The 54,278-nt window shown below is 64.0% G+C and carries 62 protein-coding genes and 2 tRNA genes (2 of these 64 cut by a window edge); 32 read left to right on the forward strand and 32 right to left on the reverse strand.

Going from position 1 to position 54,278, the window contains the following annotated elements; all coding sequences use genetic code 11:
* The 4 genes from A7A09_RS15585 to A7A09_RS15600 form a co-directional block, all read left to right on the forward strand.
* On the forward strand, nt 1–517 hold the 3' portion of the coding sequence (locus tag A7A09_RS15585; RefSeq protein WP_106692265.1) for a pirin family protein. 419 nt of this gene lie to the left of the window's left edge; only the last 517 of its 936 coding nucleotides appear in the window; its start codon lies off the left edge, out of view; it ends in the stop codon at nt 515–517.
* A gap of 93 nt (nt 518–610) precedes the next feature.
* Nucleotides 611–1,156, forward strand: coding sequence for a DUF924 family protein (locus A7A09_RS15590; protein WP_106692266.1), 546 nt, complete (start codon nt 611–613; stop codon nt 1,154–1,156).
* Between the two features lie 384 nt (nt 1,157–1,540).
* Nucleotides 1,541–2,338 carry a histone deacetylase family protein gene (locus A7A09_RS15595; protein WP_245999390.1) on the forward strand — a complete coding sequence of 266 codons (798 nt, stop codon included), beginning with the start codon at nt 1,541–1,543 and terminating at the stop codon, nt 2,336–2,338.
* A gap of 22 nt (nt 2,339–2,360) precedes the next feature.
* A complete protein-coding gene (locus A7A09_RS15600; RefSeq protein WP_170167128.1) occupies nt 2,361–2,717 on the forward strand; it encodes an MliC family protein in 357 nt (118 codons plus the stop codon).
* 74 nt (nt 2,718–2,791) lie between these two features.
* Here A7A09_RS15600 and A7A09_RS15605 read toward each other — a convergent pair whose 3' ends face one another.
* The 5 genes from A7A09_RS15605 to A7A09_RS15625 all read right to left on the reverse strand — a co-directional run bounded on the left by A7A09_RS15605 (nt 2,792) and on the right by A7A09_RS15625 (nt 6,523).
* Nucleotides 2,792–3,553: a VOC family protein gene (locus A7A09_RS15605; protein ID WP_106692379.1), complete on the reverse strand. Its 762-nt coding sequence runs from the start codon at nt 3,551–3,553 to the stop codon at nt 2,792–2,794.
* 16 nt (nt 3,554–3,569) lie between these two features.
* Entirely contained in the window at nt 3,570–3,980 is a 411-nt protein-coding gene (locus A7A09_RS15610) for a DoxX family protein (RefSeq protein ID WP_106692268.1), read from the reverse strand.
* Nucleotides 3,981–4,088: 108 nt separating this feature from the next.
* Entirely contained in the window at nt 4,089–4,991 is a 903-nt protein-coding gene (locus A7A09_RS15615) for a LysR family transcriptional regulator (protein WP_106692269.1), read from the reverse strand.
* On the reverse strand, nt 4,991–5,530 hold the full coding sequence (locus A7A09_RS15620) for an NADPH-dependent FMN reductase (RefSeq protein ID WP_106692270.1): 540 nt from the start codon (nt 5,528–5,530) through the stop codon (nt 4,991–4,993). Before A7A09_RS15620 ends, A7A09_RS15615 begins: the two co-directional genes overlap by 1 nt.
* Nucleotides 5,531–5,581: 51 nt before the next feature.
* A complete protein-coding gene (locus A7A09_RS15625) occupies nt 5,582–6,523 on the reverse strand; it encodes a ring-cleaving dioxygenase (protein WP_106692271.1) in 942 nt (313 codons plus the stop codon).
* A gap of 125 nt (nt 6,524–6,648) precedes the next feature.
* On the opposite strand from A7A09_RS15625, the gene A7A09_RS15630 reads away from it, so the two are divergent.
* The 3 genes from A7A09_RS15630 to A7A09_RS15640 all read left to right on the forward strand — a co-directional run bounded on the left by A7A09_RS15630 (nt 6,649) and on the right by A7A09_RS15640 (nt 9,092).
* Entirely contained in the window at nt 6,649–7,557 is a 909-nt protein-coding gene (locus tag A7A09_RS15630) for a LysR family transcriptional regulator (RefSeq protein WP_106692272.1), read from the forward strand.
* A 212-nt stretch (nt 7,558–7,769) separates the two neighbouring features.
* Entirely contained in the window at nt 7,770–7,997 is a 228-nt protein-coding gene (locus A7A09_RS15635) for a hypothetical protein (protein ID WP_148043693.1), read from the forward strand.
* Nucleotides 7,998–8,276: 279 nt separating this feature from the next.
* Nucleotides 8,277–9,092, forward strand: a complete 816-nt coding sequence (locus tag A7A09_RS15640) for a helix-turn-helix domain-containing protein (protein ID WP_106692274.1) — start codon at nt 8,277–8,279, stop codon at nt 9,090–9,092.
* Nucleotides 9,093–9,099: 7 nt separating this feature from the next.
* Here A7A09_RS15640 and lipB read toward each other — a convergent pair whose 3' ends face one another.
* Nucleotides 9,100–9,744, reverse strand: a complete 645-nt coding sequence (lipB, locus tag A7A09_RS15645) for a lipoyl(octanoyl) transferase LipB (RefSeq protein WP_106692275.1) — start codon at nt 9,742–9,744, stop codon at nt 9,100–9,102.
* A 151-nt stretch (nt 9,745–9,895) separates the two neighbouring features.
* Between lipB and A7A09_RS15650 the strand changes: the two genes are divergently transcribed.
* Nucleotides 9,896–9,982: transfer RNA gene (locus A7A09_RS15650), tRNA-Leu, on the forward strand.
* 90 nt (nt 9,983–10,072) lie between these two features.
* Here the strand turns inward: A7A09_RS15650 and A7A09_RS15655 are convergent.
* A complete protein-coding gene (locus A7A09_RS15655; RefSeq protein ID WP_106692276.1) occupies nt 10,073–10,801 on the reverse strand; it encodes an SDR family NAD(P)-dependent oxidoreductase in 729 nt (242 codons plus the stop codon).
* 58 nt (nt 10,802–10,859) lie between these two features.
* On the reverse strand, nt 10,860–11,489 hold the full coding sequence (locus A7A09_RS15660; protein ID WP_170167130.1) for a 2-hydroxychromene-2-carboxylate isomerase: 630 nt from the start codon (nt 11,487–11,489) through the stop codon (nt 10,860–10,862).
* Nucleotides 11,490–11,692: 203 nt separating this feature from the next.
* On the opposite strand from A7A09_RS15660, the gene A7A09_RS15665 reads away from it, so the two are divergent.
* A complete protein-coding gene (locus A7A09_RS15665) occupies nt 11,693–12,193 on the forward strand; it encodes a winged helix-turn-helix transcriptional regulator (RefSeq protein ID WP_106692278.1) in 501 nt (166 codons plus the stop codon).
* Between the two features lie 63 nt (nt 12,194–12,256).
* Nucleotides 12,257–13,336, forward strand: a complete 1,080-nt coding sequence (locus A7A09_RS15670; RefSeq protein ID WP_245999391.1) for a PA0069 family radical SAM protein — start codon at nt 12,257–12,259, stop codon at nt 13,334–13,336.
* Between the two features lie 58 nt (nt 13,337–13,394).
* On the opposite strand, the gene A7A09_RS15675 is transcribed toward A7A09_RS15670, so the two are convergent.
* Nucleotides 13,395–13,778: a hypothetical protein gene (locus A7A09_RS15675; RefSeq protein WP_148043694.1), complete on the reverse strand. Its 384-nt coding sequence runs from the start codon at nt 13,776–13,778 to the stop codon at nt 13,395–13,397.
* 115 nt (nt 13,779–13,893) lie between these two features.
* Entirely contained in the window at nt 13,894–14,481 is a 588-nt protein-coding gene (locus A7A09_RS15680) for a YdeI/OmpD-associated family protein (protein WP_211341149.1), read from the reverse strand.
* Nucleotides 14,482–14,755: 274 nt separating this feature from the next.
* Between A7A09_RS15680 and tatA the strand changes: the two genes are divergently transcribed.
* The 14 genes from tatA (at nt 14,756) to A7A09_RS15750 (ending at nt 25,845) form a co-directional block, all read left to right on the forward strand.
* The gene (gene tatA, locus A7A09_RS15685) at nt 14,756–14,992 is read left to right on the forward strand and encodes a twin-arginine translocase TatA/TatE family subunit (RefSeq protein WP_106692282.1); all 237 of its coding nucleotides are present in this window, start codon (nt 14,756–14,758) and stop codon (nt 14,990–14,992) included.
* A gap of 18 nt (nt 14,993–15,010) precedes the next feature.
* A complete protein-coding gene (tatB, locus tag A7A09_RS15690; protein ID WP_106692283.1) occupies nt 15,011–15,475 on the forward strand; it encodes a Sec-independent protein translocase protein TatB in 465 nt (154 codons plus the stop codon).
* Nucleotide 15,476: 1 nt separating this feature from the next.
* Nucleotides 15,477–16,328, forward strand: a complete 852-nt coding sequence (gene tatC, locus A7A09_RS15695) for a twin-arginine translocase subunit TatC (RefSeq protein ID WP_106692284.1) — start codon at nt 15,477–15,479, stop codon at nt 16,326–16,328.
* Nucleotides 16,329–16,333: 5 nt separating this feature from the next.
* Nucleotides 16,334–17,182 carry an ATP-binding protein gene (locus tag A7A09_RS15700; protein WP_106692380.1) on the forward strand — a complete coding sequence of 283 codons (849 nt, stop codon included), beginning with the start codon at nt 16,334–16,336 and terminating at the stop codon, nt 17,180–17,182.
* Nucleotides 17,183–17,328: 146 nt separating this feature from the next.
* Nucleotides 17,329–18,612: a helix-turn-helix transcriptional regulator gene (locus A7A09_RS15705; protein WP_106692381.1), complete on the forward strand. Its 1,284-nt coding sequence runs from the start codon at nt 17,329–17,331 to the stop codon at nt 18,610–18,612.
* A gap of 61 nt (nt 18,613–18,673) precedes the next feature.
* Complete coding sequence (locus tag A7A09_RS15710; RefSeq protein WP_106692285.1) at nt 18,674–19,033, forward strand: response regulator transcription factor; 360 nt, start codon at nt 18,674–18,676, stop codon at nt 19,031–19,033.
* Nucleotides 19,034–19,347: 314 nt separating this feature from the next.
* Nucleotides 19,348–19,527 carry a hypothetical protein gene (locus A7A09_RS15715; protein ID WP_106692286.1) on the forward strand — a complete coding sequence of 60 codons (180 nt, stop codon included), beginning with the start codon at nt 19,348–19,350 and terminating at the stop codon, nt 19,525–19,527.
* Nucleotides 19,517–22,165, forward strand: coding sequence for an ATP-binding protein (locus A7A09_RS15720; protein ID WP_106692287.1), 2,649 nt, complete (start codon nt 19,517–19,519; stop codon nt 22,163–22,165). The genes A7A09_RS15715 and A7A09_RS15720 overlap by 11 nt, the downstream gene beginning before the upstream one ends.
* 54 nt (nt 22,166–22,219) lie before the next feature.
* Complete coding sequence (locus A7A09_RS15725; RefSeq protein ID WP_106692288.1) at nt 22,220–23,524, forward strand: FliM/FliN family flagellar motor C-terminal domain-containing protein; 1,305 nt, start codon at nt 22,220–22,222, stop codon at nt 23,522–23,524.
* 105 nt (nt 23,525–23,629) lie between these two features.
* The gene (gene infA / locus A7A09_RS15730) at nt 23,630–23,848 is read left to right on the forward strand and encodes a translation initiation factor IF-1 (RefSeq protein ID WP_010397442.1); all 219 of its coding nucleotides are present in this window, start codon (nt 23,630–23,632) and stop codon (nt 23,846–23,848) included.
* A 34-nt stretch (nt 23,849–23,882) separates the two neighbouring features.
* The gene (locus tag A7A09_RS15735; RefSeq protein WP_106692289.1) at nt 23,883–24,473 is read left to right on the forward strand and encodes a Maf family protein; all 591 of its coding nucleotides are present in this window, start codon (nt 23,883–23,885) and stop codon (nt 24,471–24,473) included.
* Complete coding sequence (locus A7A09_RS15740) at nt 24,470–25,525, forward strand: ribonuclease E/G (protein WP_106692290.1); 1,056 nt, start codon at nt 24,470–24,472, stop codon at nt 25,523–25,525. Before A7A09_RS15735 ends, A7A09_RS15740 begins: the two co-directional genes overlap by 4 nt.
* Nucleotides 25,525–25,686: a DNA gyrase inhibitor YacG gene (locus A7A09_RS15745; protein ID WP_106692291.1), complete on the forward strand. Its 162-nt coding sequence runs from the start codon at nt 25,525–25,527 to the stop codon at nt 25,684–25,686. Before A7A09_RS15740 ends, A7A09_RS15745 begins: the two co-directional genes overlap by 1 nt.
* An 83-nt stretch (nt 25,687–25,769) precedes the next feature.
* Nucleotides 25,770–25,845: transfer RNA gene (locus tag A7A09_RS15750), tRNA-Phe, on the forward strand.
* Nucleotides 25,846–26,424: 579 nt separating this feature from the next.
* Here the strand turns inward: A7A09_RS15750 and A7A09_RS15755 are convergent.
* The 15 genes from A7A09_RS15755 to A7A09_RS15825 form a co-directional block, all read right to left on the reverse strand.
* Entirely contained in the window at nt 26,425–26,643 is a 219-nt protein-coding gene (locus A7A09_RS15755; RefSeq protein WP_148043696.1) for a hypothetical protein, read from the reverse strand.
* Between the two features lie 229 nt (nt 26,644–26,872).
* A complete protein-coding gene (locus tag A7A09_RS15760; RefSeq protein WP_106692293.1) occupies nt 26,873–27,343 on the reverse strand; it encodes a hypothetical protein in 471 nt (156 codons plus the stop codon).
* Between the two features lie 30 nt (nt 27,344–27,373).
* Nucleotides 27,374–27,802 carry a hypothetical protein gene (locus tag A7A09_RS15765; RefSeq protein ID WP_211341150.1) on the reverse strand — a complete coding sequence of 143 codons (429 nt, stop codon included), beginning with the start codon at nt 27,800–27,802 and terminating at the stop codon, nt 27,374–27,376.
* Between the two features lie 3 nt (nt 27,803–27,805).
* Nucleotides 27,806–28,954, reverse strand: coding sequence for a hypothetical protein (locus A7A09_RS15770; protein ID WP_106692294.1), 1,149 nt, complete (start codon nt 28,952–28,954; stop codon nt 27,806–27,808).
* A gap of 6 nt (nt 28,955–28,960) precedes the next feature.
* Nucleotides 28,961–29,254, reverse strand: a complete 294-nt coding sequence (locus A7A09_RS15775) for a PAAR domain-containing protein (RefSeq protein ID WP_245999392.1) — start codon at nt 29,252–29,254, stop codon at nt 28,961–28,963.
* 502 nt (nt 29,255–29,756) lie between these two features.
* Nucleotides 29,757–30,821: an ABC transporter ATP-binding protein gene (locus A7A09_RS15780; RefSeq protein WP_106692296.1), complete on the reverse strand. Its 1,065-nt coding sequence runs from the start codon at nt 30,819–30,821 to the stop codon at nt 29,757–29,759.
* Nucleotides 30,822–30,833: 12 nt separating this feature from the next.
* The gene (locus A7A09_RS15785; RefSeq protein WP_106692297.1) at nt 30,834–31,676 is read right to left on the reverse strand and encodes a carbohydrate ABC transporter permease; all 843 of its coding nucleotides are present in this window, start codon (nt 31,674–31,676) and stop codon (nt 30,834–30,836) included.
* Nucleotides 31,676–32,593, reverse strand: a complete 918-nt coding sequence (locus A7A09_RS15790) for a carbohydrate ABC transporter permease (RefSeq protein ID WP_106692298.1) — start codon at nt 32,591–32,593, stop codon at nt 31,676–31,678. Before A7A09_RS15790 ends, A7A09_RS15785 begins: the two co-directional genes overlap by 1 nt.
* A 2-nt stretch (nt 32,594–32,595) precedes the next feature.
* On the reverse strand, nt 32,596–33,843 hold the full coding sequence (locus A7A09_RS15795) for an ABC transporter substrate-binding protein (RefSeq protein WP_106692299.1): 1,248 nt from the start codon (nt 33,841–33,843) through the stop codon (nt 32,596–32,598).
* A gap of 20 nt (nt 33,844–33,863) precedes the next feature.
* A complete protein-coding gene (locus tag A7A09_RS15800) occupies nt 33,864–35,015 on the reverse strand; it encodes a PLP-dependent transferase (RefSeq protein ID WP_106692300.1) in 1,152 nt (383 codons plus the stop codon).
* Nucleotides 35,005–35,685, reverse strand: coding sequence for a FadR/GntR family transcriptional regulator (locus A7A09_RS15805; RefSeq protein ID WP_211341151.1), 681 nt, complete (start codon nt 35,683–35,685; stop codon nt 35,005–35,007). Before A7A09_RS15805 ends, A7A09_RS15800 begins: the two co-directional genes overlap by 11 nt.
* 237 nt (nt 35,686–35,922) lie before the next feature.
* Nucleotides 35,923–36,870, reverse strand: a complete 948-nt coding sequence (locus A7A09_RS15810) for a tagatose kinase (protein ID WP_106692302.1) — start codon at nt 36,868–36,870, stop codon at nt 35,923–35,925.
* 85 nt (nt 36,871–36,955) lie between these two features.
* Nucleotides 36,956–37,639 carry an ATP-binding cassette domain-containing protein gene (locus tag A7A09_RS15815; RefSeq protein ID WP_245999393.1) on the reverse strand — a complete coding sequence of 228 codons (684 nt, stop codon included), beginning with the start codon at nt 37,637–37,639 and terminating at the stop codon, nt 36,956–36,958.
* Between the two features lie 52 nt (nt 37,640–37,691).
* Entirely contained in the window at nt 37,692–38,690 is a 999-nt protein-coding gene (locus A7A09_RS15820) for an ABC transporter permease (protein ID WP_245999394.1), read from the reverse strand.
* Between the two features lie 11 nt (nt 38,691–38,701).
* The gene (locus A7A09_RS15825) at nt 38,702–39,673 is read right to left on the reverse strand and encodes an ABC transporter substrate-binding protein (RefSeq protein ID WP_106692303.1); all 972 of its coding nucleotides are present in this window, start codon (nt 39,671–39,673) and stop codon (nt 38,702–38,704) included.
* Nucleotides 39,674–40,026: 353 nt separating this feature from the next.
* Between A7A09_RS15825 and A7A09_RS15830 the strand changes: the two genes are divergently transcribed.
* From A7A09_RS15830 to A7A09_RS15865, 8 genes are all read left to right on the forward strand, one after another.
* Complete coding sequence (locus tag A7A09_RS15830; protein ID WP_106692304.1) at nt 40,027–40,965, forward strand: sugar-binding transcriptional regulator; 939 nt, start codon at nt 40,027–40,029, stop codon at nt 40,963–40,965.
* Between the two features lie 132 nt (nt 40,966–41,097).
* Nucleotides 41,098–42,003: a tagatose-bisphosphate aldolase gene (locus tag A7A09_RS15835; protein WP_106692384.1), complete on the forward strand. Its 906-nt coding sequence runs from the start codon at nt 41,098–41,100 to the stop codon at nt 42,001–42,003.
* Nucleotides 41,987–43,327, forward strand: coding sequence for an ROK family protein (locus A7A09_RS15840; protein WP_106692305.1), 1,341 nt, complete (start codon nt 41,987–41,989; stop codon nt 43,325–43,327). The genes A7A09_RS15835 and A7A09_RS15840 overlap by 17 nt, the downstream gene beginning before the upstream one ends.
* Nucleotides 43,317–43,949 (forward strand): nucleoside/nucleotide kinase family protein, encoded by a 633-nt coding sequence (locus A7A09_RS15845; protein WP_106692306.1) that lies wholly within the window; start codon nt 43,317–43,319, stop codon nt 43,947–43,949. The genes A7A09_RS15840 and A7A09_RS15845 overlap by 11 nt, the downstream gene beginning before the upstream one ends.
* 28 nt (nt 43,950–43,977) lie before the next feature.
* Nucleotides 43,978–44,706, forward strand: a complete 729-nt coding sequence (locus A7A09_RS15850; protein WP_106692307.1) for an SDR family oxidoreductase — start codon at nt 43,978–43,980, stop codon at nt 44,704–44,706.
* A gap of 221 nt (nt 44,707–44,927) precedes the next feature.
* Nucleotides 44,928–45,866 (forward strand): AEC family transporter, encoded by a 939-nt coding sequence (locus A7A09_RS15855; protein WP_106692308.1) that lies wholly within the window; start codon nt 44,928–44,930, stop codon nt 45,864–45,866.
* A gap of 215 nt (nt 45,867–46,081) precedes the next feature.
* Entirely contained in the window at nt 46,082–47,800 is a 1,719-nt protein-coding gene (locus A7A09_RS15860) for a Na/Pi cotransporter family protein (protein ID WP_211341152.1), read from the forward strand.
* Nucleotides 47,801–47,885: 85 nt separating this feature from the next.
* Entirely contained in the window at nt 47,886–49,175 is a 1,290-nt protein-coding gene (locus A7A09_RS15865; protein ID WP_106692309.1) for a PQQ-dependent sugar dehydrogenase, read from the forward strand.
* A 127-nt stretch (nt 49,176–49,302) separates the two neighbouring features.
* Here A7A09_RS15865 and A7A09_RS15870 read toward each other — a convergent pair whose 3' ends face one another.
* The 7 genes from A7A09_RS15870 to A7A09_RS15900 form a co-directional block, all read right to left on the reverse strand.
* Nucleotides 49,303–49,746 (reverse strand): PaaI family thioesterase, encoded by a 444-nt coding sequence (locus A7A09_RS15870; protein ID WP_106692386.1) that lies wholly within the window; start codon nt 49,744–49,746, stop codon nt 49,303–49,305.
* A gap of 37 nt (nt 49,747–49,783) precedes the next feature.
* Complete coding sequence (gene pdxY / locus A7A09_RS15875; RefSeq protein ID WP_106692387.1) at nt 49,784–50,623, reverse strand: pyridoxal kinase; 840 nt, start codon at nt 50,621–50,623, stop codon at nt 49,784–49,786.
* 5 nt (nt 50,624–50,628) lie between these two features.
* The gene (locus A7A09_RS15880) at nt 50,629–51,306 is read right to left on the reverse strand and encodes an MOSC domain-containing protein (RefSeq protein ID WP_106692388.1); all 678 of its coding nucleotides are present in this window, start codon (nt 51,304–51,306) and stop codon (nt 50,629–50,631) included.
* 32 nt (nt 51,307–51,338) lie between these two features.
* A complete protein-coding gene (rbsD, locus tag A7A09_RS15885; protein ID WP_106692310.1) occupies nt 51,339–51,722 on the reverse strand; it encodes a D-ribose pyranase in 384 nt (127 codons plus the stop codon).
* Nucleotides 51,723–51,732: 10 nt separating this feature from the next.
* Nucleotides 51,733–52,917 carry a dipeptidase gene (locus tag A7A09_RS15890; protein ID WP_106692389.1) on the reverse strand — a complete coding sequence of 395 codons (1,185 nt, stop codon included), beginning with the start codon at nt 52,915–52,917 and terminating at the stop codon, nt 51,733–51,735.
* Between the two features lie 101 nt (nt 52,918–53,018).
* Nucleotides 53,019–53,492 carry a GNAT family N-acetyltransferase gene (locus A7A09_RS15895; protein ID WP_106692311.1) on the reverse strand — a complete coding sequence of 158 codons (474 nt, stop codon included), beginning with the start codon at nt 53,490–53,492 and terminating at the stop codon, nt 53,019–53,021.
* Nucleotides 53,489–54,278: the 3' portion of a M3 family oligoendopeptidase gene (locus tag A7A09_RS15900; RefSeq protein WP_106692312.1), read on the reverse strand. Its footprint extends 1,025 nt past the window's final position; only the last 790 of its 1,815 coding nucleotides appear in the window; the start codon falls outside the window, past its right edge — the gene reads right to left on this strand; its stop codon occupies nt 53,489–53,491. The genes A7A09_RS15895 and A7A09_RS15900 overlap by 4 nt, the downstream gene beginning before the upstream one ends.

Below are 54,278 nucleotides of genomic sequence, written 5' to 3' on the forward strand. Positions count from 1 at the left end.
CCTGCCCGAAAGCCACGAGGACATGCCCGCGACATTCGAGCATCACGGCAAGCAGGCCCTTCCCGAGATCCGCGACCAGGGCATCGAGGCCCGCCTGATCCTTGGCCGCGCCTATGGCGAGACCGCGCCCGCAACGCTTTATTCCGACACATTCTACCTGGACGTGACGCTTGCGGCACGGGCCCGTTTCCCGCTGCCCACCGATCACGAGGATCGCGGGATCTACATCACCGAGGGCTCGATCCGCATCGCCGGGCAGGAATACGAGGCCGGGCAGATGATGGTCTTCCGCCCCGGCGACCAGATCACCGTATCGGCCGGGGATCGCGGCGCACGGCTGATGGCGCTTGGCGGCGAGACGCTGAACGGACCTCGTTATATCTGGTGGAACTTCGTCGCCTCCTCGAGGGAGAAGATCGAAGAGGCGAAACGCGAATGGCAGGCGCAGCAATGGGGGCAGGGGCTGTTCGACCTGCCGGTCGATGATCGGGAGGAATTCATTCCGCTGCCCGATTGAGCACCCGGCGACACCGATCAGCAAATCCGAAGCCGCCGACCCATTTCATCGCGGCGGCTTCGGGATCTCCACGCATCACGTAAAGGACATGACATGACCGTCAAGACCCCGCAGGACATCCGCGATTTCTGGTTTTCGGCTGACATGCAGCCCTATTGGTTCAAGAAAGCCGAAGAGATCGACCGCCAGATCATCCAGCTTTTCGGCGCCACATACGAGGCCGCCCATGCCGGCCGGCTGGATCACTGGGGCGGCAACGCGCAGGACGCGCTTTCGCTGGTGATCGCGCTGGACCAGTTCCCGCGCAACATGTTCCGCGGCTCGCCCCGGTCCTTCGAAAGCAACGATCTCGCGCTGACCCATGCCCGCGCCGCGCTGGATCGCGGCTTTGATCAGGAACAGGACGAGACCACGAGGCAATTCTTCTACCTGCCTTTCATGCATAGCGAGGATCTCGCCGACCAGGAACACTCGGTGAAACTCTACGAAGCCCTTGGCAACGCCCATTCCCTGCATTTCGCCCGCGACCATCGCGACATCATAGCCCGCTTCGGCCGCTTTCCGCATCGCAACGCGGTGCTGGGCCGCGAGTCCACGGCGGAAGAGGTCGAATTCCTGGAAACCCATGCGGGCTTCTGACGATGGCGCCCGCCGCCTCCCCGGGAACCCGGTCTGCAAGACGGGCAAAATCCGCCTTCTTCTTCATGCAAATATCCCGGGGGTTCGGGGGCTGGCCCCCGGTCCCGAAACTTCCTAGTCTCGCATCCGCGCGACCATAGGAGAGATGATGACCGCCCTGCCTTGCTTTTACGCCCCCGAGACCGAGGCCCATGATCCGCGTTTCTGGATGCTGCGTGGCGTGCCCACTGCGAACAAGGAATTGCCCGAACGCGCCCGTCGCCTGCTGGCCGGACTGTCCGGGCTGGGGCTGACGACCGTGAACCCGCCCGAAACCGACCGCGCGGCGATGCGGGCGATCCATACCCCGGAATATCTGCAATTCCTGGAAAGCTGCTGGGAGGAATGGCAGGCCTTCCCCGGCGCGGGCGCGAGGTGGTCGCCAACCTGCATCCGCAAAAGGCCACGCAAAGCTACCCCAAGGGCATTGTCGGCCGTGCGGGATGGCATATGGCCGATACCGCCTGCCCGGTCGGGCGCGACACCTACAGGGCGGCGTTGCGCGGGGTTGATACGGCCCTGGCGGCGGCGGGAACGGTCATGGGCGGCGAAAGGGCGGCCTATGCGCTATGCCGGCCAGCGGGGCATCACGCCGATGCGGATACCGCGGCAGGGCATTGCTTCCTCAACAATTCCGCCATCGCGGCGCAGGCCCTGCGCGCGCGTCACGAACGCGTCGCGATCCTGGATATCGATGTGCATCACGGCAATGGCACGCAAGAGATTTTCTATGAACGCCCTGACGTGCTGACCGTCTCGATCCATGCCTCGCCCGAGTCCTTCTACCCTTTCTATGTCGGTTACGCGCATGAGACCGGGCGCGGCGCGGGTGAAGGCTTCAACCTGAACATAGCATTGCCACAGGGGCAGGGGGACGAGGAATGGCTGGCCGCCATCGCCACCGCGCTGGAGCGGGTCCGCGAATTCGATCCCGGCGCGCTGGTGCTGGCCCTTGGACTGGACGCGCATGAGAACGACCCGCTGAAGGGGCTGTCGGTCACCACCGAATGTTTCGGGCGCGCGGCGGCGCTGATCGCCGGGGCGGGCCTGCCCACCGTGATGGTGCAGGAGGGCGGTTATCTCTCGGACGACCTGACCCGTAACATCCATGCCTTCCTGGGCGGCTGGATGGATGCCGCCTGATCCATTGCACGAGGGATTCACGATGAAGACATTTCTTGCCAGCGCGGCGTTCTCGCTGATCGCCTTTCCCCTATCCGCAGAACCCATGTTGTCGATCCCGCTTCCCATCTCGGGAGAAAGCAACATCCTTCCGGTGGAATATGACTGCGGCGAGGGGGAAAGCCTCCGGGTGACTTATGTCAATGCGGGGGAGAACCAACTGGCGATCCTGCCCGTCGACGGGGTCGAGCGGGTCTTCGTGAACGTGATCGCGGCATCCGGCGCGCGCTACGTGGCGGGGGAATATGAATGGTGGAGCAAGGGCGACATGGCCAGCTTCACCGACCTGGCGGAGGATGGAAGCAGGCGGGAATGCCGGTCTGCGGGTCAGGGCGGGTAAGGGGCTCCGCCCCGCCGCGCGTGCCGCGCGACTCCCCGGGATATTTGGATGAAGAAGAAGCGCCCGGGGGCGGCTCAGACCATCCTGAACAGCGTGCCCCAGGGGTCGGTGACGGTCTCGCCCGCCCGCTCGGGATCGTTCACCACCAGTTCAGTCAGCCCGGTCATCTTCGGATCGCGCGGTCCAGCGCCCCGGCTGTTCCAGACATTGCCCGCGAGGTGGTGGTGATAGCCGTTCCAGCCGTACCACACCCCTCCCGGTCCTTCGAAGGTCCGGGTCAGGCCCATGGTTTCGCGGAAGAACTCATCCGCCGGGACGAGATCGCCCACCTGCAGATGCACATGGCCGACACGGCTGCCCGAGGGCGCGCCCCGCCATTCTCCGCTGCCCGAGGCCGTCAGGTCGTTCAGGTCCAGTCGCATGGTGAACATCTCGACCCGGTCGCCATTGCGCGTCCATTCGGATTCGGGCCGGTCCCGATAGATCTCGATCCCGTTACCCTCCGGATCGTCGAGATAGATCGCCTCGCTGACACCGTGATCCGAGGCGCCGGTCAGCCGCAGCCCGCTCTGGACGGCATGGCGAAGCCAGCGCCCCAGATCGGCCCGTTCGGGCAGCAGGAAGGCGGTGTGGAACAGTCCCGCCTGGCGCGGATCGCGTGGCGTGGCGGCGGGGTCGGCCCGCAGTTCCAGCAGCATCTCCTCGCCCGCGCCGAGGCGGCGGGTTTCACCGTCGCCACCAAGCGGGGCGAGGCCCAGTGCAGTCTCGTAGAATGCCGCCATGCCGGGCAGGTCCCGCACCGTCAAGGCGACGTGGTTTATGGATTTTCCGGTCATGGCAGCCTCCGTCATTTCAGTTCTGGCTGGCAGCGGCTGCGCCGCCGCCGATCAGCGCCTGCACGATCAGCGCGATGGTCCAGAAGGCCGGATATTCCCATCCGCCGCCCTCATTGCTGAAGAAGAAGCCGCTTGCACCATGGCTGAAGATGATCGTGCCCAGCATCACCGGCACCAGCGCCAGTGCGACCAGCCGCACCTGCCAGCCGATGATAAGGGCGATACCGCCAAGCAGTTCGGCCGCGATCACCAGATAGGCCAGTGCGCCCGGCAGGCCGATCGAGCCAAAGAACTGCGCCGTGCCGGCGGGGGTGAAGACAAAGATTTTCAGCCCGGCATGGGCCAGGAACAGCACGCCCATCGAGACCCGCAGGATCAGCGCGGCCAGGTCGGGGGCGTGCAGTTTCTCATTCAAGGTGGTCAGCATATGTCGGTCCTTTCACATAGCCTCGCTTGTGGTCATGGACGGAATATGCGTCTTTTCCATACGGATGATAATCGGTGCAAATGGAAGATGATTTATTCCAAATTGGAATCAATTGCTCCAGTCATGGTCGGGACCCCAACGCTCGCGCAGGAAGTCCAGCAAGAGCCGCAAACGCGAGGGCATATGGCGGCCCGAGGGTGTCAGCGCGTAGACCCCGGATTCCCCGTCGCGATATTCCGCCAATATCTCGATCAACCGCCTGGCGCGGACAGCGGGGGCGGCGATGAAATCCGGCACGCGGGTAATGCCCAGCCCGGCCTCGGCTGCGATGACGCAGGCCTCGGCATTGCCAAAGCGCAGCCGACCGGGCAGGTCCAGCAGAACCGGCTCGCCCTTGTCGCGGAAATTCCACGTGTCGGGGCGGGAGAAATTCAGGTCGGTCACGATGTCATGGCCTGCCAGATCGGCGGGGCGGCGTGGCACGCCCCGTGCCTTGAGATAGCCGAGCGCGGCGACAATCTTGACCCTTATGACTCCAAGCTTGCGGGCCTTGAGCGCGGAATCGGCAGGCTGGCCGATCCGGATCGCGGCATCGAAGCCATGTTCTGCCAGGCCCATGTAACTGTCGGTGAACTGCACTTCCAACCGGACGGCCGGATGTTGCCGGGCGAAATCGGTCAGGGCAGGCATGAGTTGCACGGTGCCGAAGGTCAGCGGCGCGGTGATCCGCAGCAGTCCGCGCGGATTCTGGCCCGCATCCCGCAGGCTGTCGTCCAGATCGTCGAGCTGGTCGAGGATCGCGCTGATACGGGTGAAATAGGCCTCGCCCTCGGCGGTGGGGGAGATGGCGCGGGTGGTGCGGTTCAGAAGCCGCACCCCAAGATGGGCCTCCAGCCCCGAGACCAGCTTGGAGGCCTGCCCCGGAGAGGTGCCCAGATGTGCCGCCGCGGCCGAGAAGCCGCCGAGACGGACGACCTGCGCGAACATGCGGTCGGCGGCGAGACGGTCCATTACAGGCTGGCGGCGAAGCCGGCGACGAAATCGGCGAGCTTCTGGCGGGTCTTGTCATCGGTCAGGTTGCCGTCCTGATCGCACAGATCGCCCGCGCGCGAGACCAGCAGGCGCCCCTCGTGCCATTGCCGCGTGCCAAGGGTGCGCAGCACGGGCAGCCAGTGGCTTTGCGAATGGGCGGTGCCGAAATTGCCGGGCGAGGCGCCGGTGACCGCGACCGGCTTGCCCTTGAAATTCTTGCCGCCATCGCCGCGCGACATCCAGTCGATGGCGTTCTTGAAGACACCGGGTATGCCGTTGTTGTATTCGGGCGTGACCAGCAACAGCCCGTCGGCCTCGGCCAGTTGCCGGTTCAGTTCCATCACCGAAGGCGGTATGCCCTGCGCGGCCTCTGCATCGCCATCGTAAAGCGGCACTTCGGCGATCGAGCCGATGCGGATCTCGACGCCTTCGGGCGCGACATCTCGGGCGGCGCGAAGCAGGCCGGAATTGAACGAGGCGCGGCGCAGGCTGCCGCTGAGGCCAAGGATGACGGGCATGGATTCCTCCCTGTGATGGCCGGGGGCAGGGTGCCCCCGGGCGAGTTCGGTTCAGGCGAGGGGTTTCAGCCCCGCCTCGATCTGCGCGCGTTTCGGTTCGAGGAAGGGCGGCAGAGACAGCCCTTCTCCCATGGTTTCGCGCGGCTCGTCCACGTCGAATCCGGGTTCGTCCGTGGCGATCTCGAACAGATTGCCACCCGGTTCGCGGAAGTAAAGCGAGCGGAAGTAGTAACGCTCGACCTCGCCCGAATTCGGAACGCGGAAACCCGAGACGCGGCTGGTCCATTCCGTCAGCGCCTGCTTGTCGGGCACGCGGAAGGCGACATGGTGAACCGCGCCTGCCCCCTGACGCGCGACGGGCAGGCCGGGCTGGACCGCGACATGCAATTCGGCCGCCGCGCCGCCCTCGCCCATCTCGAAGACATGCACCTGCCCCTCGCCGTCGGGGCTGGGATAGTCGCGGCTCTTGCGCATGTTCATCACCTGCGTCAGCACCGCCTCGGTCGGGCCGAGATCGGGGACAGAGATGGTGATCGGGCCAAGACCGCGGATCTGGTGTTCCGCCGGGACGGGGCTTTTCTCCCATGCCACGGAATTGCCCTCGGGCGCGGCGACGAGGCGCAGGCGCTGGCCCTCCGGATCTTCGACATCGAGGCTGGGGCGGCCGTCAAGCGTGGTGATCTGGCCTACATCGACACCCCGGTCGCGCAAACGTCCGGCCCAGTAGTCGAGGCTGGCCTCGGCCACGCGCAGCCCGGTGCGGCTGATCGAATGCGTGCCCCGGCTTTCGCGAGCCACCGGCCAGTCGAAAAAGGTGATGTCGGTGCCCGGGCTGCCCGCGCCATCGGCGAAGAACAGGTGATAGGCGGATGTATCGTCCTGGTTAACGGTTTTCTTGACCCGCCGCAGGCCGAGCGTTTCCGTGTAGAAACGGTTATTGCCCGGAGCATCGGCGGTGATCGCGGTCAGATGGTGGATTCCTGTCAGCTGCATGATGCGGCTCCTTTTCCCTTGTCTGAACGCAATATGGCGCAGCGCCGCCGTTCGCGGCACCCGGTGTCGGTGCAAAGCGGCGTTCGGATATTGCGAACGGCGGCAACTGGGTTATTGTCCCGATTATGGGCTGGTCGATCATTGATATCGAGACATTTCTGGCGGTTCTGGATGCGGGGAGCATTTCGGGCGCGGCGGCGCGTGCCGATCTGTCGAAATCCGTCGTCAGCAAGCGGATCAGCGATTTCGAGGCGTCCCTGGGCGTGCCCCTGTTCACGCGCCATGCCGGGCGGATCACGCCGACCGACAGCGCCTTTGCGCTGGCCGAGCGGTTGCGCCCCGCGCTGGCCGAACTGATCGCCGCGACCGAGAGCGTGGCCGGGCCAGAGGTCGAACTGCGCGGACGGCTGGCCATCGCCGCGCCGATGAGTTTCGGCATCCGCCATCTTGGGCCGGTGATCGCGGGATTCGCGCGCGCCCATCCGGGGCTGGAGATCGTGCTGGAATATGACGACCAGCTGACCGATCTGGGGCGGTCGGGTTTCGATGCCGGTCTACGGATCGGACATCTGAAGGACAGCACATTGATGGCCCGCCGCCTCTGCGAAGATCCGCGCGCCTTGGTCGCCAGCCCCGATTACCTGGCGATGCACGGGCCGCTGAACGATCCCGCAGACCTGCCCCGGCACGAGGTGATCGGCTATCTGAATGCGCGGCTTGGCGAGATCTGGCCCTTCGGCTCGGGGGTTCCCCTGCCGCGTTCGGGCCGGATCGCCGCGAATAACGGCGAGGCCATGCGGGATCTTGCCATCGGTGGGCTGGGGCTGGCACTGTTGCCGCTGTTCATCGTGCATGATGCGCTGCGCGAGGGGCGGCTGATCCGGGTGCTGCCCGAATTGCCGCAGGAACCGCTGCCGGTCAGCGTGGTCTGGCCGCCGGTCAGGCCGATGCCGCGCAAGGTCAGGCTGTTCATCGATCATCTGGCCAATGCCTTTGCCGAAACACCGCCATGGCAGGAGGGATTGCAATCATGACGTGCTATACCAAGAATTTTTCGCGTTAATTTTGGTCGATGCGCGGGAAAGATCAACCTCATGAAATGTATATAAAATACATTATATACCGAACAATTTTGTAGCGGATGGTCACAAATGCGAGTCTGCACCGGACGGTAAAATTTGGTTAACCTGACTCCATGAAGCGTCTCGGTGACGCAAATCTCAGCCATATGGTGCATGAAGTGAATATGATGATCAGCGCAGAGATGCGCCGAAAACCCGGACATGATCGCGCCGGATCCCGGAACGCCTATGTCCTTTACGCCCCGCTCGAACTGGAGCAGCGTGTGCTGGACGATGCCGGCCGGCAAATCGAAGCGGTGGCCTATGCGGTCGCTGATCGCATCCCGGCCATCAGGGCAGGCGAATTGATGGAACTCGCCGCACGGATCCAGAAATTCCGTATCCAGAGCTGAACAACATGAGGCGGGCGCATCGAAGCTAGACGGATATAACCATAACAGAACGGACCGGCCGCCTGAGGCTCCCTACCAGGCGCGCAAGGGTTCCGTCGCACATCAGGACCAGGCGGTGCGAAATCTTTTCTCCCCCCCGGGTTTCGTGCCGGACAGATGGAACTGACCGGGACGGCGCGATTATGCCGTCCCGGTGAACTTGATTGGTCACTCACTAGCCGCAAGCCGCCGGATATGCCATGCTGGCATGGCAGTTGCGTTTTGCGATCAGTGGTTTCCATGTCGGTTCTTGAGGTGTTCGGTCACAATCTGAGGAATTTGACGGCCCTTCGGGGGTCGCAGGCCTTCGTTGCCCAGGAATTGGACATCAACCGGATCCAGTTCCAGCGCTACCTGCGTTCGGAATCCTTCCCGAAACCGAATGTTCTCAAGCGGATATGCGATTATTTCGAGGTCGATGCCCGGATCCTGACCGATCTTCTCACACCGACGCAGCTCGATTTGATCTCAGCGGGACTTTACAATACCTCGCCCCTGCCGCCAGCCACTGCCGCGATGTACGAGGCGGTCGGCTTTTGCGTGCCGGACCAGGATTTTTTCCATGGCAGCAATGAGCTTCCCGATGGCGTCTACCAGATTTGGCGTGGTGCCAATTCACGCCGCGATTGTGCCACGCAGATGCTGCTGCGCATCAACACGCTTGCCGTGGCCAGGGTCGTCAGGGGGTATAACGCGCGCGAAACGGTTCCCCGCCATCTCCGGACATTGGGCCGCAAGCGGGAGTTTCGGGGCATGGTGCTACGGCAGCGTGAAGGCTACACGATGCTGTTCTTTCATAGTGAGCCGTCCCGCACCACCTCGCTCATTCATCTGCGCATGATCGAACTGGGCATGGAGACCGCCGCGACCGGGTTTGCGGTCCTTGCGCGCAGCGAACAGGAGCACGGGAACCGGATCACCCGCTGCCTGGTCATGAAGGTCGAGGGCGGCTGGCGGGAACAGCGCAGGATCGCGCGGATGCCCGCCTTCATTCCCTGGGAGGAGGTGCCGGAACATATCCTTCCGTTCATCCGTCCCCAGAACGAGACCTTCTGAGCCGAAATCAGCCGAATTGCGCCGGAAAGCTTCGTTGCAGCGCGGAATCCAGATCCGCCATCGTGACCGGCAGCCCCAGGTCGACGAGGCTGGTGACGCCATATCCGCTGATCCCGCAGGGCACGATGCCGTCGTAATGCGACAGCTCGGGTTCGACATTGATCGAGATGCCATGAAAGCTGACCCAACGGCGCAGCTTGATGCCGATCGCGGCGATCTTGTCTTCCGAGGGGGTGCCGTCGGGCAGCGGGGGCTTCTCGGGCCGCGTGACCCAGACACCGACCCGTCCTTCCCTGACCTCGCCGGTCACGCCGAATTCTGCGAGCGCCGCGATCACCCATGCTTCGAGCTGGGCCACGAAACGCCGGATATCGCGCCCCCGGCGGTTCAGGTCGAGCATGACATAGACGATGCGCTGGCCCGGCCCGTGATAGGTGTATTGCCCGCCCCGGCCGGCCTCGAAGACCGGAAAGCGCGCATGCAGCAGGTCGGCGGGCCTGGCGCTGGTGCCTGCGGTGTAGAGGGGCGGATGTTCGACCAGCCATATCGCCTCATCCGCGGTGCCCGCATGGATCGCGGCGACCCGCGTCTCCATGAAGGTCACGGCCTCTTCATAGCCGGTCACGCCACTGCTGATGATCCATTCCACCATGCGACGATCTGAACCGAAGCACCGGCGCCGTCAAGCCACCTTGGTGGGGCTGAGGCGGTGGGGCGTGCCCCGAATTCCCGTTGCAGGAATCTGCAGAATTCCTCTTTTCATTTTTGACGGGCTCGGCTATGACCCGCGGCACTGCCCGGATGCGGTCGTGGCGGAATTGGTAGACGCGCAGCGTTGAGGTCGCTGTTCCCTAACCGGAGTGGAAGTTCGAGTCTTCTCGACCGCACCAAATTTTCCAGTTGTTCGGTGGTTGCGAGATCGATGGCGAGACACTGTCCGTCTTCGATGCCGAGCCGGAGCGATCCTGTCCGGTGGGCGCCTACCAGCGTTCCACGCTTGGCCGGATCTGGGTCTCGAAGGTCCAGGCGTCTTCGGGCTGTTTCCAAAGATGCAGATAGGTTTGCGCGACGGATGCGGGCCGCATGAGCACCCGCTCGGACGCCTCCTGGCCCGAGGCAGTCATGCGTTCGCGCACCCAAGCGGTGTCCACGCCCGAATCGATCACCAGATGCGCGACATGGATGCCTTGGGGCATGAGTTCGCGCGCCGCCGCTTCGGCGACTCCGCGCAAGCCGAACTTGGCGCTGGCAAAGGCCGCGTAGCCGGGGCCGCCACGCAACCCGGCGGTGGCCCCGGTGAAGAAGAGACAGCCCTTGCCGCGCGGCAACATCGCCCTGGCGGCCTCGCGCCCGGTCAGGAAACCGGCATAGCAGGCCATTTCCCACACTTTCCGGAACACCCGTTCGGTCGTTTCCACGAATGGAAAATTCACGTTCGCGCCGATATTGAATATGCAGATCTCCAGCGGCCCTGCGGCCTCGGCATCGGCGATGAACTGGACGATCTCGTCTTCCTTGCGCGCATCCAGCGACCTGGCGGTGATGGAGCCGCCCGCCGCCTCGATGTCGCGGACGAGGGGGGCGAGCTTTTCGCCATTCCGGCGCCCGGCGAAGATCGTGAAGCCCTCGGCCGCGAAGGTCTTGCAGATTTCCGCGCCGATATAGTCCCCGGCACCGACGACGGCGACCGTTTTCCCGCGTTTCTTCATGCTTCATCCCCCATGCTGCTGTGTCTGCCGCCTGTCCGGCGGTGTCGTCGCGGGCCTGTCACCTGCCGGCGGCGGCGGTTTCCAGCCCGATCAGGTGGTCCTCGACATCGCGAAGCCGGTCTTTCCCGAAATAGATTTCGCCTTCGACATGAAAGGTCGGTGACCCGAAATCGCCCTGTGCGACGGCCCGGCGGGTATTGGCGAGCAGTTCGTCCTTGACGGGTTGGGTCTCTGCGGCGGCAAGGATCGCCTCTGCATCGAGGCCTGCATTCGATATGGCCGCGCCGGCGATGTCGGGATCGCCCATGTTCAACTGCTCTTCCCACATCCCCTTGAAAACGGTGTCGAGATATTCGGCGAAGACGCCAAGATGCCGCGCCGCAACCGCGCCACGCATCAGGCGAAGCGTATTGACCGGAAAGAACGGATTGCGCCTGAACCGCGTGATGCCGTGACGCGCGATGAAGCGCTGCATTTCCAGGCGTTCGTAGTTCAGCTTGTTCTCGATCCCCGCGTAAGCCTCTGCCGGAGAACGGTTGCCGGTGTCGCGGAACACGCCGCCGAGCAGGACCGGAACATGGCGGATGGTCGCGCCATGCCTTTCGGCGATCCCGGGGAGCAGTTGATACGCCAGATAGGCGTTCGGGCTGCCGAAATCGAAATGAAACTCGATCTCTTTTCTGGTCATCGCGGTCATTCCATTTTTGGAAGGAGAAGAATCCCCTACGTAAGTTCTGTTTCAGAACCTACGTGGCGCGAAGCACCGTGTCAATCGGGCGGAAAGCGAGGGAATCGCTGCATATCGGAGGGGGCAGGGCGGCTCGTCCGGTTGGCATGCTTCATTCCGCGCAATATATTCGGTCGTGTTGGCAAGGAGCCGGGAGGCCCAGGATGAAATGGAGCGAACTGGAACAGGAAACCTGCTCGATGGCCCGGACATTGTCCGTCATCGGCGACAGGTGGACCCTGCTGATTCTGCGCGATTGCTTTCTGGGTGTTCGCCGCTTCGATGATTTCCACGAGCGGTTAGGGGTGACCCGGGGCATTCTTGCGGACAGGCTCAAGCAGCTTTCGAAGGCCGGGGTGCTGAAGAAGGTTGCCTATCAGGAGCATCCGCCACGGCATGAATACAAGCTCACCGGCAAGGGGCTGGACCTGTATCCGGTGATCCTGTCGATCGTGCATTGGGGCGATGTCCACATGGCCGGAGAGGACGGCCGGCCCGTGCTTCACCAGCATATGGCATGCGGTCACGCCTTCGATCCCAGGATGGTCTGTTCCGAATGCGGAACGACCCTGAGTCCGCATGACGTGAAAGTGCTGCAGGGGCCCGGGAAGGCCGCTGACAGGAACCTCCCGGTTCGGCCAGCCGGGAAAATGGCGCAGTCGTGACCCGCTGCGGGTGACGGCGGGAATCGCTGGCGTTTGTTCTCTTTATGTTCTATGCTTGGCGCCATGTTGCCACCTCGCGATCCCGATGAAACCCTCAAGGCCCGTGGTGCCGATTCACGCCCCGCCGGGCGGTTCGAGCCGTATCAGAAGATGCGCGAATCCGATGGCTGGGACATTCCCGAGGACAGCCACCTTCTGAAGACCGAGGTGGTGACGGAAAAGCCGCGTTCGATCATTACCCGCAACAACTCCCCGGATATCGGCTTCGACCGTTCGATCAACCCGTATCGGGGTTGCGAGCATGGCTGCATCTATTGCTACGCCCGGCCCAGCCATTCCTATCTGGGATTGTCGCCGGGCCTGGATTTCGAGACGAAGATCACCGCCAAGCCGGAAGCCGCCCTTCTGCTGGAACGGGAGATCGCGCGCCCCTCCTACAAGGTCGCGCCGATCGCGTTGGGAACGAATACCGATCCGTATCAGCCGGTCGAGGCGAAGCTGGCGATCATGCCGGGGATACTCAGGGTGCTGCGGGACTGGAACCATCCCGCGACGCTGGTGACGCGGGGACGGGGCGTATTGCGCGATCTCGATCTCTGGGCCGAGATGGCGGCGAAGGACCAGGCGGCGATCGGGATCAGCGTGACGACGCTGGATGCCAAGCTGGCACGCGCGCTGGAGCCGCGGGCCCCCACGCCGCAGACGCGGCTGCAGATGATCGGCGCGCTGTCGAAGGCCGGGGTGCCGGTCCGGGTGATGGTCGCGCCGGTGATCCCGGTGCTGACCGAGCCCGAGATCGAAGCGATCCTGACGGCGGCGCGCGAGGCAGGGGCAAGCACGGCCAGCATGATCCCGCTGCGCCTGCCGCATGAGGTCGCGCCGCTGTTCCGCGACTGGCTGGAGAGGCACCGGCCGGGCATGGCCGCGCATGTGATGAACCGGGTCCAGGCGATGCGGGGCGGGCGGGACAATGATCCGCGCTTCGGGCATCGCTTCAGGGGCGCGGGGGCAGAGGCGGAACTGGCGAAGCAGCGCTTTCGGCTGGCGCGGAAAAGGCTGGGCTACCGGGAAGGCAGCCCGCCGCTCGATTGCAGCCGCTTTGGTCCGCCGCCAAGGACAGGGGACCAGTTGAGCCTGTTCTGAGGGGCGGGCAATGGCACCAATGGCAGGGATATGCCTCTTTCGACCGGAATGATGCCGGTCAATCCGCCCAGAACGGGATTCGCGGGCGGCAGAAATTCGTCACCGCCATTCCGACCGACAGGGAGCCGTCCCGCGGCCCCGAGCCGAAATGGGACAGGCCCGCGCCCTCGGCCTTGCGCGCCGGGTCGAGCGTGAAGACGATACCTTTCCCCTTTTCGCGCGGCTTGGGCGTGGCCCGCCAGAGACGGGCCTTGCCCGGCTGTTTCAGGACATGCCGCGCGAAATCTCCGGCAGCACACCAGTAATCGGTATCGTCACGCTGCACCTCATGGGCAACCGCGATCTCGGTCGGGCCGACTTGCCTGGCGATCATGCCGTTCCGGGCCATGAAGGCGCTTGCGGGCAATGGCAGCAATAGCGCGATCAGCAATATCAGTCGCATCGCAAAAATCCTTTGGGCCAAGATTGTTTCCGCTGCTTCATCATGACAATGCCCGACCCGCATTCATGCCGCAATAACCATTGCCCGAGTAACGGCCTTCCCCCCGGCGTCCCGTTCAACGATCATGTAGCCCCTTTCCTTCGAGAATCCTGGGCGCGCATTTCGCGATCCGCGAGATCCGTGTCGCGGATTGTTTCGCCTGCGAGAAATGCAGCACATAGCCCCGCTGCCGTCCCGGGGTCAGGGCCTCGAAAGCGGTCCTGAACTCGGGATCCTCATCCAGCCTGTCGATGAGTTCCCCGGGGAATTCGGGGGCGTGTTTGCTGAAACTCACCTTGAGACCGGCTTTCTCCAGCTCGATGGCCTCGCCGATATAATCCTTCAGGACCGTTTCCAGCCCGGTGATCTCCGCAAGACCGGTGAACTCCACCTTGCGCATCGATTGCGAATTCTCGCCCGGAGCAATGAGGATGCCTTCCCGGTCCTCTAGCAGGACGCCCTTGAAGAACCCGAGAGCGCAGCAATCCTTGAGGCGCCAGAGGGTGACGATATTGGCATTCTCAAAGCAGTAGCAGGGCGAGCGCCATTTGAACTCTTCCGTCAGCGGGGTGTCCCGCAGGATGGCCCGCAGCGTCGCCAGTTCCGCGCGCCACGGTTTCGGTTCGCTGAAATACGCCTTGATCCGGGTATCGGATTCGCTCATCGCCATTCTCCCTGCTTCTCGGCCCGGATTGTCCTCCACCTCCGGCCCCCTGTCCATGGGGATCGGGATGAGGCGAAACGCGGCTGGCCGGAAAACCCGCTGATCGGGCAGGGGCGTGTTGCGGCAGAGCCGGACGGGACCGCGCTTCCTGCGCTTGCGTCATCTCGCGATGCAATCCGGGCGGCTGCCGTTCACGCATTCGGGCTTTGCATTCCGCCGCGAGAGCCCCTAAATGTGGCGCGCGGGCGTCGGGCCCCGCACAAGGGAGTTTGCAATGCTGAACAATATCGGCCTTCCCGGCCTTCTTTTGATCGCGGTCGTCGTGCTGGTTCTGTTCGGACGCGGCAAGATCTCGTCCCTGATGGGCGAGGTCGGCAAGGGCATCACCGCCTTCAAACGCGGCGTGAAGGACGAAACCGAAGAGATCGAGAAAGCCACTGACGACACGCAGCAGGACGCGCCTGGCGACAAGGCGCGCGACGTGACGCCGGAAAACGGCGACCGTAGCTGATCGCGAAAGGGCACGGCCATGTTGGACATCGGCTGGAGCGAGCTTCTGCTGATCGGGGTGGTTGCGCTGATCGTGGTTGGCCCAAAGGATCTGCCGCATCTGTTCCATTCCCTGGGACGGTTCACCGCCCGGGCGCGCAGCATGGCGCGCGAATTCACCTCGGCGATGGAGGATGCCGCCAAGAGTTCGGGCATCGATGAGGCGGCGAATTCGATCAAGGACGTGAAATCGCTGACCTCGAAGAAATCGCTCGGACTGGACGCGCTGGACCGCGCCGCCGAACGGTTCGAGAAATGGGACCCGTCGCAGCCCGCGAAAACCGCTCGCCCCGATCCCGCCGCGCCGCAGCCCGCGGAGGAGCCTCCGAAGGCCGAGATTCCGCCAGCCGCGGAGCCATTGGAGGATGTGACAGCCGCCGATGAGGCAACCACCGGCAAGCGGCGCCTGCATGCGGTGCGCCGGTCGGATATGAAAGACGACTGAATTGGCCACGAACACCCAACCGGACGATGAGATCGATGACAGCTCGGCCCCGCTGATCGAGCATCTGGCCGAGCTGCGCACCCGGATCATCTGGTCGCTGCTGGCCTTCGTCGTGATGATGGTGCTGTGCTATACGGTCTGGCAGCCGATCTACAATTTCCTGACGCAACCGATCTGCGCGGCGCTGGATGCGCGGGGGCAGGATTGCCAGTTGCAGATCATCAAGCTGCAGGAAGGTTTCTTCACCGCCATCAATATCTCGTTCTTCGGCGGCTTCGCCCTGGCCTTTCCGATCATTGGCTACCAGATGTGGCGCTTCGTTGCGCCGGGGCTTTACCGCAACGAGAAAAGCGCCTTCCTGCCCTTTCTGGTCGCCTCGCCGGTGATGTTCGCGATCGGCGCGGCCTTCGCCTATTACGTGATCCTGCCGATGGCCTATGATTTCTTCCTGGGCTTCCAGCAGGGTCCCGTCGTCGCCACCCCCGACGAGATGACCGAGACGCGAGATGTCGCGGGCATCTCCTTCCAGGGGTCGATGCAGGAATATCTCAACCTGACGATCAAGTTCCTGCTGGCCTTCGGGCTCAGTTTCCAACTGCCGGTGCTGCTCACGCTGATGGGCAAGGCGGGGCTGGTCTCTGCCGAGGGGCTGGGCTCGGTCCGCAAATACGCGGTCGTCGCGATCCTGGCGCTGGCCGCCGTCGCCACCCCGCCCGACGTGATCTCGCAGGTGATCCTGTTCGTCGTGGTCTACGGGCTCTACGAGGTCTCGATCCAGCTTGTCCGCCGGATCGAGCGCAAGCGCGAGGCGGAGCTCAAGGCGCAGGGATTATGGGTCGAGGACGAGGAATGAAGGACATGACCGAGGCATCCGAGCCGCTGGAACGTATCGCCGCCGCGCTGGAGCGGCTGGCGCCGAAACCTCGTCCGGAGCCGCGCTTCACCGAGGCCAACGCCTATGTCTGGCATCCCGATCCCGATTGGCTGGAGCCGGTCGAGACCGTCGATCGCGTCGATCTGGTGCAATTGATCGGCATCGACCGGGCCAAGGACACGCTTTTGGCCAATACGCTGCAATTCGCCCGTGGATATGGCGCCAACAACGCGCTTTTATGGGGCGCGCGCGGCATGGGAAAATCCTCGCTGGTCAAGGCCGTTCATGCCGAGGCGGTGGCGCAGGACCTGCCTCTCGTGCTGGTCGAGATCGCGCGCGAGGATCTCGGCTCGGTCGGACGGTTGCTGGCCATCCTGGGACGGGCGCAGGACCGCCGCTTCCTGCTGTTCTCGGACGATCTCTCCTTCAGCCATGACGATACGCAATACAAGTCGCTCAAGGCGGTGCTGGATGGCGGGATCAGCGGACGGCCCGCAAACGTGATCCTCTACGCGACCTCGAATCGCCGCCACCTGATGCCGCGCGACATGATCGACAATGAACGCTCGAGCGCCATCCATCCGGGCGAGGCGGTAGAGGAAAAGGTTTCGCTGTCGGACCGTTTCGGGCTGTGGCTGGGTTTCCACCCCTGCAGCCAGGACGAATACCTGGCCATGGTGCAGGGCTATTGCGACGCCTATGACCTGAAGATCGCCCCCGAGGAACTGCGCGCCGAGGCGGTGGAATGGCAGGCCACGCGCGGTGGCCGCTCGGGCCGGGTGGCATGGCAATTCTTCACCGACCTGGCCGGTCGGCACGGCATCGCGGTCTAGCCCGCCATCCGGATCGCCCCCAAAGCCCCTTTCTTCTTCATGCAAATATCCTGGGGGAGGCACCCGGAACGGGTTACGGGGGCAAAGCCCCCATCGCCACGCCAATCCGCTTGCGCAAACGCTGCCTGCCGGGTTTCATGTTCACCATGAGCCCACGCAGCGTCACCCATATCCTGACCGGCACCCGGATCCGCGAACGGCGCCTTGCCCTGTCGCGCAGGCAGGCCGATATCGCGCGCGCGGCAGGCATATCTCCGGCCTATCTCAACCTGATCGAACATAATCGCCGGCCGGTGGGCGAAGACCTGGTTGCCCGCCTCGCCGAAGTGCTGGAGGTTCCGGCCGAGGAACTCGCCTCGGGCCGCGAAGAGGCCCGGATGGCGGCCCTGCGCGAGGCGGCGGCGCGCGCGCCCTCGGGCAAGGATCCTGCGCCCGAACTGGAGCAGGCGCCCGAACTGCTCGCCCGTTTTCCCGGTTGGGCAGGCACGCTGATCGCCACTTCCCGCCGCGCCGACGCGCTGGAGCGGCAATTGGTGAACCTGTCGGACCGGATGACGCAGGATCCCTATCTGCTGACCACCCTGCACGAGGTGCTCTCGGCGGTGACTTCGCTGCGTTCGACCGCCTCGATCCTGGTCGAGGAGGGCGAATTGCCCGAGGAATGGCGGCACCGCTTCCATGCCAACCTGGCAGAGGACAGTCTGCGCCTGTCCACGACGGCGCAGGCGCTGGTCGCCTATCTCGACAGTTTCGAGACCGAGGAGGGGATCTATACCCCGCAGGAAGAGGTCGAGGCATGGATGGCGGCGGGCACGCCTCCGATCGAGGAGGCAGCCGACCTGGCCACTGATGCGGCCCGCGCGCTGGCCCGCGATCACCTGCTCCGGATGAGGGCCGAACGTGCCGCACTGCCGGACTCGACCCTGGGGGGCGCCTCGGAGGCGGGCGACCCGCTGCGCATCGCCGCAAGGCTGCGGGCGCCCCTGGACCTGGTGATGCGGCGGCTGGCGGCGCTGCGCCCGCCGGGCTTCGAAGAGGTGGGGCTGCTGGTCTGCGATGGTTCGGGCACGCTGACATTGCGGCGTCCGGCTCCGGGCTTTCCACTGTCGCATCCCGGCGATGCCTGCCCGCTCTGGCCGCTCTACCGGGCCTTGGCCACGCCACAGACCGCGATCAGCGCGCGGGTCCGGGTGCCCGAGGGGCGTGAGTTCGACACGATCAGCTATGCCACGCGCAGCCAGCCCGAAGGGATCGAGGGACCGCTGCTGACACAGGCGCAGATGCTGATCCTGCCCGCCGCAGGTGCCCCGGACGCGCCCGGCCGGGTCATCGAGATCGGCGCTTCCTGCCGGATTTGCCCGCGTTCGGATTGCCCGGCGCGGCGCGAGCCTTCGATTCTTTCTCCGCATCGGGCCATCGGAGGGCTTTGACAGCGGGTCCGGTTGCTGCAAACTGGCAAGGCAGGCTGCGGGGGAGGCGGCACCTAGTCCTATGAGACCGGATATCTTGATGATCGAGGACGAACCCAACATCGCCGAGGCGGTGCGCTTCATTCTGACTCGCGACGGCTGGCATCTCGCGCTGCATGACGATGGAGAGGGCGGGATCGAGGCGATCCGCGATCAGCGCCCCCGCCTTGTGATCCTGGACCTGATGCTGCCCAATCGCTCGGGGAGCGAGATCCTGTCGGAATTGCGTGGCGAGGGTGATCCCGGCCTGGCAGCGACCCCGGTGCTGATGCTGACGGCGCGCGGCCAGACCGCGGAGGCGACGACACAGGCCGATGCGGTGATGGCCAAACCCTTCGCCAATGAGGAATTGCGCGCGCAGGTCAGGCGGATGCTGGGATGAGCGGGCGTCACTCACCATGGTGGCACCGGCAAGGCGCGCGGCCCCTGCGCGATCCGGACCGCTACAAAGCCGCGTGCTCTTTCTTCTTTGTAGAAATACCTATTGGAGGCGCCGGTCCGGACGCCCCTCCGGCCATCCCGCGCCGCCACCGGATCGGGGTTCCATCCACACCGGCCTGCCCCGAAGGACAAGGGCGCGCGCATGCCTGACCGGCCATTGTTCCTGGAGCGCGCCTCGTTCCGCCGCCGCCGCCTGGGCGATGCGGCGCGGGTGCTGCCGGTCCTCGCGGTCCTGGTGGTGATGCTGCCGGTCTGGTGGCAACCGCGCGCGTCAGTTTCGGGGTCGGGGCGATCGCGCTGTTCGGCTTCTGGGCGGCGCTGATCCTCGCGGTGCGGGTGCTGCATCGCGCCCTGATCCGGGCCGAAGCCGCCACCATGCGCGCGGCCGGCGATGCCTCGGGCGACAGTGACTGGAAGGATCCCGATGCCCTTTGAGACACTGGTCGCCGGATGCCTCGCCTATGTGGTCCTGATGTTCGGCGTGGCCTTCGCCGCCGACCGGGCGGCGCAGCGCGGCCATGTCCGCTGGCTGGATCATCCGGCGGTCTACACGCTGTCGCTGTCGGTCTATTGCTCGGCATGGACCTTTTACGGAGCGGTCGGCTATGCCAGCCGCTCGGGCCTGGAATTCGCCACCATCTATATCGGCCCGACCATCGTCTTTACCGGCGCGTGGTGGGGGCTGCGCCGATTGGTGCGGGTGGCGCGGATGCATCATGTCACCTCGGTCGCCGACCTGATCTCGGCCCGGTTCGGCAAGTCGAACCCGCTGGCGGCGATGATTACCCTGATCGCCGTCATCGCCGCCACGCCCTATATCGCGCTGCAATTGCAATCGGTCAGCCTGTCCTTCGAGGTCTTTGCCACCCAATCCCCGAACGGCCCCGAGATCGGGGGCGGAACGGCCCTGTGGGTGGCGGCGGGGCTGGCGCTGTTCTCGATCCTGTTCGGCACCCGCAACCTGGCGGCGGATGAGCGTCACCACGGGGTGGTCACCGCCATCGCGCTCGAGGCCGTGGTCAAGCTGCTGGCCTTCCTTGCGCTTGGCATCTTCGTGGTCTGGGGCCTGGCCGACGGCCCCGCCGATATCGTCGCCCGCATCTCCGCCGCAGCCGAAGATCCCGCGCGCGAGGGGTGGGTGCTGCGGCCCGACCGCTGGACCACATTGACCATCGTTTCCGCCGCCGCGGTGCTGACCCTGCCGCGGATGTTCCAGGTCATGGTGGTCGAAGCCGCCGATGAAGAGCGCCTGCATGTCGCGGGCTGGGCCTTTCCGGCCTATCTCTTCGCCATGTCGCTTTTCGTGCTGCCCATCGCGGTGATGGGGGCCGAGATGCTGCCCACCGATGCCAATCCCGATCTCTACATGCTGACATTGCCTCAAGCTTCCGGGCAGAACCTGCTGGCATTGCTTGTCTTTCTTGGCGGATTCTCGGCAGCGACCTCGATGGTGGTGGTCAGTGCCATCGCGCTGGCGACGATGATCTCGAACCATTGGCTGACGCCGCTCTGGCTGCTCTTGCGCCGCCGCCCGGCGGGCGACGATCCCGAGGATCTGCGCGGTTTCGTCCTGAATGCCCGCCGCCTCGCCATCCTGGCGGTGGTGGGCGCGGGCTGGGTCTATCACCAGGCCTCGGGCGGGACGAGCGCGCTGGCGGCGATGGGACTGGTCGCCTTTACCGGCATGGCGCAGGTGCTGCCCGCGATGCTGGGCGGGCTGTTGTGGCGCGGGGCCAACCGGATGGGAGCCTATGCGGGGGTCGGAACAGGCTTCGCGCTGTGGCTGGCGACGATCTTCCTGCCCTCGATCGGGATCGGGGTGGCGCCGGTGCCGGCCGAGGGCGTCGATGCGCTCTCCTTCGCGATCTTCCTGTCGCTGTCGCTGAATACGTTGGCCTTCATCACCGTCTCGATCTTCGGTTTTCCCGATCCGGTCGAGCGGCTGCAGGGCTTGTCCTTCGTCAGTACCATCCAGCCGATCCGCCATTCGCGCATGGCGCGTGCCGAGGACCGGGCCGAGCCGCTTCTGGCCATGGCCCGTCGTGTCTGGGGCGCGGATGCGGCGCTGCATTATTTCCAGGCGCAGGCGGCGGCGCAGGGGAAATCCGGATTCCTGCCCGACCTGACGCCGGGTTTCCTGACCGGGCTGGAACGGCGGCTGGCGGGATCGATCGGCGCGGCCACGGCCCATGCGATGATCGACAGGGTGGCCGGGGGCATGGCGCTGACCGTCTCGGACCTGATGGAGGTCGCCGACGAGGCCCAACGCGCCAAGGAGGAGGCGCAGCGGCTGGAGAGCGCCACGACCGAGCTTGAACGCACCGCCCGGCAATTGCGCGAGGCGAATGACAAGCTGACCGCGCTTTCGGTGCAGAAGGACGCCTTCCTGGGCCAGATCAGCCATGAATTGCGCACCCCGATGACCTCGGTCCGGGCGTTTTCCGAGATTCTCAAGACCCCCGACCTGTCCGATGAGGAGCGCAGCCGTTTCGCCGGGATCATCCATGACGAGGCCGGGCGGCTGACCCGGCTTCTGGACGATCTGCTGGACTTGTCGGTACTGGAAAGCGGGAACGCGCAGCTGACGGTCTCGGCGGCCAATCTGCACGACCTGATCGACCGGGCGCTGTCGGCGGCTTCGGCCACCCGGCCCGAGCGGGTCTTTACCATCGACCGCGACCTGCCCTCGGAGCATCTGGGCGTGATCACCGATCCAGACCGGCTGCTGCAGGTGCTGATCAACGTGATCGGCAATGCCCGCAAATATTGCGATGCCGAGCGCCCGGTGCTGACCATCCGGGTGATGCGCCGCGAGGGAAACGGCCCGCAGATCGATATCGGTGACAATGGCGCCGGGATCGACACCGCCCGCCAGTCGCTGATCTTCGAGAAATTCTCGCGGCTCAACGAATCCACGCGGGCTGGCGGGGCAGGGCTGGGCCTGGCGATCTGCCGCGAGATCATGGCGGTTCTGGGGGGCGAGATCAGCTATCTTCCGGGACAGGGCGGGGCCGCGTTCCGGATCACCCTGCCGTCACGGCCGCCCGCGATTTCCAGAAGGGGCGGCGTGTAACCATTTCTCAACCCTTCCTTGCCAGAACCTTCCCTCACAGCTTGAGGATTCGACATGGCGCAGAAGGGGCAAAAGGACGGCGAGAGCGGAAAGAAAGCCGATGCGCCGGGGAAAAAACCCGCAGCCGGGGCGAAAGGCAAGCCGCAAAAGCAGGATGGCGGCAAGCAGGGTGCGCAGGGGCAGGAGGGCGAGAGCGATCAGGGGCTTTTGCGGCAATTGCTGCAGGCCCGCAACCGCAGCAAGACGGAACTGGGTCGGGCACCGCAACTGCCCGTGCTGCCGCCTCCGACGCCTGCCCGTGCCGCCGGCATCGCCATCGGGCGAATCGCCGAGAACCTCTATCAGTTGCCGCTGGAGGCGGAATCCGTCGCGCTGGATGGCGCTTCGCTGGCCGAATTGCCGGAATTGCTGCCCGAGGGCGCGCTCCTGATCGTTCTGCAGGGCACGGGAGAGGCGATGGGCGTCATGGCGCTGTGCCGCGACACGGTCATGGCACTGATCGAGATCCAGACCTTGTCGCGCGTGACCGCCCGCCCGGCCCCATGCCGCAAGCTGACCCGGGCCGACGCGCTGATGTGCGCGGAATTCGCCAATGCCCTGATGGCGGAACTGGGGGCCGAGCTTGAGGCGCTCGATGATTTCGCGGGAATGGGCGATTTCCGCTATGCGACATATCTGGAGGATCCCCGTCCATTGGCGCTGATCCTCGAGGACAGACCGTTTCGAAGCCTGGCATTCCGGGTCGGGCTGGGGCATGAATCGGCCAGGAAGGCGATGATTTTCCTTGCCCTGCCGAAACCGGATGTTCCGGATGGAAAGGACATTCCGGCCGACCCGGCGGATGCGCGGGCAGAGCCGGTTCCCCGGGTGATGACGCTTGCGGCACCGAAACCGCCCGGGACAGGAGGGGCGGGGACGGTGACGCTCGCCTCGGCGATGCGGGAGGTGCCGGTCGATATCGTGGCCGTGCTGTGCCGCCGCCGGATCACGCTGCGTGAATTGCGGGCATTGGAGCCGGGCAAGGTGCTGAACCTGCCGCGGGTCAGCCTGGCCGATGCGACCCTGGAACTGGCGGATGGGCAGGTACTCGCCCGCGGCAAGCTGGGCGAGGCCGAGGGATGCCACGCTCTGCGTCTGCATGATCCCGATGTGCCGATCGCGGAGGATGCCGGTATCCTCCGGCAGATGCCGATGCCGGGGGAGCAGGAGGATGGCATGCTCCTCGCCGATCCGATCGCGACCGCGCTACCGGTCGATATGGCGGCTCCGGACCCGTTCCTTCAGGGGGATGGCGAAGCGGATCCGGCATCCGATCCCGGTCCGGATATCGTCCCGACCGTGTCTTCTGGCGCCGCATAACCCATGAATTGCGCCCGGGATGGCGCTTTTCCCTTGAAATCACCGCGCTATGGACGCATCTAACGTTGGCCCCGAATCCTGCGGGGCGACCAATACGGAGTGACCATGGCCAAGGAAGAAATGCTCGAATTCCCCGGCGTCGTGAAGGAACTCCTGCCCAATGCGACGTTCAGGGTCGAGCTTGAAAACGGCCATGAAATCATCGCGCATATGGCAGGCAAGATGCGGAAGAACCGCATCCGCGTTCTCGCCGGAGACAAGGTGCAGGTCGAGATGAATACCTATGACCTGACCAAGGGGCGGATCAATTACCGCTTCAAGTAAGACCGGCGCGCGTGATGGCGCCGGTTCATCCGTCATGACAAGGCCCGCGCCGCCCCGGCTGATCCTTGGATCGGCCAGCCCCCGGCGGTTGGAGCTGCTGGCGCAGATCGGGCTGCGCCCCGACGAGGTGCGGCCCGCCGATATCGACGAAACCCCGGACCGCAACGAATCTCCCCGCGATTATGTCGGGCGGATGGCACGGCAAAAGGCCGAGGCCCTGCCCCTGGCCGATGACGAGGCCCTGCTGACCGCCGATACCACGGTCTCGGTAGGGCGCCGCATCCTGGGCAAGCCCGCAGACCGCACTGAGGCGGCGCATTTCATGCGGCTGATGTCGGGCCGCAGGCATCGCGTGCTGACCGCTGTGGCGCTGCGCCATGCCGGGCGCACACGGTTGCGCCAGGTCGAGACCTTGGTGCGGATGCGGCCCATCGATGCCGCCGCGCTGGAACGCTATCTCGATTTCGGCGACTGGCAGGGCAAGGCCGGGGGTTATGCGATCCAGGGGGCAGGCGCCGAATTCATACCCTGGATACAGGGCTCGTTTTCCGCCGTTATCGGATTGCCGCTCTCCGAGACGGCGGCGATGCTGGCGGCCATCGGCATTCACGGAGGCAGGGCATGAAGGGGCGGCAAGTCGTTCTGGGGAAGTTTCACGGCAACGAGGCTGCCGCGCTGATGCAGGACGGGCAATTGATCGACCTGATCCTCGACCCCGCTTCGCCGACGGGGCTGGTTCCCGGTGCGATCTGCCGGGGCGTGACCGAACGGCTGATGAAGGGGCAGGGCGGTGTCTTCGTGCGCCTGCCCGATGGCCAGCGTGGCTACCTGCGCGAACGTTCAGGGGTGAGCGAAGGACAACCGGTCCTGGTGCAGGTCAGCGGAGCCGCCGAAGAGGGCAAGGCGATCCCGCTATCGGGTCGGCTCCTGTTTCGCGGCCGCTACGGGCTGGTGACCCCGGCGGCGCCGGGCATCAATGTCTCGCGCCGGATCCGCGAGAGCGAGACCCGCGAGGCGCTGGTGGCACTGGCCCAGGCACAGCTGGGCGAGCGCAGCCATGGCCTGATCCTGCGCAGCGCCGCGGCAGATGCCGATCACGAGGAAATCGCCGAAGAGCTGGGCCCGCTGATCGATCTGGCCGACCGGATCACCTCCGAGACCGCGGGCGGGCCGGAATTGCTGCTCGATGCGGCGACCCCCTGGGAATTGGCCTGGACCGAATGGGCCGAACCCGAGCCCGATGCGGTCGAGGAAGGCGAGGACAGTTTCGACCGTTGCGGTGTCAGCGACGCGATCGACGCGCTGCTGGGCGCCGAGATTGCCCTGCCGATGGGTGCCCATGCCTGGATCGAGCCGACCCGGGCCCTGATCGCGGTGGATGTGAATACCGGGAGCGACACCTCCCCCGCGGCCTCGCTCAAGGCCAATATCGCGCTTGCCCGGGACCTGCCGCGGCAATTGCGGCTGCGCGGGCTTGGCGGGCAGGTCGCTGTGGATTTCGCACCGATCCCCAAGCGTGACAGGGCGGTGCTGGAGCAGGTGCTGCGCGCGGCCTTCAAGGGTGATGGGGCCGAGACCAGCCTGATCGGCTGGACCAAGATGGGGCTTTACGAGATCAGCCGCAAACGTGACCGGGTTCCCCTGACCCGGCTGACCCGGCTGACCGGGGGACGCTGATGGCCTGCCCGATCTGCAACAAGCCGAGCACGCCCCGATACCGCCCGTTTTGCTCCAAGCGCTGCGCGGATGTGGATCTGGCGCATTGGTTGCGCGGCGATTACAACATCCCCGGCGAGGTTCTGGACGAGACCCCGCCCGAGGACGAGGAAAAGCGGTGAAATTTTCACCAAGGGGTCTGGACAGTTCCTCTTGCCATCCGTAAACACCGCTGCACGCCAGCCGTTGAAAGCGACGCGCAGGGGCCCGGATAGCTCAGTTGGTAGAGCAGCGGATTGAAAATCCGCGTGTCGGTGGTTCGAATCCGCCTCCGGGCACCATTTAACTACTTGAAATTATTTTCATTATTTGGTTGTGTCGCTGTTCAGTTATTCAGGTTTGACGTTTTTCGGGAAAAGGTTTGACAATTTTCGTTCGCCGTTCGATCTCCGAATCCATCTTCTCAGACGCTACCCGGTTTCGCTCCATGAGCTCTGCGTCTCGGGAATAATGGAGAGCCATGCTCTCGGTTTTCTGCCCAAGGTAATCGGCGATTTGGCGCAGGCTCATGCCGGCTTCGCGAAGAATCGTGGCTACCGTGAGGGAAAGGCGGGTTCTGCCGTACTGGTGGAAGAGGGTGAGGCGGTGACCTCTACCTGCCTTTCAATTATACGCTCCAATAATCGGCCTCGGCGACGGCCGCTAGATATTCCCCATCCTCGGCCAGGCGTGTTTCAACTCTTACTTTTGAACCCACTGGGAACTCCCATTCCTCATCAAGAGGAACGGACTGGTCCACGATGTGATAGAGCATTGTACCGATCTTGACGGCACTTACAGGCCGCCAAACTGGTACAGGCTCATCAACCAGCAGCACATGAACGGTTACTAGTTCAGAATTTAAAGCCATCAGGCCGCCATCAAGACACGATGACATTACCAATCTCGGCAAGCCGGTCGTGGGTCTTGTCCGAATGTGTCATGAACACCTCATATGGCCGTTCACGAACTTCACCTTCCAACTGCTCAGGGGCAATGAAGACGATGTCGGCGTCATCGGATGCTCCGTATTTGTAAAATTCCACCAAGCCGCTCTTCGACAGGCCGAGCAACTGCGAGAACACCTCCTGTTTCTCCAACTGAAATTTCCGCGCAATGGCCTCGACGGCACTAAGGACGGCATCCTCATCCAAAGCGTCAAGAAGAATTTCTCTTTCTATGTCAATGGGCTTCCGCAACTTGGTTGTAGCCTTCTAAAATATATTCGATTCACGCAAATTAAGCTTGTAGTGGCGAGCTCTGCGGTATTGGTAGAAGCGGGTAAACTGGTTCAGGAAACGTCTGCGCCACTGAAAGGGTAAGTGTCATTCAGAGGCAGTATTTTCTTGAACAATCCCGAAGAAACGCTTTGCCTTGCTCTGTCAAACCAGATTCTTCCACATATTCATCAAATTCCCTGTTGAGATCATTGAGATCACCAAGGGCCTCTATGATTGCACTGCTACCAAAGGCGACATACATATGCTCACCGGCGGGCAGCCAAAGAAATAGGTTTCGGCCAGCGAACTCTACAACGATATCCTCGTGCGAAAGCTCAAAGACTGCTTTCCATGCGCTAGATACATCATTCCGGATCAGTGTTTCTTCCTCGGCACCGTATTCGGCGTGATGAATGGCTACGCTTTCAGCTGTCTCATTCTGATCGCGTGCGGCAAAGCTGAAGAACTCGTTCCTGTCAATGTGGTCAGGAAATACTCTGGCGGAAAAACCGCGCTCCAGTATGAATGCAGGGCGCAGTGTTCTCTCTTCGTCCAATACCAACTTGAACAATGAAGTCATACTCGTTTGCTCATCACTTGGAGGTCCTATTCAGGGATTATAGCGAATTTCACTGCCGCGACCACTGTTAGGATTGCGGATTTCTACAGTGGGTCTGCCGTCGGAACTGCCAGGGCGAACAGTAACCTTTGAGCCATCTTCCAAAGTGCCGGTTTTCCCTGGTCCATACTTGGTATTGATGTCTTTGACGTTGTTCGGTTTGAGAGAATCAAAATCTCTGTTGGCCTGTGCAGTTCCACCGCTCTTTTCACCATGACTCGTTTTACCTTTTGTTTGTCGCGAAACGCCCGCTTCTTCCTCTAAGTCCCTACGACTCTTCTTGCATTCACCGATGCAGTTGTCCCGCTTCTTTGCATCAGAACCTTTTTCATCCGCCCTCCGCTTCGCGGTTCTTGGCCTAACCGGAGGGGACGGGCGCTTCAGCAGGCGCTTCAGGATGAGTTGGATCAGCTTCCCCATCAGTCAGCCACCCAAGGCTTCGTCAAGTTCATCGAGAACATCGTCGATGGCATCATCCGGATGCTTGTAGCTGCCTTGGAAATGGGCCTTGGCGACACCGTCCTGGTCGGCCCGTCCGCCGGTGATTGACATCAGGTAGGCCCATTTCATATGGGCCTGCTCGGACTCGAGGCCCATTTCCTTCCCCGTTTTCTCACAGATCATAACCCGATGTCGCAATTCAGCATCTGACAGGTTTTCTATACCGCCGGGATCAACCTCCCGAAGATAACTCATCACCTTGCGCCGTGACCCTTCCATGCGCATCTCGTTCATAGCTCGCATGGTTTCGGCATCGAAGCGCAGCGGGCCGGAATGGGGCGGTGGCCAATCCTCTAGCCTGTCTACAGAAAGGACTCCATCCGCCCATTCCACTCCAGGGGCACAGAGAATCTGGCGACATGGGCCGAGCAGGCGGGATAGTTGCGCGGCATTCAGCGCAGGGATGACCTGCGCCATGACATTGGCGTCAGCATGCCGAAAGAGCACCAGTTCATGGGCGGCACCACGGGGCGGAGCGGGGATTTCCTCGGGATCAGCGGCAGCAACCGACAGCTCACCGGCCTGGCTCTCGTTTGGCTCATCCTGATCCTTCGGGACCAGCACTTTGTTCAGCCTACGCAGGTGCTGGTAAAGTACTTCATCTGTCAGTGCGGCATCTCCGATCCAGAAGACCAGCCCCGGCTTATCATCAGCGATGCTCAGGATGCGGTCCAGTCGAGATATGGTGGCTGGGGCATTCCGTACATCGTCGAATGGCGTTATGCCGCCTCCGGACGGGTCACCTGCGGCAATGGCAGCATTCATCCGCACGTTCAGATCGTCCAGAGTGAGGGCGCCACTTTCCCATTCGGTCGCCCAGGCAGGCGGCGTGAATTTCTCACCTCCGATCCAGTCCCGATAAGGGTTGACGATCCACGGCCCGCCGAGAACCACAGCGGGATCTCCGTCATGTCGGTATAACGCCCGGCATTCCAGATCGGCCTCCCTGCATTTCATTTTGAGGCCGTCAATTACTGCGCCATCCATGACAGCGTAAACCCGGCTGTCAGGTTCCTGCGCCAGTTGCGTCAGTTGTATCAGAAGCTCCCTACGGCGCTGATCCATCGCCATTGGGGGTCAATCGACTTTCGTGGTCGGCAAAGACTGGTCAGCCTGTGCGGCTTGACAGGGCGTGGAGCCGATGCCGATCCCGGCAAGCAGATCGGCGGCCCGCTGTTCGCCGATGTACACGCTCGAGGAACCGGTCATCGCCAAACCGCCGCCGCTGAGGGCATCACCAATCCGGCCTGCAGGCTTTCCGTTGATGAACACGCCTGACGATCCCTCGGCCAATGTACGGCCATCGGCATACTCGTCGCCTTTGCGCATGGCGGGCCGTCCGTTGATGTTCACCTCGGGATCGCCGCCCATGGCGGTGGTCGCGGGGCGTCCGGCCCCCGGTGATCCGATATCCCCTTTGCGATGTGCCGGTGGCATGATCGTTCTCCTCGTTACTTACGATACAGGCCGAGGCTAGCCGTGGAGATATGGGCAGGCAATGATTCGTGGGCTGCTCGGCATCATTCCGGCAAGGATCTGGGTTTGACAGTTTGTCTATAAGTTGTTGAAATGCGGATGGTAGTTTGACGAAACTTCAGGCCGTAACGGCCTGATTCTTATACAATGGACTTGGCTTGAAAATCCGCGTGTCGGTGGTTCGAATCCGCCTCCGGGCACCATTATCTTGCCAGTCATATCGTTGCCATATGCGGGTTTCCTGCAATGGCGGATCTTACGCCGTGACGGCAAGGCATTTTTCATACTGCTCTGACAGAGATGTCTGCGGAAAGCCATGAAATCTCGCCGCCGTCCGGAGCCCAGTTCCCAAAGCCACCCCGCCCCGCAAGGCGATGATGCGGGCCGGGGCGAATTCCTATCGCAGCGCAATCCCCTCTGCGTCGAAGAGATGCATCCTGTCCGCCGGAATAGTCAGCCCGATACGCTCATTCGGCCGCAGGGGAAGATGTCCGTGCTGGCGCAGCATGAGCGGGCCGATGCCCTCGACCTGCACATAGATATTGGTGTCCGAGCCCAGATGTTCGACCACGTCGGCGACCCCGACCATCGAAGCGCCGTCGGGATCGGCGATATCCAGATGCTCGGGGCGGATGCCCAGTTGCGCCACGGCCGGAATCGCAGCCGGAACCGCCGGGGAAAACCCGATCGTCGTTCCGTTGCGCAGGGTGATGCCTCCCTCGGCCGGAGTCACGTCCAGCACATTCATCGTCGGCGATCCGATGAATTGCGCCACGAAGCGGTTGGCGGGCCGTTCATAGAGTTCCAGCGGGGTTCCGACCTGCTGGATATTGCCGCTATCCAGAACGACGATCCGATCCGCCAGGGTCAGCGCCTCGACCTGGTCATGGGTGACATAGACCATGGTCGCCTTCAGCCGCTGATGCAGCCGCGCGATTTCCAGCCGCATCTCGACCCGCAGGGCGGCATCGAGATTCGACAGCGGCTCGTCGAAGAGAAACGCCTTGGGATCGCGCACGATCGCCCGCCCCATCGCCACGCGCTGCCGCTGTCCGCCCGAAAGCGCCTTGGGCAACCGCTTGGTCAAGGCGGTCAGGCCCAGGGTTCTGGCGGCTTCGGCGACCTTCGATTGCTTCTCGCCCGCATCCGCGCCTCGGATCTCCATCGAGAAGCCCATGTTGCGGGCGACATCCATATGCGGGTAGAGCGCGTATGACTGGAACACCATGGCGATATCCCGGTCACGCGGTGCGACCTCGTTCATGCGCTGCCCGTCAATCAGGAATTCACCTTCCGAGATCGGCTCCAGCCCCGCGATCATCCGCAGCAGCGTGGATTTTCCGCAGCCCGAGGGGCCGACGAGAACGATGAATTCGCCATCCTCGATGGCCAGGTCGATATTGCGCATCACCTCGACCGGGCCGTAGCGCTTGGCGATGTTGCGCAGGTCCATTCGTGCCATGTGGCCTTCCTCCTATCCCTTGACCGCGCCCGATGTCAGCCCCTGGACCAGATACCGCTGGATGAAGAGGAAGAAGAGGCAGGACGGCACCAGCGCCATCACCCCCGCAGCCATCATCTGCCCCCAATCGACCGAGAATTTCGACACGAAGGTCAAAAGCCCGACCGGGAAGGTCATGGTATCGTTGGAACTGATCAGCATCAGGGCGAAGAGCAGCTCGCTCCACGCCGCGGTGAATACGAAACCCAATGTTGCCCCCAGCCCCGGCAGGGTCAGGGGAAAGATCACCTTGCGCAGCGCCTGAAAGCGGCTGCAGCCGTCGATCATCGCCGCCTCCTCCAGATCGCCGGGGATGCCGTCGAAGAAGGACTGCATCAGGAAGGTGGCGAAGGGGATGTTGAAGGCGGTATAGACGATGATCAGGCTGGACAGCGAGTTCAGCAGCCCCAGCTTGGCGATGATGGAATAGATCGGCGCGATGATCATCAGCAGCGGAAACATCTGCGTGACCAGCATCACGGCGATGATGACCGGCTTGCCGCGGAAATGGAACCGCGAGAAAGCGTAGCCGGCCGCCGCGGCGATCATCGTGGTGACGGCCGCGGTGGACAGCGACACGATCAGGCTGTTGGTGAAATAGGACAGGAAATCGGTCTGGGTCAGCACCCTGCGGAAATTGTCCAGCGTCATGGCGCTTGGCCAGAGCGCGGTGCCCTCGGTAAAGACCAGCTTGTCCGGGGTGACGGCGATTTTCAGCAGCCAGAACAGCGGGAACATGGCAAAGCCCACATATCCCGCAATCGCCAGGTATTTGCCGGTGGTCAGCGCCGGGTTCATGCGTGCGATCCGTGCCATCAGATTTTCACCAGCCTGCGCCGCAGCACCAGCAGGATCGCGGCATAGATCAACAGCAGGATCAGCAATGCGACGGCGATGGCCGAGGCATATCCGAAATCCAGTTTCTTGAAGGCGGTCGTGAAGATATAGGTCGACAGGATCTGCGTCGAATTGGCCGGCCCTCCCCCGGTCATGACAAAGATCAGATCGGCGAAATTCGCGATCCAGATCGTGCGCAGCATCACCGTGATGGCGATCATCGGGGCCAGGAAGGGCAGGGTGATCTTGGTGAACCGCTGCCACGGGCTGGCGCCGTCGATCTCGGCCGCCTCGTAAAGCTCTGCCGGGATGGATTGCAGTGCTGCAAGCAGGGTGATCGCGAAGAACGGGATCCCGAACCAGATATTCGCGACGATCGGCCCCCAGATGGCAAGCTCGGGATCGCCCAGGATATTCTGCGGCTCGCCAAGGATCCCCATCGCCGTCAGCCAATGCGGCAGCGGCCCGATGGTGGGATTGAACAGCCAGGCCCATGCCAGGGCCGACAGGAAGGTCGGCACGGCCCAGGGCAGGAAGACCAGCGACTGGATCAGCCGCTTGCCGTGAAAGCGCGTGTTCAGCAGCAGTGCCAGTCCAAGGCCGAGCAGAAACTGGAAACTGATCGAGCCGATCGTCCAGACGAAGGTGTTTTCCAGCGCGATCCAGAATTTCCGGTCGCTCCAGAGATCGAGGTAATTCTCGAGGCCGACGAAGCCGCCGCCGGGCCGGAGCAGCCTGACCGACTGGAAGGAATAGGAGATCCCGATGACCAGCGGCACCACCATGACACCGGCGATCAACAGGATGGCCGGGGCCAGGTAGAAATAGGGTTCAAGAACATACCGCCAGTAGAACGAGCGGCGCGCCCGGATTTCTCCGGGCGCCTTGCGGCTCATGATCACTGCTCGGCCTTCCAGTCTGCATATTCCCCGGTCAGGAACTCGGCCCATTCATCGGCGATATCCTGGGCGGTCCGCTGCCCGAGCAGGGCCTCCTGGCTGGATTCGATGACCACCGAATCCGCGAAATAGCCGAACTGAGGCAGGTAGACGGGCATCAGCGTGGGAACATATTCCTCGCCATTGAGCGTATCGAACCAGCCCTTGAACGCCTCGGATTTGAAATACTCGTCCTGATCTGCACCTTCGTGAATGGGGATCACGCCGATGGCGCGGGCCCATTCGATATTGCTCTCGGGGCTGGTCAGATGACCGACCAGCTTGAAGGCCAGATCCGGGTCTTCGGCGGAATCAAACACCGACCAGCCGGCGAAACCGATGGTCGGATAGGCCTTGCCCGAGGGGCCGACAGGCATCGGCACCACACCGAAATCCTTTTCGTCCATCCGCTCGCGGATGCCGATCAGGGCGTCCGGATCCTGGTCGAGGAACGCGCAGTTGCCGGAATAGAATCCCGCCACGATCTCGTTGAAGCCCCAATTGACCGAATCCTTGGGCGCGTAGCCTTTCTGGTACATGTCCAGCAGGAACTGGATGCCCTCGACCGATCCTGGCTCGTTCAACCGGCTCTCGCCGTCCTCGGTGAAGAACTCGTTCGAGCCGTTCATCACCGCGGCCATCATCATCCAACCATTCAAGCCGCCGGGGCCGCCGCGCAGGCAGTAGCCGTATTTGCCGTCGAGCTCGGACACGGCCGCGGCCGCATCCATGAAGTCCGCCATCGTATGCGGGGGCTCCGCCACCCCGGCCTGCTCCAGGAGCGTCTTGTTGTAGAACATCGCCCGCAGATAGAACCCATAGGGGATCATGGTCATCTTGCCGCCCGAGAGCGAGCCCATGTCGCGGGTTTTCTGCGTCAGTGTCGCGCCATGTTCCCAGTCACCGACATATGGTTCCAGGTCGACAAGCTGATCGGCATAGAGCGCGGCCCAACGCTCCGGCATCTCGACCACATCGGGAATGTCTCCCCCCGATACCATGGTCGCCAGCTTTTCGAAGGCCTGTCCCCAGGGCAGCGAGACGATCTCGACCTCGACCCCCGGATTGGCCTTTTCGAAGGCGTCGATCTGGCCTTGCAGCAGCTTGGTCCGTTCCGGGCTGGTGATCACCTCGACCAGCGTCAGGTTCTCGGCCTGTGCGGTCCCGGCCAACAGGGCCATGGTCCCGGCCAATAGATAGCGTTTCATGTATACCTCCCTTGTGGTTGTCAGGCGATGCCTTGTTGCAAGGCTTGGTGGAAATCGCGCCATAGGTCCTCCGGGTCTTCCAACCCGAGGCTGAGGCGCAGGAGATGGGGTGAGACCCCGAAGCGTTGCATCGAATTGTGCTGCCCCGCTTGCGAAAGCGATGCCTGCGCGGGCAGGGCGAGGCTTTCGAATCCGCCCCAGCTGACGCCGAGCCGAAAGATCCGGAGCGCATTGCAGAACCGGGGAATATCCACGCCCGGATCGAATTCGAGGGACATGAGCCCCGCGCGCCCGGTCAGCCCCGGCACCGCATCCGGACCGGGCGAATGGATCCGGTGCACCAGCGGCTCTTGCCGCAACCGGTCGAGGAAATGATCGGCCGTGGCCTGATGCCGCTCCATCCGCAGATGCAGGGTCCGCAGGGAACGGGTCAGCAGGAACGCCTCGAATGGCGCAAGCTTCGCGCCGAGCAGCGGTAGGGTCAGGTCCCGGATCCTCGCGATATGGGCGGCGCTGCCGATAACCACCCCGGCGACCGTATCGGAATGGCCTCCGATATATTTCGAGGCCGAATGCAGAACCAGGTCGATGCCGAGCGTGAAGGGGCGCTGGAATACCGGCGTCGCCCAGGAATTGTCGGTCATCGTCACGACACCGTGCCGGAGCGCATATCCGGCCACGCGTTGCAGATCCATGACCTGCATGACGAGGGAATTGGGGCTTTCCAGATAGGCGAGGGCATAGCCTTTCAACAGGTCCGGCTGATCCTCGAAAGCGCCGATCGGGTGATAATCGATATCGATTCCCATCGGCCGGACCATCCGTTCCAGCAGCCGGTAGGTATCGGCATAGACATGCTCGACACAGGCGATCCGCTGGCCCGGCTGGACAAATGCCAGTATCGCCGCCGCGATGGCGCCCATGCCCGAGGCGAAGCCGATCGCGGCCTCCCCTCCTTCGGCCTGTGCCATCAGGCGTTCGAACTCGGCCACGGTCGGATTCTGCACCCGCGTATAGATCGGCGCATCCGATTGCCCGGCCATGCGCGCGACAAGGCCGTCGTAATCCTCGAAGGTGAACAGCGAGGTCTGCACGATGGGCGGCGTGACGGTGCCGTGACCTGCCGCGGGGGTCGTCAGAAGCGTTGCCAGCTTCGTCTCGTCATTCGTCATCGCGGCCCTCTACCAGTTCGCGTGCTTCCGTTTCGACATCGGTCAGGATGTCCGACATCACCTTGATTGCCCGATCGGCATCCCGCGCGACGACCGCCTCGGTCAGATCGGCATGACGGGGGATGGTCGATCTGCCGAGCACCGCACCGAGCGGAGCATCGGCGGGGCCGGTGTAGAAATACTGGATCTGCTCGATCATCTGCGGGAAAAGGTCGTTTCCGGACCCGAGATGGATCTCGCGGTGAAACCTGTGATCGGCGGGCCGCCAATCCTCGCTCGCCTCATAGACCGAGATCAGTTCCGCGCCGCGCGCCCTGATCCGCCGCAGCGAATCGTCAGAAGCGCGCGCACAGCACAGCCGCAGGGCTTCCAGCTCCAGCGGGCGGCGGACTTCGAGCATGCGCAGGATGCTGCCGGCCTCGACCTGCAACGAAAGGGGAATATGCAGGGTGCGGGTCGAGATCTCGGACACGATCCTCGTTCCGGCGGATTTGCGCCGTGTGACGATCCCCAGTGATTCCCACTGCCGCAGCACTTCGCGAATGGTTGAACGGCCAAAACCAAGCTGCCGCGCCAGGTCGGTTTCGGCGGGAAGCCGGTCTCCCACGCCCCATCCGCTGCGCTCCACAAGCTCCTTGATGGCCTGGCTGGCTGCCTCTGTCCGGTTCATCACGCCCTTGTTCCGCCGAATCCCGATCTCGCGACAATTCTCTATGTCAGACATTATGTCAACTATGTCCGACATAATATCGGATGAGAGCAAAAAATCGCCCCGCTCTCGCCAGGAAAATCGCCTGAATGCGCCTGGCCGGCTCACCCTTCGCCGAGCATGTCCTTGCCCGCGTGGAGGGCTACGTGCCTGTGATCGCCAAGCTTTCCCGTGTCAGGGCCGAGACCGGCGCCCCGATCAGCCATCCGTCCGGTAATCGGCAAGGAATTGGTCGAGCTCTTCCCGCGTCGAGCTGCCCTCCATCGGGCCGGTGCGGGCCACGGCGCGGGCACCGGCGGCATTGGCAAGGCGAAGCGCCTCAAGCGGCGATGCCCCGGCGAGGCGCAGGGCGACGAATGCACCGCCGAAGCAATCTCCGGCACCGGTCGGGTCGATTTCCTCGACCTCGTGGGGCGCGATATCGGTCCGGCCGTTCGCGTCGAAGTGACTTGCCCCTTCCGCGCCGCGCTTCAGCACGATCTCGCGGATGCCACGCGCCAGCAGGTCGCGGATCGCGGCTGGTTCGTCCCGGGCTCCGGTCAGCAGGAACAATTCGTGTCCCGAGGGCAGGAAGATGTCGGTCCGGGCCAGGATCCCGTCCAGCCGCGCCCGCAATCCCGGCGAATCCAGGATCTCGGGCCGGATATTCGGGTCGAAACTGAGCGAGCCGCCGCGCGCCTTGACCCGGGACACGGCCTCCAGCGCCACCTCGGCCATGCCGGGGGAGGAAAGTGCGGTGCCCATGATATGGATATGCTCGCAGCTCTCCATCAGTGCCGCGCCCGCGCTGGTGATCGACAGGGTTGCGGTCGCGCTCTGCGCCATGGTGAAGACGAAACTGCGTGAACCGTCCTTGCGGTAGCGGACGAAGGCGCAGCCGGTGACCTCGCCCGAGGCCACCTCGATCCCCGAAATGTCGACGCCGTCCTGCGCAAGGCGGGCAATGTTCAGATGGCCGAAATCATCGTCCCCGACCCGGCCGATGATCGCGGCCTTTCCGCCAAGACGCCCGACCTGGTCCACGAAGATGGCGGGGGCGCCGGAGGGGTAGGGACCGATCAGCGGTTGCGCCTCGCGGAAGCCGTCCCCCTTCGTGGTGGCGATCAGTTCGACGAGGATTTCTCCGACGGTCAGGATCTTGGGCATCGGGCGCTCCGGTGGAACCTTGTGGCGAGGGTGATACGCGCGGCACCGGAGAGGCGGGCCGCGCGCTATGCCCGGTGACGGCGGGCTAGAGTGTCGCGCCCATCATCATCCGGACGATCTCTTCGTCATTCGTCTCTGCCGGGCGGCGCTCACCGGCGACGATTCCGCGGGCGAGGACGATGATCCTGTCGGCGGCGGCGAAGATGTCGGGCAGGTTATGCGAGATCAGGATGATCCCGACGCCCTTGCTCTTCAGCCGTTCGATCAGGGCCATCACCTCGCGCTGCTCGGGCACGCCCAGGGCGGCGGTCGGCTCGTCCATGATGACGAGACCGGCCTGCCAGTGGATCGCGCGGGCGATGGCGATGGCCTGCCGCTGCCCGCCGGACATCTCGCGGACAGGCGCGGCGGGGTCGGGGACGACAATGCCGAGGCCCTTCATCACCTTCACCGCATCTTCGCGCATGGTCTTGCGGTCGAGGAAGGGTAGTCCCAGCACCCGGCGGGTGCGTTCGCGGCCGAGATACAGGTTCAATCCTGGGTCGAGATTGTCGGCCAGGGCAAGATCCTGGTAGATCGTCTCGATCCCGGCGCTGCGGACCGCCTCGGGGGTTTTCCCGGTCAGCAATTCGCCGTTCATCCACACCTTGCCCGCCGTCGGCTGGTAGACGCCCGAGATCATCTTGATGACCGTCGATTTTCCGGCGCCGTTGTCGCCCGCGAGCACGACGCATTCGCCGGCATTGACCTCGAAGGAAACATCGCGCACCGCCTCGTTGCCGCCGAAACGTTTCCTGAGCCGTCGATCTTCAGCAATGCGCTCATGATCCGCCTCCGACGATATGGTGTTTCGACTGGTCGACCAGCACCGCGACGATGATGACAAGCCCCACGGCGACGAATTGCCAATAGGGGGGCAGGCCGCAGAAGACGAGACCGAACTGGATCACGGCGATGATGAAGGCGCCGATGACGGTGCCGGTGATCGTGCCCTGCCCGCCGGTGAGGGAGGCGCCGCCGATAAAGACCGCGGCTACCGCGTAAAGCAGGATCGGCTCACCGGCATTGGCGGCTCCGGCCGAGAAACGGCTGGTATAGATGAGGCCGCCGATCCCGGCGGTGACCGCCGAGAGCAGGAAGAGCAGGACGAGATGCTTCTTTACATTGACCCCGGCGCGTTCGACCGAGGCGCGGTTGGCGCCGAGGGCATAGGTATGGGCGCCGAATTTCGTATGTTTCAGCAGGTAGTGGCAGATCAGGGCGAGAATCGCCGCCGTCACCAGCGGGATGGGCAGGCCGAGAACATGGCCATTGCCGAAGGCCCGGGCATGGTCGTTGCGAATCGACACGGTCGCCCCGCCCGCCACGATCAGGGCAGCGCCGCGGGCGATGCCATAGGTGCCAAGAGTCCCGATGAAGCTGGGCACATTCAGAAGCGCCACCAGCCATCCATTCACCAGCCCCACGAGCCCGGCTGCCAGAAGGCCCGCACCCATGGCCAGCAGCACGACGAGCCAACCGGCATCGGCTCCGGCTGCACGGATGATCAGCGCCATGACCACGGCGGCAAAGCCGGTGCTGAAGGCGATCGAGAGGTCGATATGACCGGCCACGATGACCAGCGTCAGCCCAAGCGCGAGCAGAAGGATCTGCGACGCCGCGACCGAGATCGATTGCAGGTTGTAGACCCGGAACAGGAAGGTGCTTGCTGTCTGGGTCTGGGCATAGATTTCGAAAAAGCCGAGGATGAGAAGCAGGAACAGCCACGACCAGGCGTTGAGCAGGGACCTCACGAATGAGGCCCCGTTCTTGTTAGGCATGCGGTCCGTCCTCATTCCGCGTAGATGAACTTGGCGATATCGTCATCTTCGACATTCTCCGCGTTGATGACGGTGAACCCGGTTCCGATGGAGATCGGCACCGATTGACCTGTAAGCGCGGCATAGGCGGTCATGACCCCGTAATAACCGATCTCCGCCGGGTGCTGGGCGATGGCCGCATCGACGAGGCCGGAAGAGATATTGTTCACGATCGAGCTGGGCGCGTCGAAGGCGATGACGGTCACGTCCTCGGCCTTGCTGGCGCTTTCCACGCCATTGCCGGCACCGAGGGCCGAGAACAGGTTGGCGCCGAAGACACCGGCAATATCCGGGTTGCGGGCCAGCACGGCCTGGAATTGCGAGGCCGCCAGAGAGGCGTCGTTCTCGTTATACTGGGTCTCCAGCACCTCGATATCGGGATAGTTCTCGGCCATTTCGGCCTTGAAGCCTTCCTCCCGCTGGTCGGTGGTCGAGATGCCCGGGCGCACATTCGAGACATAGACCTTGCCCTTGCCGCCGATCTCTTCGGCCATGTGGCGCGCCGCCATGCGGCCGCCGCCGATATTGTCCGATGCGATATAGGAAAGCGGGAAATCGCCATCGCCCCCGCCATCCTGGTACTTGCCGTCATCGATGAAGGTATCGACGGTGATGACCGGGATCCCGGCATCGGCGGCGCGGCGCAGCGGTTCGATCATCTGGGTGCTGTCGGTCGGCGCGATCAGGATCGCGTCGGGGCCACGGCCGATCACGGCATCGAGAACCGGGGTCTGAAGCACCGGGTCGAATTCCTCGGCGCCCTGAAAATCCACTGTGATGCCCAGGGCTTCGGCGGCTGCCTGCGCGCCGCGATTCATGGTGATATAGAAGGCGTCCGTGGTCAGGCCCGGCACCAGCGCGATGGTGAAATCTTCCTCGGCCTGGGCCGCTCCGGCCATGCCTAGCACCGCTGCGAACAGGGTCGATCCGATAAGGTTCTTCATGATGTCTTCCTCCCTTGCATGAGACGGCCCTTGTATGAGACGGCTCGCTTCCAGGCCGCTATCTGACCGCCGCGCCCCTCCGTGCGGCGAATCGAGAAACGACCTTCGGTAGGACGCAGATTGCCGTTGTCGCCTTCATGCTGCAAGAAGCAAGTATCAGAAATTTATTTCAGGTTCTGAGTGATAGCCGACACCAGTCCCTCCCGGGTCATTCCTGTCCGCCCGTATCACCGGACCGGCAGGGTTCGCGTCGGGGTGCCCGTGTCGAGGCGTGGTGCGTGCAATAACCGTTGCTCGTCAGGGATGTTTCAGGCAGTAAGCCGTATCTGAAATATCTTTCCCGATGAGGCTGGATGACCAAGCCCCCCAAAACCGGCAAGCTCCTGAACCGCACGCTGATGCATGCCGCGGCGAAACTGCATTATATCGAAGGCCTGTCGCAGGTCGAGGTTTCGCGCCGCATGGAGGTTTCGACCGCCACCGTTTCGCGCCTGCTCGGCCTGGCGCGGGAAGAGGGGATCGTCCGCATCCAGGTGATGGATCTCGACGCGGCGGATGCGATGGGCGAAAAGCTCTGCTCCGCATTGGGGTTGAAGGCCGTGCGGGTGACAGAAAGCGACAAGCCGGCGGCGCTGAGCGCACAGGTCGGGTCTCTTTTGCTGGAGGCGAGGCTCGGGCCCGGATCGGTGATCGCGATCGGGTGGGGCCGGATGGTGCAGAGCGTGATCTCGGCGGGGTTTCCGAGGCTTCCGGATGTCGTCGTGGTGCCGACCACCGGAGGGATGCACGAGACGGCCTCTCATTTCCAGATCAATGAATTCGTCCGTATGGCGGCGGAACAGACCGGGGGCGAGGCGCGGTTTCTCTATGCGCCCTCGATGGTTTCGCCCGAACTGCACGCCGTCCTGATCCGGGATCCCGGCGCGGCCCGGCTGATCGCGCAATGGGCCCGCGTTGACGCCGCCATCATGGGCATCGGCCTGTTCCAGCGCGGCGGCGCCGGTGCAGATATCGGCTTCGACCCGGATGACGCCGAACGGGTGGCCGGTGACGTGGTGCGCCATTACGTCGATGCGAGGGGCAACGAGATTCGCTGGCCGGGGCAGGACAACCTGATGTCGATCAGCCGGGAACAGCTTCGGCGGATTCCCCTGTCCATCGGGGCGGCCGTGGGGCGCGAGAAGGCCGGGGCGATCATCGGGGCGGCCCGCTCGGGCATGATCAAGGCGCTGGTGACTGACACGCGGGCGGCGGGGCGTATTCTCGAATTGCTGGGAAATGATCAAGTATAGACTGAAATAAATTTCTGCAAAAAATTATTGAAGTGGGGAGTCGTGAAAGCTACTGCTTCGGCCAAAGGCAGTGTCGCGCCGATTCCAGGGCGGGCGGGCCGAAGCAACCACCCGAGACGAGGACCTTCCCGAATGACCAGCAACATGACCACATCCGAGCGGCGCGGGTATCAGCAGATCTGCGGCGATAACGGCCTGATGATGGTCGTGGCCTGCGACCAGCGCGGCGGAATGCGCAAGGTGCTTGCCGACCGGCCCGAAACGCAGGCGGCCATCGATGAGGCGGCCCTGGGGGTCGTGAAATCCGGGATCGTGCGGCATCTGGCCAACAAGGCCTCCTGCGTGTTGCTTGACGCGGTCTGCGCCGTTCCCAGGGTCGTGGATGACGGGATCCTGACACGGGATACCGGGCTGTTGATCGGTCTCGACGCTTCGGGCTGGGATACTGATGCGAAAGGCTACCGCATTTCCAGGCTGGTGCCGGGCATCACCGCCCGGCGGGTGCGCGAACTCGGGGGGACGGGGGCCAAGCTGATGGTCTATCTGCGTCCCGACCGTCCCGAGGCGAATGAGGTCAATATCGGCATCATCCGCGATTGCATCGCCGATTTCGCGGCCGAGGACCTGCTCCTCGTCGTCGAGATCCTGACCTACCAGTTGGAAGGCGAGAGCGACGCGGCCTATCGCGAGATCTTTCCCGGACTGATCGTGGAAAGCGCGCGCATCTCGCTTGAACTGGGTGCCAAGGTGCTGAAGCTGCCCTATCCGGGCACGGGCGCGGCCTGTGCCGAGATCTCCGCGCTTTGCCGGGATGTGCCTTGGGCGGTGCTTTCGGCCGGGGTCGATCACGGGACTTTCATCGGGCAGGTCGAGACCGCGATGCGGAACGGGGCTTCCGGTGTGATCGCCGGGCGGGCATTGTGGAAGGACTGCATCTCGCTGGATCCCGGGATCCACGAGGACAGGCTGGAGAATATCGCCAGCGACCGGCTGAAACAGATTCAGGAAATCTTGGACCGCCATGCTGACAGGCGTTGACAGGGCGATCGGGGTGGATGTGGGGGGAACCCGCATCCGCGTCGCCCGAATCTCTGCCGGGGGGGAACTGCTGGCGGGGGTCGTCGAGCCGGTCCGGCAGGACCGCGACGGCTTTACCGATCAGCTTCTGCGGCTGGTGCGGTCGCTGCGCGACGAAGGCTGCGTGGCGGTCGGGATCGGTATCCCCGGCCGCGTCGATGGTGCGGCGCAGAGGATTCGCTCTGCCGGATATCTCGATATCGCCGGTCTCGATCTCGTCGCCGCGGTCAGCCGGGCCACGGGTCTGCCGGTCCGGATCGAGAACGACGCCACCATGGCCCTGATCGCCGAGGGCGGTCTGCGACCCGGGGGCTGCGCGGGGCTGATCCTGATGGTCACCATCGGGACCGGGATCGGAGGGGCCATGCTTCAGGACGGTGCGTGCTGGTATGGCGGCGGTCTGTCGGGGCAATTCGGCCATGTCGTCGTCTCCGGCGACGGGCCCTTGTGCAAATGCGGTCGCCGTGGCTGTGTCGAGACCTTCAGCTCGGGAACCGCGCTTGGCCGGCTGATCGCCGATGCGGGCCTGCCCCCGGAACTGCGCGCCGAGGATCTGCTGGCCCGTGCCGCCGCCGGTGAGGCAGGGGTCTCGGCGCTGCTGGAGGCCTGGGCGGCACCCTTGCGCCGGGCGCTGGAGACGCTGGTCTCTGTTGCCGATCCCCGGCTGATCATCATCGGCGGCGGGTTGGGGCAAGAGATGGTCGCGGCCTTGTCGCGCCTGCCCAAGGCCGGTGACTGGTTTTCGCTGCCTGTCGAGGCGGCACGGCTCGGCGATGATGCCGGGGTGATCGGGGCGCTGGTTGCGCAGGGGGTGGCTGCCGTGCCGCTTGGGCTCGATATCGTGAAAGAGGGTCTGTTTACCCATATCGGCACCGGGGATCGCGCGCATAACCGGATGCTGGGCCGCGCGAGCTATCATGCGATCTTCAATTCGGTGGCCGGGTTTCCGGACAATCTTGTCCCGGTGATCGATGCATGGCACGGTTTCCAGCCGGAGGAGGTTCTGCGGGAGCATGTGGCGCGTGCGAGGATCGACCGGCTGGTCGAGATCTGGGTGGCGATCGGCCCGGCGCTGGCGGCCGAACGCTATCGCGCACGCTCTGCCACGCGTCATGCTGGCCACTTGCCGGCCTCTTATGCCGACGAGCTTTATCGATTGGCGGAACGCGCCCGACCGATGGCCCTGGGCCCGGTGATCGAGATCGATGGCGCGGCCCCCGTTCCGGCGGATCTGGCCATGCGGGTTCTGGCGGCCCTGGACAAGGAGACAGGCGATGGCGGATGAACACAGGGTGCGGCTTGCGGAACTGGCCGGGATACTTGCCGGGGCGACCGGTTCGCGACGCCTGATCGCGCTGGCCGGGCCTCCGGGTTCCGGCAAGTCCCACAGCGCCGATGCGCTTTGCGAAAGATTGACCAGGCTGGGGCGCTCTGCCGCCGTCTTGCCGATGGACGGGTTTCATTACGACGACGCGGTTCTGGATCAGCGCAGTTTGCTGCCGCGCAAGGGCGCGCCCGAGACCTTCGACACCGCCGGTTTGCGGCACATGCTGGGGCGTCTTCGCCGCAATGACGAGCCCGAGGTGGCTGTGCCGGTCTTCGACCGGGCGTTGGAGATCTCTCGTGCCGGGGCGCGGGTCATCGCGGCCGAGATCGACCTGCTGATCGTCGAGGGCAATTACCTGCTGATGGACCGGGCGCCATGGTCGTCGCTGCATGAATTCTTCGATGTCACGATACGGCTCGATGTGCCCGAAGCCGTGCTGCGCGAGCGGCTGACGAAGCGCTGGATCAAGGCGGGACTCGCGCAGGACGAAATCCGGCGCAAGGTCGAGGAGAACGACCTGCCGAATTGCCGGATCGTCATCGAGGCAAGCGTGGCGGCAGATTACCTGATCGAGAACTGAACGACCCGGGAGGGGGAGGAGGAGTTTCATGGCTGATTACGACAAGGGCCCCATCCTGGTCACCGGCGCCAGCGGCGGGATCGGCGGGGCCACGGTGCGGCTGCTTCGCGAGAAGGGGGCGGATGTCATCGCCGCAGGGCAGGACCGGGACAAGCTGGCGTCGCTGGCGCAAGAGACCGGCTGCCGCATCCTGGCTTTCGATCTGACCTCGGAGGAGAGTGTCGCGGGGGCATTGGGGGAGCTCGACCTTTGGGGCGTCGTGAATTGCGGCGGTTTCGGCGGCGAGATCGCTACGCCGATGGAGACCGACATTTCGGTCTTCGACAAGGTCATCTCGGTCAATGCGCGCGGTGCGCTGCTGGTCACCAAATACGCCTCGCGCAGCATGATCCGCTTGGGCCGGGGCGGCGCCATCGTCAATGTCTCGAGCCAGGCCGCGCTGGTAGCACTGCGGGGGCATATCTCCTACGGCGCCTCCAAGGCGGCGCTCGACAATATCACCCGGGTCTCGGCGCTGGAACTCGGGCCGCACGGGATCCGGGTGAACGGGGTGCATCCGACCGTGGTGATGACGCCGATGTCCGCCTGGTATTGGGGCCGCCCCGAGATCGAAAAACCCTTCCTTGAACAGATGCCCCTGGGACGGTGGGCGACCGAGGCCGAGATCGCCGCGCCCATCGCCTTTCTGCTGAGCGAGGGTGCTTCGATGATCAGCGGGATCGCGTTGCCGATTGATGGCGGTTACACCGCCGTCTGACGGATGCCGCGCCTATCGGGCGCAGCGGCGATTTCCCGGATCCAGTTAATGAGCCTGCCGGGCGAGGATCGGAGCTTCCTTTATCGCCCCGATGCGGTTTCAGTACTTATCGCGTGATTCCGACACCGGGCATGCGCCTTGGCCCTTGCGCCCGGATACGGGAAGGCATTCTCTGGTCCCGGCATCCGAAACCAAGCCCATACCACGAAGAGTCCTGCCCCATGCTTTCCAACCTGCTGATCGTGCTGCCGATCTTCGCCCTCGTCCTGACTGGCTGGCTGGCACGACAATTCGGGGCCCTCGGGCCGAATGCCACGCGCGAGGTCAACCGCGTCGTCGTCTACCTGGCATTGCCCGCGCTTCTGTTCGACATCACGGCGAATGCCGTTCCTTCCGAGATCTGGCAGCCGGGTTTTCTCGTTGCGTTCACGGCGGGATGCGCGGTGGTTTTCATCCTCACGATCGGGCTGCGGATGCGGCAGGGGGCGCCATTGGCGGATGCCGCTATCGACGGGCTGAACACGAGCTATGCGAATACCGGTTTCATGGGCTTCCCGCTGCTTCTGGCGGTCATCGGGGAAACGGCCATGGCGGCGACATTGGTCGCGACCATCGTCACCGCCTGCGTCCTTTTCGCGATTGCCATCATCCTGATCGAGAGCGGCCTGCAAGCCGAAACGCGCCGCCGCGACATCGCCCGGAAGATTTGCCTTTCGCTGGTCAGGAACCCGCTGCTCATCGCGCCGGTGCTGGGCGGGATCGTCATGGCGACAGGCTTGCGGCTTCCCGAAGCGCTCGACAGCTATCTGAAACTGCTTGGCGGTGCGGCCTCTCCCTGCGCGCTGATTGCCCTGGGGCTGTTTCTCGCCGACAATTCCGGGCGGCAGCCGCGCGCGGGAACGAAGGTCCAGACAATCCTGGTGGCGTTGAAGCTGATCGCCCAGCCCGCCGTCACGTGGATCATCGCCGTGCCGGTCCTGGGGCTTCCGGCGGAGACGGCGCATATCGCGGTGCTTCTTGCCGCGTTGCCGACCGGTACCGGACCCTTCATGCTGGCGGAATTCTACCAGCGTGAGGCATTGCTGACAGGCCGTGTCATCCTGATCACCACCATCCTGTCGGTCGGCACGCTGTCGCTTTACCTGGCCCTGGCTGGGTGAGCCGTGAAAAGCTCTTGTTCCGGTTCCGCGAGGGGCGAAGCCCTGTCAACTCTTGCAGTGCCGCCGCGCGCCGGTACATTCGGCTTTCATGCCGCCTTGCCGCGCCCCCGGCTGGCGCGAAACGCCCGGCGGTGTCATGGTCCAGACGGTCCTTTTTGAAAGCCGCGGATCCGAAGGGCATCGATCATGCCCGGTAAAGGAAAGTCGCAAGCAAGATGCAGGATAGCCAGATCATCCTTTTCATCCTTCACATCGCCGGTGCGGCAGCCCTTCTGATCTGGGCGGTTCGTCTTGTCCGGACCGGGGTGGAACGGGCATTTTCCACGCAGTTGAGGCTCTGGCTGCGGCGTTCGACCAAAAGCCGGTTCCTTGCGGCGGGCATGGGAACGGCGGCGGCGATCTTTCTTCAAAGCTCGACAGCGGTGGCGATCATGGTGTCGAATTTCGTGTCGCGCGGAAGCATCGCCACCGGGGTAGGACTGGCGATCCTGCTTGGCGCGGATATCGGTTCGGCCATCGTGGCGCAGATCCTGCTGCTGCGGCAGGATTTCCTTGTTCCGCTGCTCTTGCTTGTCGGCGTGGTGCTGTTCCTGCGCGGGGATCGGCCGCGCAGCAGGCAGATCGGGCGCATCCTGATCGGGCTGGCGCTGATCTTCGTCTCGCTCGACATGATCCGTGCCGCCACGGCGCCGCTTCTGGACAGCAGTGGCACCCTGGCGGTGATGCAATATCTTGGCCGTGACGGGCTGACCGCATTCGTGATCGGCGCGGTCTTCGCGTGGGTCGTCCATTCCAGCGTCGCCGCCATCCTGCTGGTGGTGACGCTCGTTGCCCAGGGGCTGCTGCCGGCATATGGCGCGGCGGCCATGGTGCTGGGGGCGAATCTGGGCGGGGCCTTCATTGCCTATGTGCTGACCCTGACCAGCCCGCTTCCGGCAAGGCGCATGGTCGTGTTCAACCTCGTCCTGAGAGGGGGGCTGGCTGCTCTGGTCCTGGTCGGACTGACCATGAATACGGCTGTGCTCGGCTGGCTGGGGCAGGCAGAGGCGCGGCAGGTCATCAACCTGCATCTCGCCTTCAACCTTGCCCTTGCCGCCCTGTCGTTGCCGTTCCTTGGCCCGATCGCGCGTCTCGCGGAATTCGCGATGCCCGAACGTCCCGATCCGGTGGGGGAGCTTGGCCCCGCAACCGCATTGGACGATTCCGCGCTCGACAAGCCCGATCAGGCGCTGGTCTGCGCCGCGCGCGAAATCCTGGCGATGGGGCAGGCGATCGAGATCATGTTGCGCGCCGTCGGCGGGCTTTACGACAGATGGGATGCGGGCACGGCAGAGGGGATCAGTAAACGCGGTGAAACCGTGAGCAAGATGCATTTCGATCTCAAGCTGTTCCTGGCCCGCCTCAACCGCCGCGAACTGGATGAAGAGGGGAGCCAGCGTTCCATGGAACTGGCCTCTCTCGCGGTCAGTTTCGATGCCGCCGCGGAACTGGTTTCGCGCAACCTGGCGGGGCTGGCAAAGCGGCTGCATGCCGAAGGGGTCGCCTTCTCCAGGCCCGGGCAAGAGGAAATCAGCGATTTCCACGACCGGGTGCTGGGCAATGTGCAATTGGCGCTGAATGTCATGATGACCCAGAATCCCGAGGAGGCGCGCGAACTGGTCGCCGCCAAGGACAAGGTCCGCGACGTGGAGCAGCATCTGCAGCGCAACCATCTTGGTCGCCTGCGCGAGGGGCTTGCGGAAAGTATCGAAACAAGCAGTATTCACCAGGAGACATTGCGGGCTCTGAAGCAGGTGAACACATCCTTCACGATGGTCGGCTATCCGATATTGACCCGGACGGGGGATCTGCTTTCCAGCCGCCTTTCAGGCGCCGAGGCGGAATCGGAAGACCGGCCGAAGAAACGGGGGAAAGGGCGGCGTTCCCGATCTTAGGCGGGGTAACCGGTCTTGCCGATATGCGGTTTCCGGCCCGGTCAACCTGCCTTAACCTGCGAACTGGAACACGAGGGAGAAGAATATGGATTTCATGGCAAAAGCCACGGCCATCGTGGGCGGAATCATGGTCCGGATGCGGCAGGCAAGTGCTCCGCGCGATCAGGCCGTGGGCGCTGAACCCGCGATTCCCGGCGCCCAGGCCCAGGGCATCATGACCCTCAAGATGCCCTCGGCAAAGGGATGGGAGCCGGGGCAGAAGCCCAAGGCGGCGCCGGGCTTGAAGGTCAACGCCTTCGCCGAGGGGCTGGAGCATCCACGCTGGATCGAGGTCCTGCCGAATGGCGATGTGCTGGTCGCGGAATCGCTGCTGGAGGCCGGGCCGCCGAAAGGGCTGTTCGAACGGGCGATGCAGGCGACGATGCGGCGCGCCCATGCCATCGGGGTCAGCGCGAACCGTATTTCGCTATGGCGCGATGGCGACGGCGACGGCGTCGCGGAGTTTCGCGAGGCGTTCCTGGAAGGGCAGCGCCAGCCCTTCGGCATGGCGCTGGTGGACGGCAATTTCTATGTCGGCAATACCGATGGCATCGTCAGGTTCCCCTATGAGGAGGGCGTCACACGGCTGACCGGCTCCGGCGAGCGGTTGGTGGAGTTCAAACCGGGCGGTCACTGGACCCGCAGCCTGATCGTCTCGCCGGACCGGAGCAGGATCTATGCCGGTGTGGGCTCGCTTTCGAATATCGGCGACGAGGGGATGGAAGCCGAGGAAGGCCGTGCCGCGATATGGGAGCTGGACCTGGCCAGCGGCGAGGCGCGCATATTCGCCTCGGGTCTGCGTAACCCGGTCGGCCTGGCATGGGAGCCGGTGACCGGCAAGCTGTGGACCGTTGTCAACGAACGCGACGGGCTGGGCGACGAGACCCCGCCCGACTACCTGACATCGGTGCAGGATGGCGGATTCTATGGCTGGCCCTATTGCTATTGGGGGCAGATCGTCGACGATCGCGTGCCGCAGGATCCGGAACTGGTGGCCCGCGCGATCACCCCGGATTACGCGCTTGGCGGGCATACCGCTTCGCTTGGCCTGTGCTGGATGCCCGAAGGCACCTTGCCCGGTTTCCCCGATGGCATGGTCATCGGGCAGCACGGGTCCTGGAACCGCTCGACCCTCAGCGGCTACAAGCTGATCTTCGTGCCATTCCGCGATGGCCGTCCTGCCGGTGAACCGCGTGACATCCTGTGGGGATTCCTGTCCGAGGATGAGAAGTTCTCTTATGGCCGTCCGGTTGGCGTGACCATCGGGCCGGACAAGACCTCGCTGCTGATGGCCGATGACGTCGGCAACGTGATCTGGCGTGTGACCGGGGCGTAGCGCATCACGCCCTGACCGAAGCGCCGCGCCTGCATGCCGCGAAGGCCGGGGTTCCACCCCGGACCCCGGGATATTTTACATGAAGAAGAAAGGGGGCTTGCTCCTGGATGGGGCCTCTTGTCCTGCTTCAAGCCTCGCCCTGCACCCGGATCAGGGTCTGCATGCCGGTGGCGACATGGACCTGCTGCCCGTTATCCACGGCCCAGACATCGAGCTGGCACACTGTCAGGGTGCGGCCCGGCTTGATCACGCGCCCCATTGCCTCCAGCCTTTCGCCCCGGGCCGGGTTGATCAGATTCAGCTTGAACTCGACCGTCAGCACGGCGCTGCCCTCGGGAAACAGCGTATAGGCCGCGTAGCCGCCTGCGGTATCGGCAATGGCCGAACTGCCGCCCGCGTGGAAATAGCCGTGCTGCTGGGTCAGTTCCGGCCGAAAGGGCAGGGTCAGCGTCACCTGTCCTGCCCGGATCCCGGTCATCTGGGCCCCCAGATGCGCCATCAGCCCCTGCCGGTTGAAGCTGTCGCGCACCCGGCGGATGATGTTCTCGTCCAGTTCCGCCCCGATCTCCATCTGCATCTCCTTCCTGAACCGCGCGATGGCGGAAAACCTAAAGCTCCAGCAATGCCCGGCGGAATCCCGGCTCGAACAGGACCACTTCGCGTGCGCCGAGATGGCGGGCATGGTCCAGCGCCCGGCCCGTCAGTTCCTGCGCCAGTTCGACCGCATCGGGCAGGGAACGGCCCTTGCCCAGCCCCGCCACGACCAGCCCGGCAAAGAGATCCCCGGTGCCGGGCAGGGCGACGGGGATATGCGGGGTTGGATGGCGGCTGAGTCCGTCGGGGCCAAGGATCACCGTTTCCAGAAGGCCCTTGCGCGTGTCCTGCAATTCGCAGCCGGTGGCGATCAGCCGTGCACCGGAGGCCAGGTTCAGGGCGGCGCCGGCCTGCCGCAAATCCTCCAGCGTAACGATGGGTTGGCCAGTCAAGTGCCCCAGTTCGAAGGAATTCGGCGTTGCGATATCGGCCAGCGGCAAGAGCCCGTCCCGCATCACCCCGGCGATCTCTTCGGGCACATAGAGGCCCGGCGCATGATCGCCCATCACCGGATCGCAGATATAGATCAGCGCGGGATTGGCCTGCTTGCAGCGCGCCACGAAATCGGCCAGGAGGCGGGCCACCTCGACCGAGCCGGTATAGCCCGACATCAGATAGGCCGCGCGCTGCGGCAGGCCGCGTTCCTCGGCCCCCAGCAGCAGGTCGGCGAAAAGATCGGGCGGGACGGGGGCGCCGCGCAGGGTCGGATAGTCCGGGGTGTTCGAGAAAATCACCGTGGGAATGGCGGCGATCTCCAGCCCGGCGGCCTGCATCGGAAACAGCGCAGCCGAATTGCCGACATGGCCATGCACGACCTGGCTTTGAACCGAGATCACCAGCGGCGGTCTTGCAATCTGCGTCATGAGGAACCCTCCAGCCTCCTGCTCCAATCCTCTACCTGACCGCTTTCGAGGCGCCGCCGCGCGTGACGCCGCCAGCCCTCGGCCAACACATCCAGCGATGCCATCCGCGACAGGTCGTCAGGGTTCAACCGCTCGACATACATCACATGCCAGAGGCGGCGAATGGTCCAGTCCGGCGCGGAGCGATCGATCAGGACAAGCGCGTCCCCCGGCGCGACGATGCCCGGCTCCACCACGCGATAATACCAGCCGGTCCGCCCGCTGCCCTGAACGCAGCGCGCCATGTCGGCGATTCCGAAACGGTGATTCAGCTTCCAGCAGGGCTGGCGGCCCTGCGAGACCTGCAAAACGGCCCGGCCAAGGCGGAACGTGTCGCCCACCGCCACATCCGCCTCGGTCAGCCCCGTAGTGGAGATGTTCTCGCCAAATGCGCCCGGTTCATCCAGCAACGGATGCGCTCCGATCTCGTCCCGCCAGACCGGGTAATGATCGCGCGGATAATGATGCACGGCCTTCTCGGGGCCGCCATGCACGCGCCGGTCGGCCTGTTGATCGCCTGCAAGACCCTCCGGCCCCAGCATGAGCGGCGCTTCCACGGGCGATTTCGCAATCCCGCTGGGGCGATCCGAGCCGGCAAGTGTGGCGGCTTTTCCAGTCAACAGTATGGTCTTCATCTGGCTGTCCCCTCCATCGATCCCGGCTGCGCTCAGAACGCCACGCCGGACCACAGGCAGATATTCGCATAGGGCGTGAACTCTCCGGTCCTGACGATGGCCCGTGCGCCCTTGCTGGCCTGCTTCAGATCGTCATGGGACAGCCGTTCCAGCATCCCGATCTGCCGCATGGAGAAGCGGTTGATCAGACCCGGATCGGCCTCAACCGTGGCGGCGGAACGTTCGACGGTCAGTTCCGACAGCACCGCGTCCAGCACCTCGAAAAAGCCGGGCACGCCGCCGGTCACGGCCAGGTCGATACAGCGCACCCCCGGCGGAACGGGCAGGCCGGCATCGCCGATGACCAGCAGGTCGCCATGGCCCATCGCCGCGATCAGCCCCGACAGTTCCGCATTCTGCAAGGTTCCGCGTTTCATCCCGACCCCCTCAAGTCCCGCTTGGCAGAACATCCGCCAGGTAGCGCATCATGTTGCCGCCCATCACCTTGGCGATCTGCGCCTCGCTCAATCCCGCATCCATCAGCGCCTGAGTCAAGGCAGACAGATGCGCGGCATCGAAAGGCGCATCGACCGAGCCGTCGTAATCCGACCCAAGCGAGACATGATCCTCGCCCACAAGCGCGATCGCGGCCCTGATCGCCGCCGCGATATCGGCAGGGGTCCGGCCGCAGACCACATCGGCCCAGTAGCCGATCCCGATCAGCCCGCCCTTGCCTGCGATCCGTTTCACCAGGGCATCGTCGAGATTGCGATGGCTGGCGCAATGCCCGTGAATGCCGGTATGCGACAGGATCGGGCGCGCGCCCTCGATGGCCAGCACATCCTCGACCATCCGTGGCGAGGCATGGGCGAGGTCGATCACCATGCCCTTTTCCATCATCGCCTCGACCACCTGATACCCGAACTCCGTCAGCCCGGCACCGCTGCCGCCCTCGCCATGCAGGCTGCCGCCCAACTCGTTGTCGAAGAAATGCGTCAGCCCTATGAGCCGGAAGCCCGCGTCATAGAGGACATCCAGATTGGCCAGTTCGCCTTCCAGCGGATGCCCGCCCTCTGAACCCAGCATCACGCCCAGAACCCGTTCGCCTCCGGCGCGGTCCGCCAGAAGATCCGCCAGATCCTCGCGCGTGCGAATGATGCGCAGCAGGTCGGGCGCCTTCTCGGCCATCTGCCGCAGATCCTCGGCCTGCACCAGCGCCCGCCCGCGCAAGGAAAACCATGACCGGACAGGGCGAAGCTGTCCCATGAAGAGCGGGGTGATATTGTCCGGCGCCTCGGTGCTGTTCTGGTCGTAATTCTGCCCGCGCGGGCTTTTCGTCACGGTCGTATAGACCTGCAATGCGACGTTGCCTTCCAGCAGCCGGGGAATATCGGTATGGCCGCGCGCCCCGCGTTCCAGCAGATCCCGGTCCCACAGCAGCGAGTCGGCATGCCAGTCGCCGATCACCAGATCCCGGTGCAGGGCCTCGGCCTCTTCCGAAACCGGCCAGCCCTCTTCAGGCATGCTCACCGGGTTCATGCTGCGCTCGACATAGCCGGGAGCGAAAGTGAAGAATGCGATGGCCGCAATGATCAGAAAAGTGGCAATTCCCAGTAAAATCCGCTTCAGCATTCCCTGCTCCCCTCGGTCCGGCCCAAGACGGCCCTTCTTCTTCATACAAATATCCGCGGGGGAGGGCGCGCCGCATGGCGCGGCCGGGGGCGGCAGCCCCCTTACCCCAATGGCATGAACATGATCAGTTGCGGCCCGGCATTGCCATGTGGCCAGATATCCCCGGTCTCATTGAAGCCCGCCTTGCGATAAGCAGCGATCGCAGCCGGATTGGCCATGTTGACGGTCAGCCAAACCCGCGCCTTGCCCGGATAGATGGGCGACAGATAGCCTTGCAATGCCGCCATGGCGGTGGTTCCGATGCCGCGCCCCTGCCGGTTGCGATCCAGGATCACCCCGCGCAGGCCGAGGTCATCGGCTTGCGCGAAATCATGGCGCAGGTGATAGGCGCGGTCGATCTTGAACAGCCCGACCGCTTCTTCACCTTCCCGAATCTCGTGCAGATCGACCGTCGCCTCGGGCTCGGCCAATGCCGCGCCAACGGTCCCGGCGAAACGCTCCTGGTCCGCCCGGACCGCGATATGCGCGACCCGGCCCGCATCCCGCCGGTCCAGCGGATGCAGCGAAACCGTCACTCCAGCGCTTCCAACTCGTCGATGAATCCTTCGATCATCGACAGCCCCTTGTCCCAGAAGGCCGGGTCCGAGGCATCAAGCCCGAACGGAGCCAGCAATTCCTTGTGATGCTTCGATCCACCGGCTGACAGCATCTCGAAATATTTCCCCTGGAAATCCGGCAAGCCATCTTCATAGGCAGCGTAAAGCGCGTTCACCAACCCGTCTCCGAATGCATAGGCATAGACATAGAAGGGCGAATGGACGAAATGCGGCACATAGGTCCAGAAGGTCTCGTAGCCCGGCATGAATTCAAAGACCGGCCCAAGCGATTCCGCCTGAACCGACATCCACAGCGCGTTGATGTCATCGGGGGTCAGTTCGCCCTCGGCGCGGGCAGCATGCAGTTTGCATTCGAAATCGTAGAAGGCGATCTGGCGGACCACCGTGTTGATCATGTCCTCGACCTTGCCCGCCAGCAGGGTCTTTTTCTGCGCCGGATCGGTGGTCTTGGCCAGCAGCGCCCGGAAGGTCAGCATCTCGCCGAAGACCGAGGCCGTCTCGGCCAGTGTCAGCGGCGTCGAGGCCAGCAACTCGCCCTGATCCGCCGCCAGCCGCTGATGGACGCCATGGCCCAGTTCATGCGCCAGCGTCATCACGTCGCGCGGCTTGCCAAGGTAGTTCAGCATCACATAGGGATGCACGGTCGTCACCGTCGGATGCGCGAATGCACCCGGAGCCTTGCCGGGCTTGACCCCCGCGTCGATCCAGCCCTTGTCAAAGAACGGCTCGGCCAGTTCGGCCAGC

The sequence above is a fragment of the Paracoccus methylarcula genome (assembly GCF_003007735.2).
Lineage (GTDB): Bacteria > Pseudomonadota > Alphaproteobacteria > Rhodobacterales > Rhodobacteraceae > Paracoccus > Paracoccus methylarcula.

Excerpts from the sequence above, each read along its gene's own strand:
- A7A09_RS15765 (WP_211341150.1), bottom strand. The coding sequence starts at position 27,802 with ATGGGGAAGCTGATCCAACTCATCCTGAAGCGCCTGCTGAAGCGCCCG.
- A7A09_RS15605 (WP_106692379.1), bottom strand. The coding sequence starts at position 3,553 with ATGACCGGAAAATCCATAAACCACGTCGCCTTGACGGTGCGGGACCTG.
- A7A09_RS15615 (WP_106692269.1), bottom strand. The coding sequence starts at position 4,991 with ATGGACCGTCTCGCCGCCGACCGCATGTTCGCGCAGGTCGTCCGTCTC.
- A7A09_RS15700 (WP_106692380.1), top strand. The coding sequence starts at position 16,334 with ATGACCGAGGCATCCGAGCCGCTGGAACGTATCGCCGCCGCGCTGGAG.
- A7A09_RS15760 (WP_106692293.1), bottom strand. The coding sequence starts at position 27,343 with ATGACTTCATTGTTCAAGTTGGTATTGGACGAAGAGAGAACACTGCGC.
- A7A09_RS15630 (WP_106692272.1), top strand. The coding sequence starts at position 6,649 with ATGGGCTGGTCGATCATTGATATCGAGACATTTCTGGCGGTTCTGGAT.
- infA (WP_010397442.1), top strand. The coding sequence starts at position 23,630 with ATGGCCAAGGAAGAAATGCTCGAATTCCCCGGCGTCGTGAAGGAACTC.
- A7A09_RS15795 (WP_106692299.1), bottom strand. The coding sequence starts at position 33,843 with ATGAAACGCTATCTATTGGCCGGGACCATGGCCCTGTTGGCCGGGACC.
- A7A09_RS15850 (WP_106692307.1), top strand. The coding sequence starts at position 43,978 with ATGGCTGATTACGACAAGGGCCCCATCCTGGTCACCGGCGCCAGCGGC.
- A7A09_RS15745 (WP_106692291.1), top strand. The coding sequence starts at position 25,525 with ATGGCCTGCCCGATCTGCAACAAGCCGAGCACGCCCCGATACCGCCCG.
- A7A09_RS15640 (WP_106692274.1), top strand. The coding sequence starts at position 8,277 with ATGTCGGTTCTTGAGGTGTTCGGTCACAATCTGAGGAATTTGACGGCC.
- A7A09_RS15890 (WP_106692389.1), bottom strand. The coding sequence starts at position 52,917 with ATGCTGAAGCGGATTTTACTGGGAATTGCCACTTTTCTGATCATTGCG.
- A7A09_RS15805 (WP_211341151.1), bottom strand. The coding sequence starts at position 35,685 with ATGAACCGGACAGAGGCAGCCAGCCAGGCCATCAAGGAGCTTGTGGAG.
- tatA (WP_106692282.1), top strand. The coding sequence starts at position 14,756 with ATGCTGAACAATATCGGCCTTCCCGGCCTTCTTTTGATCGCGGTCGTC.
- A7A09_RS15790 (WP_106692298.1), bottom strand. The coding sequence starts at position 32,593 with ATGAGCCGCAAGGCGCCCGGAGAAATCCGGGCGCGCCGCTCGTTCTAC.
- A7A09_RS15820 (WP_245999394.1), bottom strand. The coding sequence starts at position 38,690 with ATGCCTAACAAGAACGGGGCCTCATTCGTGAGGTCCCTGCTCAACGCC.
- A7A09_RS15775 (WP_245999392.1), bottom strand. The coding sequence starts at position 29,254 with ATGGGCGGCGATCCCGAGGTGAACATCAACGGACGGCCCGCCATGCGC.
- A7A09_RS15680 (WP_211341149.1), bottom strand. The coding sequence starts at position 14,481 with ATGAGCGAATCCGATACCCGGATCAAGGCGTATTTCAGCGAACCGAAA.
- A7A09_RS15660 (WP_170167130.1), bottom strand. The coding sequence starts at position 11,489 with ATGACCAGAAAAGAGATCGAGTTTCATTTCGATTTCGGCAGCCCGAAC.
- A7A09_RS15600 (WP_170167128.1), top strand. The coding sequence starts at position 2,361 with ATGAAGACATTTCTTGCCAGCGCGGCGTTCTCGCTGATCGCCTTTCCC.
- A7A09_RS15670 (WP_245999391.1), top strand. The coding sequence starts at position 12,257 with ATGTTGCCACCTCGCGATCCCGATGAAACCCTCAAGGCCCGTGGTGCC.
- tatB (WP_106692283.1), top strand. The coding sequence starts at position 15,011 with ATGTTGGACATCGGCTGGAGCGAGCTTCTGCTGATCGGGGTGGTTGCG.
- lipB (WP_106692275.1), bottom strand. The coding sequence starts at position 9,744 with ATGGTGGAATGGATCATCAGCAGTGGCGTGACCGGCTATGAAGAGGCC.
- A7A09_RS15635 (WP_148043693.1), top strand. The coding sequence starts at position 7,770 with ATGATGATCAGCGCAGAGATGCGCCGAAAACCCGGACATGATCGCGCC.
- A7A09_RS15740 (WP_106692290.1), top strand. The coding sequence starts at position 24,470 with ATGAAGGGGCGGCAAGTCGTTCTGGGGAAGTTTCACGGCAACGAGGCT.
- A7A09_RS15865 (WP_106692309.1), top strand. The coding sequence starts at position 47,886 with ATGGATTTCATGGCAAAAGCCACGGCCATCGTGGGCGGAATCATGGTC.
- A7A09_RS15860 (WP_211341152.1), top strand. The coding sequence starts at position 46,082 with ATGCAGGATAGCCAGATCATCCTTTTCATCCTTCACATCGCCGGTGCG.
- A7A09_RS15590 (WP_106692266.1), top strand. The coding sequence starts at position 611 with ATGACCGTCAAGACCCCGCAGGACATCCGCGATTTCTGGTTTTCGGCT.
- A7A09_RS15835 (WP_106692384.1), top strand. The coding sequence starts at position 41,098 with ATGACCAGCAACATGACCACATCCGAGCGGCGCGGGTATCAGCAGATC.
- A7A09_RS15770 (WP_106692294.1), bottom strand. The coding sequence starts at position 28,954 with ATGGCGATGGATCAGCGCCGTAGGGAGCTTCTGATACAACTGACGCAA.
- A7A09_RS15610 (WP_106692268.1), bottom strand. The coding sequence starts at position 3,980 with ATGCTGACCACCTTGAATGAGAAACTGCACGCCCCCGACCTGGCCGCG.
- A7A09_RS15620 (WP_106692270.1), bottom strand. The coding sequence starts at position 5,530 with ATGCCCGTCATCCTTGGCCTCAGCGGCAGCCTGCGCCGCGCCTCGTTC.
- A7A09_RS15705 (WP_106692381.1), top strand. The coding sequence starts at position 17,329 with ATGAGCCCACGCAGCGTCACCCATATCCTGACCGGCACCCGGATCCGC.
- A7A09_RS15785 (WP_106692297.1), bottom strand. The coding sequence starts at position 31,676 with ATGGCACGGATCGCACGCATGAACCCGGCGCTGACCACCGGCAAATAC.
- rbsD (WP_106692310.1), bottom strand. The coding sequence starts at position 51,722 with ATGAAACGCGGAACCTTGCAGAATGCGGAACTGTCGGGGCTGATCGCG.
- A7A09_RS15725 (WP_106692288.1), top strand. The coding sequence starts at position 22,220 with ATGGCGCAGAAGGGGCAAAAGGACGGCGAGAGCGGAAAGAAAGCCGAT.
- A7A09_RS15655 (WP_106692276.1), bottom strand. The coding sequence starts at position 10,801 with ATGAAGAAACGCGGGAAAACGGTCGCCGTCGTCGGTGCCGGGGACTAT.
- A7A09_RS15595 (WP_245999390.1), top strand. The coding sequence starts at position 1,541 with ATGGCAGGCCTTCCCCGGCGCGGGCGCGAGGTGGTCGCCAACCTGCAT.
- A7A09_RS15845 (WP_106692306.1), top strand. The coding sequence starts at position 43,317 with ATGGCGGATGAACACAGGGTGCGGCTTGCGGAACTGGCCGGGATACTT.
- A7A09_RS15880 (WP_106692388.1), bottom strand. The coding sequence starts at position 51,306 with ATGAAGACCATACTGTTGACTGGAAAAGCCGCCACACTTGCCGGCTCG.
- A7A09_RS15665 (WP_106692278.1), top strand. The coding sequence starts at position 11,693 with ATGAAATGGAGCGAACTGGAACAGGAAACCTGCTCGATGGCCCGGACA.
- A7A09_RS15825 (WP_106692303.1), bottom strand. The coding sequence starts at position 39,673 with ATGAAGAACCTTATCGGATCGACCCTGTTCGCAGCGGTGCTAGGCATG.
- A7A09_RS15735 (WP_106692289.1), top strand. The coding sequence starts at position 23,883 with ATGACAAGGCCCGCGCCGCCCCGGCTGATCCTTGGATCGGCCAGCCCC.
- A7A09_RS15840 (WP_106692305.1), top strand. The coding sequence starts at position 41,987 with ATGCTGACAGGCGTTGACAGGGCGATCGGGGTGGATGTGGGGGGAACC.
- A7A09_RS15720 (WP_106692287.1), top strand. The coding sequence starts at position 19,517 with ATGCCCTTTGAGACACTGGTCGCCGGATGCCTCGCCTATGTGGTCCTG.
- A7A09_RS15810 (WP_106692302.1), bottom strand. The coding sequence starts at position 36,870 with ATGCCCAAGATCCTGACCGTCGGAGAAATCCTCGTCGAACTGATCGCC.
- A7A09_RS15800 (WP_106692300.1), bottom strand. The coding sequence starts at position 35,015 with ATGACGAATGACGAGACGAAGCTGGCAACGCTTCTGACGACCCCCGCG.
- A7A09_RS15855 (WP_106692308.1), top strand. The coding sequence starts at position 44,928 with ATGCTTTCCAACCTGCTGATCGTGCTGCCGATCTTCGCCCTCGTCCTG.
- A7A09_RS15830 (WP_106692304.1), top strand. The coding sequence starts at position 40,027 with ATGACCAAGCCCCCCAAAACCGGCAAGCTCCTGAACCGCACGCTGATG.
- A7A09_RS15870 (WP_106692386.1), bottom strand. The coding sequence starts at position 49,746 with ATGGAGATCGGGGCGGAACTGGACGAGAACATCATCCGCCGGGTGCGC.
- A7A09_RS15710 (WP_106692285.1), top strand. The coding sequence starts at position 18,674 with ATGAGACCGGATATCTTGATGATCGAGGACGAACCCAACATCGCCGAG.
- A7A09_RS15675 (WP_148043694.1), bottom strand. The coding sequence starts at position 13,778 with ATGCGACTGATATTGCTGATCGCGCTATTGCTGCCATTGCCCGCAAGC.
- A7A09_RS15625 (WP_106692271.1), bottom strand. The coding sequence starts at position 6,523 with ATGCAGCTGACAGGAATCCACCATCTGACCGCGATCACCGCCGATGCT.
- A7A09_RS15780 (WP_106692296.1), bottom strand. The coding sequence starts at position 30,821 with ATGGCACGAATGGACCTGCGCAACATCGCCAAGCGCTACGGCCCGGTC.